The following is a 56,504-nucleotide window of genomic DNA, read 5'->3' on the forward strand; positions in this document are numbered from 1 at the left end:
CCGGCGGCCTCGGCCGCGGCCACGACCTGGCGGGTGACGCCCTCGGCCGGGCCGCCGAACAGGTTGCGCATCGTGGCGGTGAAGGCCTCGCGCAGCTCGTCCAGGCCGATGGTGAACTCGTTGTGGATGTCGAGGACCGGCTCCTCCGCGGTGACGCCGATCTGCACGCACGGGACGTTGTGCTCCGCGGCGAGCGCCACGAACGCCTTGTCGTGCCCGCGCGGGACCGCGACCAGCGCGCGCCCGGCCGACTCGCTGAACAGCCACACGAACGGCGTGGTGGCCGCGTCCTGCTCGGGCAGCATGATCCGGGCGCCGACGTTGCGCCGCAGGCACGACTCGACCAGCACCTGGGCCAGGCCGCCGTCGGAGAGGTCGTGCGCCGCGACGACGTGCTCGCGTTCCGAGGCCTGCGCCATCAGCCGGCCGAGGGCCTGCTCGTGGGCCAGGTCGACCCGGGGCGGACGGCCGCCGAGGTGGCCGTGGGTGACCCACGCCCACTCGGAGCCGGACAGCTCGCACCGGGTGTCGCCGAGCAGGAAGAGCAGATCGCCCTCCGCGGTCGGCGGCGGCGGGAAGCCCATCGGTACGCGGCGGGCCACGTCGTTGAGGATGCCCAGCACGCCGACCACCGGGGTGGGATGGATGGCGGCCGCGCCGGTCTGGTTGTAGAAGCTCACGTTGCCGCCGGTGACCGGGATGCCCAGCTGCTGGCACCCGTCGGCCAGGCCGCGGACGGCCTCGGCGAACTGCCACATCACGGCCGGGTCCTCGGGGGAACCGAAGTTGAGGCAGTCGGTGACCGCGATCGGCTCGGCGCCGGTGACGGCGACATTGCGGTACGCCTCGGCCAGCGCCAGCCGCGCGCCCTCGTACGGGTCCAGCCTCGCGTACCGGCCGTTGCCGTCCACGGACAGCGCCACGCCGAGCCCGGTGCGCTCGTCGATGCGCAGCACGCCGGCGTCCTCGGGCTGGGCGAGCACGGTGTTGCCGAGCACGTACCGGTCGTACTGCTCAGTGACCCAGCTCTTGTCGCACAGGTTCGGCGAGGCGATCATGCGCAGCAGCGTCGCGCGCAGCTCGTCCGGGGTGGACGGTCGCGGCAGCGTCTCGGCCCGGTCGGCCTGCAGCAGGATCAGGTCGGCGGGCTCGCGGATCGGGCGGGCGTAGACCGGGCCGTCGTCGGCGAGCGAGCCGGGCGGCACGTCCACGACGACGTGGTCGTTCCAGCTGATCACCAGGCGGCCGGGCTGGCCGTCGGTCTCGCTGGGGGTGACCTCGCCGATGTTGGTGGCCCAGACGCCCCACTTCTCGGCGACGGCGAGCACCGCGTCGAGCTTCTCCGGCGCGACGATCAGCAGCATGCGCTCCTGCGACTCGCTGGCCAGGATCTCGGTGGGCGACATCGACGCCTCGCGCAGCGGCACCCGCTCCAGGTAGACCCGCATGCCGGTGCCGGCCGCCGCGGCGGTCTCGGTGAGCGCGCAGGTCAGGCCCGCGCCGCCGAGGTCCTGGATGCCGACGACCAGGCCGGCGTCGTACAGCTCCAGGCAGCTCTCGATCAGCAGCTTCTCCATGAACGGGTCGCCGACCTGCACCGACGGGCGGCGCTGCTCGGCGCCCTCGTCGAAGGTCGCCGACGCCAGGACGGAGACGCCGCCGATGCCGTCGCGCCCGGTGCGCGCGCCGAGCAGCACGACGACGTTGCCGACGCCGGCCGCTTCCTTCTTCTGCAGGCGCTCGACCGGCATGACGCCGATGCTCAGCGCGTTGATCAGCGGGTTGCCCTGGTAGCAGGGGTCGAAGACGATCTCGCCGCCGATGTTGGGCAGGCCCAGGCAGTTGCCGTACCCGCCGATGCCGGCGACGACGCCGGGCAGCACCCGCGCGGTGTCCGGGTGGTCCGCCGCGCCGAAGCGCAGCGGGTCCATGACCGCGATCGGGCGAGCGCCCATGGCCAGGATGTCGCGGACGATGCCGCCGACGCCGGTGGCCGCGCCCTGGTAGGGCTCCACGAAGCTCGGGTGGTTGTGCGACTCGACCTTGAAGGTGACCGCGATCTCGTCGGAGATCTGCACGACGCCCGCGTTCTCGCCGATGCCGGCCAGCATCCGGGTGTTGCGCGGGGCCTTCTCGCCGAACTGGCGCAGGTGCACTTTGCTCGACTTGTAGGAGCAGTGCTCGCTCCACATGATCGAGTACATCGCGAGCTCGGAGGCGGTCGGCCGGCGGCCGAGGATCTGCCGGATCCGGTCGTACTCGTCGTCCTTGAGCCCGAGCTCGGTGTGCGGCTGCAGCTCGTCGCCGGTGTTCAGCGCGCGCTCGATCGTGTCGGGGCCGCCGTCGAACTGATTGATCAGCACATCGGTGGCGGCGAAGCCGGTCGGCTTGGCGACCTGGCCGGCCGCGGCCGGTGACTGGTTCGGCGCTCCCGGCGGCGACGCCGCGTCGCTGGTCGCCGTGTCGTGCTGGGTGGTCATCGCTGGGCTCCCCCTGTGAGCTGCCCGCCCGCGGCCGACCCGGCCAGGTACCGCAGGGCTGAGGTGAAGAAGCCGAGGCCGTCGAGCGACGGACCGGTCAGCGCCTCCACCGCGTGTTCCGGGTGCGGCATGATGCCGACCACGTTGCCGGCCGCGTTGGTGATCGCGGCGATGTCGCGCTGGGAGCCGTTCGGGTTGCCCCGCGTGTAGCGGGCCACGACCCGGCCCTCGGCCTCGAGCTCGTCGAGCGTGCGCTCGTCGGCGACGAAGCAGCCCTCGCCGTTCTTCACCGGGACGAGGATCTCCTGGCCCTCGGTGAAGCTGTTCGTCCACGCCGTGGCGGTGCCGGCGATGCGCAGGTGCTGGTCGCGGTTGCGGAAGTGCAGGTGCTGGTTGCGGGTGAGCGCGCCGGGCAGCAGGTGGGCCTCGCAGAGGATCTGGAAGCCGTTGCAGATCCCGAGCACCGGCAGCCCGCCGCGGGCGGCGTCGGCCACGCTCTCCATGACCGGAGCGAACCGGGCGATCGCGCCGCAGCGCAGGGCGTCGCCGTAGGAGAAGCCGCCGGGCAGGACCACGGCGTCGACGCCGTGCAGGTCCGGATCGCCGTGCCAGAGACGGACGGCCTCGCCGCCGGCGATCCGCACGGCGCGGGCCGCGTCACCGTCGTCGAGGGAACCGGGGAAGGTGACGACTCCGATCCGCATGGTCACGCGCTCATCGGGGCGGAGTCACCGGCCGGCTCGTCGACCCGGATCGAGAAGTCCTCGATGACCGGGTTGGCGAGCAGCTTGTCGGCGATCTCACGGGCCGTCTCGAGGTCGGGTTCTCCGTCGAACTCGATCTCGATCCGGCGCCCGATGCGGACGGAGGAGATGTCGTTGACCCCGAGCCGCGGCAGCGCGTTGGCGACTGCCTGGCCCTGCGGATCGAGGATCTCCGGCTTGAGCATGACGTCGACGACGACGCGAGCCACGGGCACTCCTGACTGTGTAGGTGCGCAGTTGGGTGGCCCTCTAAGGGGCGAGCGGGCAAAGCCTACCTTGTACGACTGCTGATCGGCCCATCGGCCGGTGTCGGCAGGCTGACGCAAACGCCGCTGAGCAGCCAATCTCGGTCGTGATCTCCGCCACGCCAAGATCACTCTTCGGGGTGACCGGGTCACCCTGCGCGCCGTTCCCCATCCCACGGTGATAGGTGTCAATTGAAGTCTTGTCCCGGAACCCGCCCGGCCCTAGCGTTCAGTAGATCAAGTTCGATGCATCCCCCCATCGACAGGAATCTCGGAAGGAGCCCGGCGTGCGCATCCGCATCGTCGTCGCCTCTCTGGCCGCCGCCCTGACCGGCGCCGTGGCCGTCCCCGCCGCCGCCAACGCCGTCGAACCCGGCCCCGACTACATCATCGGCGGCAGCACCGTCGCGTCGGCGCCCTGGGCCGCCGCGGTGTTCAGCAACGGCAGCTTCACCTGCTCCGGCACGATCATCTCGGCGAACTACGTGCTGACCGCCCGGCACTGCATCAACGGCACGATGTCGGTACGGGTCGGCAGCGTCAGCCGTACGTCGGGCGGCGTCACCCGCACGGTGAGCTCCACCACCACCCGTAACGACCTGGCCCTGATGCGCCTGAGCAGCGCCGTCTCGACCAGCTACATGCCGCTGTCCAGCGCGTACCCGCCGGTGGGCTCGACCAACTCGCTCTACGGCTGGGGCCAGACGTGCTACAGCGGTTGCGGCGCCTCGGCGACGCTGAAGACCGCCACCGTCCAGGTCACCTCGACCAACGTCACCGACGCGTACGGCGGCCGGGCCATCGCCTCCACCGCGATCAGCGGCAACGCGTGGCGCGGCGACTCCGGCGGCCCGCAGGTCTACAACGGCGCGCAGGTCGGCGTGGCATCGACCGCGGACGGCCAGAGCCGGCAGTACTACGGCAGCGTGGCCTACAACCGGGCGTGGATCACCTCGGTCGCGGGCGTCTGAGAATTCCGTCGGGGGGCGGTGAGACCCGCTCCGCCGCCCCCTGACGGCATCACGTTCTAGAGGATCGCCGCGGGCGTGTACTTGGCCGCCTCCGGGTGCTCGGCGACGATCGCCGCCACCCGTTCCGCCACCGCCCGCACCTGGGCCGGCGCCGCGCCCACGAAGGCCGCGCGGTCGGCCACCAGCGCGTCGATCTCCGTCCGCGAGAGCCCCAGCCGGCCGTCGGCGGCCAGGCGGTCGAAGAGGTCGTTCCCGGCCAGGCCCTTCTCGCGCATGGCCAGCGCCACCGCCACCGCGTGTTCCTTGATCACCTCGTGCGCCACCTCCCGGCCGACGCCCTTGCGCACGGCCGCGACCAGCAGCTTCGTGGTGGTGAGGAACGGCAGGAAGCGGTCCAGCTCGCGGGCGATGACCGCCGGGTACGCGCCGAACTCGTCGAGCACGGTCAGGAAGGTCTGGAACAACCCGTCGGTGGCGAAGAACGCGTCCGGCAGGGCCACCCGGCGCACCACCGAGCAGGAGACGTCACCCTCGTTCCACTGGTCGCCGGCCAGCTCGCCGACCATCGACAGGTAGCCCCGCACGATCACCGCGAGGCCGTTGACCCGCTCGGAGGACCGGGTGTTCATCTTGTGCGGCATCGCCGACGAGCCGACCTGACCGGCCTTGAAACCCTCGGTGACCAGCTCCTGGCCGACCATCAGGCGGATCGTGGTGGCCAGCGACGACGGGGCCGCGACGACCTGGGCCAGCGCGGAGACCACGTCGAAGTCGAGCGAGCGCGGGTAGACCTGGCCGACGCTGGTCAGCACCCGCTCGAAGCCGAGGTGCGCGGCGACCTTGCGCTCCAGCTCGGCCAGCTTGTCCGCGTCCCCGTCGAGCAGGTCGAGCTGGTCGGCGGCGGTGCCGACCGGGCCCTTGACCCCGCGCAGGGGGTAGCGCCGGAGCAGGTCGTCCAGGCGCTCGTAGGCGATCAGCAGCTCCTCGGCCGCGCTCGCGAACCGCTTGCCCAGCGTGGTGGCCTGGGCCGCGACGTTGTGCGACCGGCCGGTCAGCACCAGGTCGCTGTACTCCACGGCCCGCTCGGTCAGCCGGGCCAGGGTGGTGACGATCCGGCCGCGGACGAGCTCCAGCGAGGCCCGGATCTGCAACTGCTCGACGTTCTCGGTGAGGTCGCGGGAGGTCATGCCCTTGTGGATGTGCTCGTGCCCGGCGAGCGCGCTGAACTCCTCGATGCGTGCCTTCACGTCGTGCCGGGTGACCCGCTCCCGGGCGGCGATGCTGGCGAGGTCGACGTCGTCGACCACTGCCTCGTACGCCTCGACCACCCCGTCCGGCAGCGCCACCCCGAGGTCCTGCTGGGCCCGCAGGACCGCCAGCCAGAGCCGGCGCTCCATCCGGATCTTCTCCTCCGGCGACCAGAGGTCGACGAGGTCGGCGGACGCGTAGCGGCTGGCGAGAACGTTCGGGATGCTCACCGGGACGATTCTTCCATGACCGGCTCGGCGGGCCGTGGGCTCGTGGCCGGGCGGTGCCGCAGGTTACGCACGTCCCGGCTGGCCAGCATGGCGGCGACCGCCAGCCCGATCAGGACGGCGGCGCCGACCAGCGTCGGCTCGACGCCGACGGCCTGGGCGATCGGCCCGGCCGCGACCTGGCCGACCGGGATCGCGACGAAGGACCCGACCATGTCGTACGAGTAGACCCGCGCGAGTTTGTCGGCGGGGACGTGCTCCTGCATCGACGTCTCCCAGGCCACCACGAACTGCTCGATGCCCAGCCCGGCCAGGAAGGCCGCCGCGAGCAGCAGTCCGAGGTGGGGCCGGACGCCCAGGGTCAGCACGGGCAGCACCTCGAAGGCGGTGCACAGGACGCCGAGGAACAGCAGCCGGCTGACGGTCACCCGCATCGCCACGAGCGCGCCGAGCATCATGCCCAGGGTCTGCGCGGCGAGCACGAAGCCCCAGGCCCGGCGCCCGACAGTGGCGTCGGCGACGACCGGGCCGAGGACCGACATGCCACCGCTGAGGGCGACGTTGATCGCCGCGAACGCGGTGACGACGACCCAGAGCCAGGTACGGCTGCGGAACTCGCTCCAGCCGGACCGCAGGTCGGCCAGGATCCCCGTGCGCTCCGGCTCCGCCGGTGGGCCGGCACCGGTCGCAGCGGCCGCCGACGGGGCGGCTGTGGTGGCGCCGGCCGGCACGCGCAGCAGCGCGAACGCCCCGGCCGAGAGCAGGAACGTCACGGCGTCGACGGCGATGCCCCACCCCGGGCCCACGCCGGCCACGATCACGCCGCCGAGCGGGGCGCCGACGATGTAGGCGCCGTTGAACGCCAGCCGGCTCAGGGCGATGGCCTGCTGGCGGATCCCGGCCGGGACGAGCTGCGGCAGGATCGACGACGAGGCGGGCAGGGCCAGCGCGCTGACCATGCCGTTGACCGCCGAGATGCCGATCAGCAGCGGGATGGTCGCCGTACCGGAGAGGATCAGCGCGGCCACCGCGCCCTGGGTGACCGCCGCCGCGAGGCTCGACCCGACCATCAGCCGGTGTTTCGGCATCCGGTCGGCCAGCGCGCCGCCGAAGAGCAGGAACAGCACGTTGACCAGCATTCGGGCGCCGACGACCAGGCCGAGGTCGCGCGGCGAGCCGGTGAGGTCGAGGACGGCGAACGCCAGCGCGACGGGGGCGACCGCGTTGCCGAACGTGTTGATCGTGCGGCCGGCCAGCAGGAAGCGGAAGGGCGTGTGCCGCAGCGGCGCCAGGAAGCTCACGACTCGGCCATCCGGAACATCGCGATGGTGGTGCTGGTGCGGATCGTGCCGGGGGTGTGCGGCGGCCGCGCGGCGGCGTGCAGATCGCGGCTGAGCTCGGTGATCCGGTCCCGGATGGCGCGCCAGGCGTCCGGATCGACCCACAGCTCGGCGTCGGTCATCGAGCCGCCGACGGACCAGTCGGCGGCGGCGGTACGCCGGATCAGCTCGTTGGCGACCACGGCGAACAGGGCCCGCTGCGAGTCGGCGCCGTGCTCGCCCAGCATGGTCTCGCGGTCGCGGTCCCGGGAGCGCTCGGCGTCGTAGCGGTAGCGCTTGGCGACGCCGCCCCGGATGCGCTCCTCGGCGGCCTGCACGATGAGCCCGGCGGCGAGCAGGTTGCGCAGGTGGTAGCTGGCGTTGGCGTGGGTGAGCCCGAGCTCGCGGGCGATGTCGGCGGCGGTGAGCGAGGCGCCGGTCAGCAGGGACAGCATGCGCAGGCGGACCGGGTGGGCCATCGCCCGCAGCGCGGCCTGGCGGGACTCGGGAGGGTCTCCCAAAGACATGATGGGGAGTTTAGGGGAGACGGGGCTCACCCTCCAACACTTCTTTGGTGGTTGAGACACTGCGGGACGACGCGGTTGTCGCTAGGGTTACTCGCGAGTAGGTCTGGCTCATTCGAAAGGTCCACCGATGACTGATTTCAGCCCCGAGTCCCTCGCCTCGATCGGCCCGAAGGAGTTCACGGAGCTCGTCAAGGCCACCCCGGACTCGAAGATCGCCGAAGTGATGGCCTCCGAGGGCCGCGGCAAGATTCTGGACGAGGTGTTCAACCGGATGCCGTCGCTGTTCCGCGCCGACCGCGCCGGCGCGACCCAGGCGGTCATTCACTGGACCATCACGGGTGGCCCGGCCGGCGGCACGGACACCTACGAGACGGTGATCGAGAACGGCGCCTGCACGGTCACGAACCAGCCGGTCCGCGAGCCGAAGCTGGCCATGACGATGGACCCGGTGACGTTCCTGAAGGTGGTCACCGGCGACGGCAACCCGATGATGATGTTCATGACCGGCAAGATCAAGGCCAAGGGCGACCTCGGCCTCGCCGCCCAGGTGGCGAAGCTCTTCGACATCCCGAAGAACTGATCGGTCGCCGGTCCCGCCCCGCCGGGCACGTCTCGGCGGGGCGTCTTCATGAGGTACGGGCACAGCGAAGCACCGCTCCCACGAGGCGATGCCCGTGCCCCCTCCGGGCCGTTGGGCGCCGCCGGTCCGAAGCGGTGGTTCAGACCGCGATACGCCCCTCGACCGCGCTCAGCGCGATGTCCGCCCGGTGGTGCGAGCCCGCCAGCTCAATGCCCTCCACCAGCGCATAGGCCGCCGCCCGAGCCGCCGCCAGATCCGCACCGGTGGCCGTGGCGCTGAGCACCCGCCCGCCGGCCGACACCAGCGCGCCGTCCGCACGCCGCGCCGTGCCCGCGTGGATCACACCCGGCTGCTCGCCGCCCGTGATCACATCGCCGGTGCGCGGCGTACCCGGGTAGTTGTGGCTCGCCACGACCACCGTCACCGCCGCGCCGTCATGCCAGCGCAGCGGCGGGAGCTCCGCCAGCGTGCCGGTCGCCGCGGCCCGCAGCAGCTCCCCCAGCGGCGTGGCCAGCAGGGCCAGCACCACCTGGGTCTCCGGGTCGCCGAACCGGGCGTTGAACTCGATGACCTTGGGCCCGTCGCCGGTCAGGGCCAGGCCCACGTAGAGCAGGCCGGCGAACGGCGTGCCCCGCCCGCGCATCTCGGCCAGCGTCGGCCCCACCGTCTCGGCCATCACGCGCTCCACCAGGTCGGCCGGGGCCCAGGGCAGCGGCGCGTAGGCGCCCATGCCGCCCGTGTTGGGGCCCTCGTCGCCGTCCAGGGCGCGCTTGAAGTCCTGCGCCGGCATCAGCGGCACCGCGGCCGTGCCGTCGGTCACCACGAACAGCGACACCTCGGGGCCGTCGAGGAACTCCTCGATGACCACCCGGCCGCACTCCCGGGCGTGCGCCTCGGCGGCGGACCGGTCAGCCGTCACCACGACACCCTTGCCGGCGGCCAGACCGTCGTTCTTCACCACGTACGGCGGGCCGAAGTCGTCCAGCGCCGCCGCCACCTCGGCCTGCGTGGTGCAGGAGTAGGAGCGGCCGGTGGGCACGCCCGCGGCGGCCATCACGTCCTTGGCGAACGCCTTGGAGCCCTCGAGCTGCGCCGCCGCCCCGCTCGGGCCGAAGCAGGCGATGCCCTTGGCGCGCACGGCGTCGGCGACGCCGGCCACCAGCGGCGCCTCCGGGCCGATGATCACCAGGTCGGCGGCCACCTCGACGGCGAGGGCGGCCACGGCCGCGGGGTCGGTGGCGGAGACGTCACGCAGCTCGGCCACCGCGGCGATGCCGGGGTTGCCGGGGGCGGCGATCAGCTGCTCCACCGAGGGGTCCGCGGCGAGGCCGACGGCAAGGGCGTGCTCGCGGCCGCCGGATCCGATCAGAAGTACACGCACGTCGCAGATCCTACGGGCCGGAGGTTGATCTTCCGCGCGGTCGTCCACAGGTCCACAGTGCACCGGCGACACGCTGTGGATAACGCTGTGGATAACCGGTGAGCGCCGAGCTGCGGGGTCACGTAAACTTCGCCAGTACCCGGGCCTCTCCGCGTACGACGTGTTTCAACGGAAGGCGTCAGTCAAGTGCCGGTGATCGTGTTGGTCGGCGCCCAGTGGGGCGACGAGGGCAAGGGCAAGGCCACGGACCTCCTGGGCGACCGGATCGACTACGTGGTCAAGTTCAACGGCGGCAACAACGCCGGCCACACCGTCGTGATCAAGGGCGAGAAGTACGCCCTCCACCTGCTCCCCAGCGGCATCCTCACCCCGGGCGTGACCCCGGTGATCGGCAACGGCGTCGTGGTCGACCTGGCCGTGCTGTTCGAGGAGATCGACGGTCTCGAGGCCCGCGGCATCGACACCTCCCGGCTGCGGATCAGCGCCAACGCCCACGTCATCGCGTCGTACAACCGCACGCTGGACAAGGTCAGCGAGCGCTACCTGGGCGCCCGGCGGATCGGCACCACCGGCCGCGGCATCGGCCCGACGTACGCCGACAAGATGAACCGCCTCGGCGTGCGCATCCAGGACCTGTTCGACGAGTCGATCCTGCGGCAGAAGGTCGAGGCCGCCCTGTCGTTCAAGAACCAGGTGCTGTCGAAGATCTACAACCGCAGCGCCATCAAGCCGGACGAGGTCATCGCCGAGCTGCTCTCCTACACCGAGCGGCTGCGCCCGATGGTGGCCGACACCGCGCTGGAGCTGTCCCAGGCCCTGGACGCCGGCAAGGTGGTGCTCTGCGAGGCCGGCCAGGCCACCCTGCTCGACGTCGACCACGGCACGTATCCCTTCGTGACCAGCTCGAACGCGACCGCCGGGGGCGCCTGCACCGGCTCCGGCATCCCGCCGACCCGGGTCGACCGGGTGGTGGCGGTGCTCAAGGCGTTCACCAGCCGGGTCGGCGAGGGCCCGTTCCCGACCGAGCTGCACGACGAGGTCGGCGACTACCTGCGCGAGGTGGGCCACGAGTACGGCACCACGACCGGCCGCCCCCGCCGGATCGGCTGGCTCGACCTGGTGATGGGCCGGTACGCCCAGCGGATCAACGGCGTGACCGACTTCGCCCTGACCAAGCTGGACAATTACGACGGACTCGACGAGATCCCGGTCTGCGTCGCGTACGACGTCAACGGGGTGCGGTTCGACGAGATGCCGTACAGCCAGAGCGACTTCCACCACGCGACGCCGATCTACGAGACGCTGCCCGGCTGGAAGCGGGACATCAGCGGCGCCCGCAGCTTCGCCGAGCTGCCGGAGAACGCCCAGCGCTTCGTGGAGTTCGTCGAGGAGCGGATCGGCGCGCGGATCTCCGTGGTCGGCGTCGGCCCGGGCCGCGAGGAAGTCATCGAACGGCACTCGGTGCTGAGCGGGGCCTGACGTGTACGACGTCATCCTGCTCAGCCTGACCGAGGGCGGCGGCTCGGCCGAGGGGGCCTGCGGTGCGGCGTGCGGCGGCTGCGGCTCAGCCGAGCGGGAGGCTTGCGACACTCCTCGCGTACCGGTGCTGAAGTGTGCCGAGGCCCTCACCCGGGCCGGCGCGCGCGTCGAGACCGTGACCGCCGGCTCGGACGCGGAGATCGACGCGGTCATCGCGCGCTTCGACGCGCCCGCCCGGCCGGACGGCCTGTCCTGGCCCGACCCGGAGAGCAAGCTGCGGCTGGTCGTCGCGACGGCGGCCGACGGCCAGCTCCGGGCGGTGATGCGCCGGCTGGTCCGGCGGTACGCGCCCCCGCCGAGCAAGCGCCCCGCCGACCTGCCCGACAACCGCACCGTGCCCGACCTGCCGCCGGTGGCGATCCTGCCGCTCGACCCGGGCAACCACACCGATCTGGCCGCCCAGCTGGGCCTGCCCCGCGACCCGGCCGCGGTGGCCGCCGCGGTGCTCGGCGGCACCATCCGCCGCCTCGACCTGCTGCGCAACGACGGCGGATCGGTGACCGTGGACGGCGCGCTGGTCGGCGGCTCCGACGACGCGGGTGCGGCGGTGCCGTGGCGCGGCCGCATCGAGGTCGACGACGCCGTGCTCTCCGACGGCACCGACCGGATCATCGCCTGCGCCATCGGCAACGCCGGCGCCTACGCCGAGTTCGACGGCCTGCCGCTGCTCAGCGAGCCGGACCCGGCCGACGGCCGGGTCGAGGTCGCGGTGGCGGTTCCGGTGCTGGTCAAGCAGCGCTTCAAGAAGCCGAGGGTACGGGTGGAGGTGCGCCGCGCCCGGGGTCGCGCGGTGTCGGTCCTGCCCCGCGACGGCGAGCTGCAGTTCCTCGACGACGGCGTGGCGGGGACGATGACCCGCAAACGTTCCTGGTGGACCGAGCCCGGCGTCTGGGCGGTGTACGCGGGATGACCGCCTGTGCGAGTCTGAACTAGCACTCAGGTACGAATCTTTGTTACGGGGAGGTCGCATCCGTGGAGGACGAGAACGCCGACCGCGTCTACGTCCCGGGCACGAACGGCACGCCACCCGACCGGGACGTCGAGCCGTTCTGGCCACCGGAGGAGTTGAACGCTCCGGTGCACGGTGGCCAGCCGGTGCCCCGGGACGCGCCGCCGGCCTTCCCGCTCCCACCCGCGCCGCCGGTGACCACGCCGCAGCCGGGCGAAGCCGCCGTGTACCGCCCGATGGACCGGCTCGTGACGCCGCCACCGCCCCCACCGATGTACCACCAGCAACCGCAGCAGCCGCAGACCCCGCGCCCGGCGCCGAGCCCGGACGCCGGGGGCGCGCAGCCGTGGCCGAACATCCCGCCGCGGCCGGTCGTGGCGCCGGATTCGGGGCACTTCTCCGGGTCGGCGCATGTTCCGCAGGTTCCGGCCACTTCGGACGCTTCTGGGCGAAATGGTGGGGAGAGCGCACCGGTCAGCGGGGCTGGAGGGACCGGCGGGTCCGGGGGTAGCAGCCCGTTCAGCAGCAGCCCGCTCAGCGGCGGGCCCGTCGGGGGCGGGCCCGTCGGGGGCGGCTCTGTCGGGGGCGGCTCTGTCGGGGGCGGCTCTGTCGGGGGCGCCCCGACCACCAGCGATCCGGCCAGCGGCGGGCCCGGTAGTAGCAGCCCGTTCAGTAGCAGCCCGTTCAGTAGCAGCCCGCTCAGCGGCGGCTCCGTCGGAGGCGGCCCGACCACCAGCGATCCGGTAAGCGGCCCCACGGTGGGTGGGCCGGTGAGCAGCGGACCGGTCAGCAGCGGCTCTCTCCGTGGTAGCCCCACCAGCAGCGGACCGGTCAGTGGTGGCCCGGTTAGCGGCGGGCCGGTCAGTGGTGGCCCGGTCAGTGGCGGCCCGGTTGGTGGCGGGCCGGTTGGTGGCGGGCCGTCCCAGGCGGCGGATTCGCCATGGGCGCAGCCGCCGCAGCGACCCACTCAGCCGGACAACCCCCAGCCACCCAAGCCGCGAACCGGCACGGACGCGACCACCGCAGCGCCCCGGACCGGCGCTGTGTCGAGTTCCGCTCCCGCCCACTTCCCGACCGTGACGCCGCGCCGGACCACCGACAATGGCGACGAGCAGGGCTCGGGCACGGTCTACCGGCCCGGACCGGTCGGCCCGGACACGCCCCGCCCGAACACCGCCGCCCAGGCCGGCAGCGTCTCCCAGCCCGGCCCGCAGAGCGGTCCCGCGGCGACACCGCCGCCCCACCAGACCTTCCCGCACCAGACGGCACCCACCCCACCCGGCCAGCACCAGCCAGGACCCACCCCGCCCGCCCCACACCAGCCAGGACATACCCCGCCAGGCCCCCACCAGCCCGGATATACCCCGCTCGCCCCGCACGGGCCAGGACCAACCACACCCGGCCCGCACCAAACGGGACCCGCGCTGACCGGCCCGCACCAGACGGGATCACACCAGACGGCCCCCACTCCAGGACCGATCCCGCCGGGACCGCCCACCCCCGGCCCCGGCCCGATGCCCCACCAGCCCGGCCCGATCGCACCCGGCCCGCTCCCGGCACCGCCTCCCGGCCCGACGAACCAGACCCACCCCCACCCGGGCCACCCAGGCCCAGGCTCCCGCCCGATGGAGCCGCAGCAATGGCCGGCCAACGCCCAACCGGTCCCGGGCCCGTTCCCGCCCACTGTCGACCCGCGGGTCGTTCCGCCGCACCCGCACCCGCCCCACCAGGGCGAGCAGCCCGGCCCGCACCAGCAGCCCCCGCCCGTCGACCCCTACCAGCAGCTGCCCTGGGTCTCCGACGGCACCCCGACCGCTGAGGAGTTCGCCCGGCGCCGGCTGGCCAAGCCCGCCGAGCCGACCGCGACCATGGGGGCGCGGGCCATTCTGCAGAAGGGCACGATGGGCCTGGTCCGGCTGGCCCCGGGCAAGCGGGAGCAGGAGTACAAGCAGGACGTCGAGATGGTCCGGCGCAACTTCGGCGGCCTGCGGCAGGTCACGGTGGTCAACCCCAAGGGCGGCGCCGGCAAGACCGTCGCCGTGCTGCTGCTCGCGATGACCTTCGGGCAGAAGCGCGGCGGGTACGTGCTGGCCTGGGACAACAACGAGACCCAGGGGACCCTGGGGATGCGGGCGCAGCAGGACTTCCACGCTCGTACCGTCCGCGACATGATGCGGGACCTGCATCTGTTCCGGGGTTCGCACGGCCGGGTCGGCGACCTGAGCCAGTACGTGCGAGCGCAGGGCGAGGGCATGTTCGACGTGCTGGCCTCCGACGAGTCGGCGACCGCCGGTGAAATGCTCACGGCCAGCGCGTTCGCCGAGATCCGGGAGATCGTCAGCCGGTTCTACAAGCTGATCTTCGTGGACACCGGCAACAACGTCCGGGCCCAGAACTGGCAGGCGGCGATGGACGCCACCGACCAGTTGGTGATCACCATGTCGGCCCGTAACGACTCGGCCGAGACGGCGGCGCGGATGCTCGACCACCTGGAGCAGAGCGGCCGGCAGCGGCTGGTCCGCCAGGCGGTCAGCGTGGTGACGATGCCGCCGACCCGCAAGGACATCGACCTGCCGGCCATCCAGCGCCACTTCGCGGCCCGCACCCGCGCCGTGTTGCTGGCCCCGTACGAGAAGTTGATCGACTCGGGGGAGCCGCTGCGGTACGGCCAGCTCTCCACCAGCACCCGGGACTCGTGGCTCAAGATCGCTTCAGCGGTGGCCGAGGGCCTGTAGCGGAGCGGCCGGGCCGGAGATCCGGCCCGGCCGCTACCCGGGGTCGAGGGGTCGATCAGGTGAGGGCGTCCGCCGCGGCCGGGTCGCTGTCGCGGAGGAACTGGGCGCACCGGGCCGCCTCGTCCGCCTCGCCGATCTCCGCCGCCGCCACCGACAGGGCGTGCAGGCACCGCAGGAAGCCCTGGTTGGGCGCGTGCGACCACGGCACTGGGCCGTGGCCCTTCCACCCGTTGCGGCGCAGCGCGTCCAGCCCGCGGTGGTAGCCGGTGCGGGCGTACGCGTAGGCGGTGACCGGCTGCTGCTCCGTCAGGGCGCTCTCCGCCAGCGCCGCCCAGCCGCCGCTGTATGCGGGGAAGCGGGCCGCGACGGTCTTGTACGCGTCGTCGGTGCCGGCCTGCTTCGCGGTGGCCAGGGCCGCGTCGGCCTCGGTGTCGGCGGGGAGGCGGGTGGCCGGCGGCTCGGGAAGGAGGTTTTGCATGGGACCATTCAACCGCGCCCGGGACGGGTCTCCGGGGGTGGGTCGCCGAACCGATCCCAGGCGTCGCCGAGGGCGCGCAGCCGGTCGGCGTACTCGATCCGCTCCCGCCAGGCCGGCGGCCAAGCCGCCATGCCCAGCGCCGCGCCCGCGAAGCCGCCGGCCAGGCACGCGATGGAGTCCGAGTCGCCCGAGGTGGCCGCGGCCCGGCCCAGCGCGGTGAGCGGCTCGTCCGGGGTGAGCAGGTAGCAGTACAGGGCCGTGGCCAGGGCCTCCTCGGCGATCCAGCCGGCGCCGGTGAGCAGGCACGGGTCGCCGCCGGGGTCGCCGCGGCGCAGGGCGCCGGCCACGACGTCGAGCGCGGCGGCGCACTCGTCCCAGCCGCGGGAGATGAAGTCCTCCGGCGTCGGCACCCCGGGCCGCTGCCACAGGTCGCCGAGCCACTCCCCGCGGTAGATCAGCCGCTGGTCGGCGCAGTGCGCCCGCAGGCCCGGGAGCAGATCGCGCGGCGCGAGGCCGTCGCTCAGCCAGCGGACCGCGTACGCCGTGAGCTCGCTGGCCGCCAGCCCGGTGGCATGCCCGTGGGTGAGGCCGGCCTGCAGTTGCGCCGCCCCGGCGCGCTGGTCGCCGGTGAGCCCCGGGAGCAGGCCGACCGGGGTGACGCGCATGTTGGCGCCGCAGCCCTTCGAGTGAATCTGTGACGCCCGCTGCCAGGGACGGCCGTCGGCCAGGTCGCCGCACGCGCGCAGGCAGGTCATGCCCGGGGCGCGGTTGTTGTCCGGGCTGGCCGCCCAGTCGAGGAACGCCTGCCGCAGCACCGGCTCGAAGCTCGCCGGGGTCAGCGGATCCGCGGCGACCAGGGCTTCGCCGACCGCGAGCATCATCTGGGTGTCGTCGGTGACCAGCGCGGGGTCCCCGGTCAGTTCGCGCGGCCCGCCCGGCCCGTACGCCGCGACGATCGTCGCGTAGTCCTGGAACTCGGTGGGCTTGCCCAGCGCGTCCCCGTAGGCCAACCCGTACAGCGATCCCGATGCCTTTTCCACGCTGGCTACCCTACGGTGATGCCCGGTGATCCATTGCAGTCCGTGTTCGGCGGCGAGCAGCCGTTCGATGCCACCGCCTTCGAGATCGAGTCGCGCGCCGAGTTGGACGTCCATCTGGCCAAGCGGTCGCTGGCCGGGCTGATCGTGCTCGGGCTGCGGCTCGACGAGCAGCCGCCCGACTTCACCGGCGTCGACGTGAGCCAGACCCTGTTCGTGGGGTGCCGGCTGGCCGGCCCGCGGGTCGAGATGGACCTCATCGCGCGGGGCGCCCACCTGGTGCCCCCGTTCGAGGCCCGGCCCTATCCCACCCATCCCGCGCACCTCTACACGCCGGAGGACCTGGCCGACGGGTTCGCCCGCGAGGGGTTCGCCGGCATGTACGACACGCTGGTCTACGAGCACTTCCTGGCCCACGGCGGGGCGGCGCCGGACCTGCGGGAGGCGATCGCGCAGCGGCTGCACGACGCCGGCATCGACAACGCGCTCGGCAAGGCGCTGGCCGCCTGGGTCGACGGGCACGACGCCCGGGGCGCGGTCGGCATCATGGGCGGGCACGCCGAGCCGCGCGGGTCGGCCGCGTACCGGATGGCCGCGACCCTGGCCTGGCGCCTGGCCGGCGCGGGCCGGCTCATCGTGACCGGCGGCGGGCCCGGCGTGATGGAGGCGGCCAACCTGGGCGCCTACCTCTCCGACGGTACGGCGGACCAGCTCTCCGCGGCGATCGACCAGCTCGCGGTCGCGCCGGACTTCCGCGACCACGACCCGTTCACGGCGGCGGCGCTGGCGGTGCGCGCGGCGTATCCGGCTCCGGCGTGCGCGGCGGGTGACGTGGTCGGCAAGCTCACCCACGGCGGCCTGGCGCTGCCCACCTGGCTGTACGGCCACGAGCCGGCGAACCTGTTCGCCGGCCAGATCGGCAAGTACTTCTCCAACGCGGTCCGCGAGGACACCATCCTGCGCCTGTCCCGCGGCGGGATCGTCTTCGCGCCGGGCTGGGCGGGCACGGTCCAGGAGGTGTTCCAGGCGGCCACGAAGACCTTCTACCGCACCGACGGCCCGTCCGGCGCGTTCGTCTTCCTCGGCGTCGAGCACTGGTCGACGCTGCCGGTGGAGGCCCTGCTGCGGCCGCTGCTGGCCCGTTCGCCGCACGGCGACCAGTCGGATCTGCTGGTGGTCACCGACTCACTCGACGAGGCCATGGCCGCCCTCACCGGCGCGTAGGTCCAGCTCGTAGGTCTGCCCGACGAGGTCCGCGCCGAAGCTGTGGTGCGGTTCCTCGCCGGTCAGGGTGAAGCCGCGGTCCAGGTAGATGCGGCGGGCGGCGATCAGCGGATCGTTGGTCCACAGCCGTACGGTCCGGTAGCCGCGGGACCGGGCGAAGTCCAGGCAGGTGTCCACCAGCCGGCCGCCGAGGCCGAGTCCACGCCCGTCGGGATGCACCAGCAGCAGCCGCAGCTGGGCCGTCGCGCCGGGGCCGGCCACGCAGAAGACGCAGCCCACGCGCTGTCCGTCGAGCTCGGCCACCCAGGCCGCCTCGCGCTCGGGGTCGTGGCCGGCGGCGAAGTCGGCCACGATCCGGGCGACGAGCGCCTCGAAGCTGCCGTCCCAGCCGAACTCGCGGGCGTAGACCTCGCCGTGCGCCGCGACGACCCAGCCCAGGTCGCCGGGCCGGCCGAGCCGTCTGATCATCGCTGTCATGGCCGCTCCCACGGTTGACTGAAACGAGTGTTTCAGTCAGGCTAACGGCATGTCGGCCCGCCGCGCTGAGCTGCTCGAGCGCGCCTACGACCACGTGCTGGCCCACGGCCTGGCCGACATGTCGCTGCGACCGCTGGCGACCGCGGTCGGCTCCAGCCCTCGGGTGCTGCTCCTGCTCTTCGGCAGCAAGGAGGGCCTGGTGCGCGCCCTGCTCGACCGGGCCCGCGCCGACGAGCTGGCGCTGCTGGCGGCCGTGCGGGCGACCGGGGCGCCCGTCGCGGCCGAGGTCTGGCAGTGGCTGGCTGCCCCGGCGCACCGGCCGCTGCTCGTGCTCTGGGCGGAGGCGTACGTCCGGTCGCTGGTCGATCCCGGCGGCCCGTGGGCCGGCTTCGCGCGGTCCACGGTGGAGGACTGGCTCGCGGTGCTGTCCCCCGGGGAGGTGCGGCCCACGCTCACCCTGGCCGTGCTCCGCGGCGCGTTGCTGGACCTGCTCGCCACCGGCGACGTCGAACGCACCACGGCCGCGGTGACGAGCTACCTCGGCGGCGCGCCGGGGTGAGGCTCAAGCCACGGGCACGCGGCGCCAGCTGTGCACCGGCAGATCCATTTCCGGTACGTCGGTCAGCCCGTTCTCGTCCATGGCGTTGAAGACCGCCAGCCGCGCCCCCTCGAACAGGAACTCGACCGCGTGCAGCACCCGGGGCCGCCACTCCTTGACCGTGGTCCGCTCGATGATGTTGACCTCGCGCAGCGCCCGGCCGCGGGCGTTGCGCAGCGCCGCGTGCGGATCGGCCCGCCAGTCGAGCTGGATGCCGGTCGCGTACCACTCGATGGGCGCGCTCATGTCGACCTGGTCCCAGGTGATTGCACACTCGTCGAACTTGCGGTGGGTGATTTCCACGTTGGCGCCGCCGAAGCCGAGGATCACCGGGCCGTCGGCGAACCAGCCCCGCTCGGACATGTCCCACATCAGCCAACCGCCGACCAGCTCACGGCCGATGAGCCGGGAAAACCGTGCTCTGTGGACGGCGGCGAGGGCCTCGGCGTCGTGGTGCCACTCGGGTTCATACCCCTCGATGCCGAGCATGATCACCGCCCTCTTCCGGACAAGACGACGATCGTACCCACGCCTCTGCGTAGTCCCGCAACACGAGAACGGCCGGCCCCCACGTACGGGTGCCGGCCGTCCTCATGAGATCACTTGGAGAGCGAGGTGCCCGTCGAACGCAGGTGCTCGCACGCCTCGACGACGCGCTTGGCCAGGCCGTCCTCGGCCAGCTTGCCCCAGGCGCGGGGGTCGTACTGCTTCTTGTTGCCGACCTCGCCGTCGATCTTCAGCACGCCGTCGTAGTGGCGGAACATGTGGTCCGCGACCGGGCGGGTGAACGCGTACTGCGTGTCGGTGTCGATGTTCATCTTGACCACGCCGAAGTCCAGGGCGCCGTGGATCTCCGACAGCAGCGAGCCCGAGCCGCCGTGGAAGACCAGGTCGAACGGCTTCTCCTTGCCGTACTTGGCGCCGACCGCCTCCTGGATCTCCTTGAGGATCTCCGGGCGCAGCTTGACGTTGCCGGGCTTGTAGACGCCGTGCACGTTGCCGAAGGTCAGGGCCGTCATGTAGCGGCCCTTCTCGCCCAGGCCCAGCGCGGCGGCGGTGGCCAGGCCGTCCTCGACCGTCGAGTACAGCTTGTCGTCGATCGCGGCGGAGACGCCGTCCTCCTCGCCACCGACCACGCCGACCTCGATCTCGAGGATGATGTGCGCGGCGGCCGCCTGGGCCAGCAGCTCCTCGGCGATCTGCAGGTTCTCGTCGACCGGCACGGCCGAGCCGTCCCACATGTGCGACTGGAACAGCGGCGCCTTGCCGTTCGCGACGCGCTCCTTGGAGAGGGCGAGCAGCGGGCGCACGTAGCCGTCGAGCTTGTTCTTCGGGCAGTGGTCGGTGTGCAGCGCGATGTTGACCGGGTAGTTCTTGGCCACCTCGGTGGCGTACTCGGCCAGCGCCACCGCGCCGGTGACCATGTTCTTGACGGTGGGGCCGGAGGCGTACTCGGCGCCGCCGGTGGAGATCTGGACGATGCCGTCGCTGCCGGCCTCGGCGAAGCCCTGCAGGGCGGCGTTGAGCGTCTGCGAGGACGTCACGTTGATCGCGGGGTACGCGAACGCGCCGGCCTTGGCGCGGTCGAGCATCTCGGCGTAGACCTCAGGGGAAGCGATGGGCATCGGTGCGCTCCTTGATCTCGGTACGGGAAGCAGAGGGCAGGACCGCGCTGTCCTCCACCTGGCAGTATTCCGCAGCAGGGGACGGTGACGGAAATCGCCCCGTTATCCGCGTACGGGTTTGCGTACCACGCCGGTGGGGACGCCACCGGAGGAGACCGGAAGGAGTCGACGATGACGTACCCCGAGTACAGCCGCGACCTGGAGGCGCCGGAAGCGGACGCGGCCGAGCAGGCCGCGCTGGCCGACCCCGCCTCGGACGACTCCGAGCCGTCGGCGGGCTCCTCCTCGATCGAGGCGCCGGAGTGGGACGCCTGGGAACAGCGGCAGGCCGTGCCCCTCGACGACGACGAACGCTGACCAGTAAGTCCTACTTCGTCACGTATCGGGGGTTTGCCCGTACCCACGTCTGCACCGTGTCGCCCCGCACCGCCGCGAAGAGCCCCGGCCCCACCGCGGGATAGATGCGCTCGCGCCCGGCGGCCGTCGCCCGGAAACTGGGCTCGCTGATCCCGACGACCTCGGCGGAGCCCAGTCCCCCCGCGGCGGCGAGCAGCGGGCCGGCCGGCCCGTCGAGCTCGATGCCGTCTCGGGCCGCCGTCAGCAACGCATGCGCGCGGGCCGGGTCGCTGAGCGTGCCGTCCGCGGTGAGCTTGGCCGCCAGCGAGCGCAGGAAGCGCTGGGCGATGCGGTCCCGGTCGTAGCTGCCGTTCGGCAGCCCGTAGCGGGCCTGGAGCAGGGCCGAGACCTCGTCGGCGCCGACGTGCTGGCAGCCCTTCGGGAACCGCTGGCCCGTGGTCTGCGCCTTGACCGTCTCGGTGAGGCACATGTCGACGCCGCCGACCGCCGCGGTCACCGCGCGCAGCGCCCGCAGATTCACCGTCACCCGGGCGTCGAAGTCGATGCCGGTCAGCTCGGAGACGACCTGCTCGGTGAGCGCCGGGCCACCCTGGTCCAGGGTCTCGGTGAGCCGGGCCGGCCGGCCGCCGGGCAGCTTGACCTCGCCGTCCCGAGGCAGGCTGATGAGGTACGTCCGGCTCCGGTCGGCCGGCACATGGACGATCATGACCGAGTCGGCGTGCTGCTCCGCCGGGTCCTGCCAGCGGAGCCGGTTGTCGCTGCCCAGCAGGAGCAGGTCGAGCGGGCCGGCCGGGGCCGGGGGCGGGGCCTCGCCGGCCAGGGTGACCGTCGGCGCGGCGGCATGTTCCCACCGCTGCAGGACCGTGGGGACCGCGGCGCCGGTGAGCAGGACCGCGGCGGCCGCCCCGGTGATCCGCCGGGCCAGGCGACGGCGCTTCGCGCGTACCCAGGCCTGGTCGATCCGGGCCCGCACCGGCGCGACCGGCGGGGCCAGGGTCTCGTGCCGGGCGAACGCCGCCCGCAGCTCCTCCTCGATCCCGCTCATCGGGCCTCCACCAGCTCGGCGCGGAGCGTGGCGAGCGCCCGCGAGATGGACGAGCGGACCGTGCCGACGGCGCAGCCGAGCGCCTCGGCGATGTCGGCGTCCGGCAGATCCTCGTAGAACCGCAGCACCAGGGCGGCGCGCTGACGGCGCGGCAGCTTGGCCAGCATGCCCCAGATCCGGTCCCGCTCGGCCGTCTCGTGGGCGTGGTCGGTCGGCACCGCGGGCGCCGGATCGGGCTCGGCGCGCAGCAGCACCCGCCGCAGCCAGGAGCCGCGGCGCAGATCGATGAACTGGTTGGTCAGCATCTTGCGGACGTAACCGTCCGGGGAGTCGCTGGCGGCGACCCGCCGCCAGTTGAGCTGGACGCGGACCATCGTGTCCTGCACGAGGTCCTGCGCCGTGTGCGGGTCGCCGGTCAGCATGACGGCGTATCGCAGCAGCGCACCGAGCCGGCTGTCGGCGAACTCCTCGTAGGTCACGGGCACCTCCGCTCCTACGACGCGTCCGGGCCCGCGAATCATTGCGCGGTGCGTCAAATCAGTCGCTGCTGATCGCGCGGCACTGCCATCATCAGCGCGTGCTGCTCACCGTGACGACCACCCACCGGCCGGCCACCGACCTCGGTTACCTGCTGGTCAAGCACCCCGACAAGGTGCACTCCTTCGACGTGCCCACCGGTACGGCCCACGTGCTGTTCCCGGACGCGGCCGAGGAGCGGTGCACCGCCGCGCTGCTGCTCGACGTCGACCCCCAGCGGCTCGGCGCCGCGCGGGGCGGTCGCCGGCAGCAGGCCGCGCCGGAGTCGTTCGCGCTGGGCCAGTACGTCAACGACCGCCCGTACGCGGCGTCCAGCCTGCTCGCCGGCGCCCTGGCCAAGGTCTTCCGCAGCGCCCTGCGCGGGGAGTCCAGGGACCGCCCGGAGCTGGCCGGCGCGGCCATCCCGCTGGAGATCCGCGTGCCGGTGCTGCGCTGCCGGGGCAGCGCGGCGGCCCTGTTCGAGCCGCTGGGCTGGACGGTCAGCGCGACGCCGATCCCGCTCGACGACGTGCCCGCGGGGCATCCGCTGGCCGGCGACAGCCCGTACGTCGACCTCACCCTGACCGGTACGCTGCGGCTGGCCGACGCGCTGAACCACCTGTACGTGCTGCTGCCGGTCCTGGACGACGCCAAGCACTACTGGGTGGCGCCCGACGAGATCGACAAGCTGCTGCGCGCCGGCGAGGGCTGGCTGGCCACGCACCCGGAGAAGGTGCTGATCACCCGGCGCTACCTGGCCCACCGCCGGTCGCTGGCCGCCAGCGCGCTGGAGCAGCTCGACCGGATCGACACCGACTCCATCGACGCCCCGGCGGACACCGCGACCGACGAGGAGGCCGAGCTGCCGGTCACCCGCAAGCAGACGCTGGCCGAGCAGCGACGTGACGCGGTGCTGGCCGCGCTGGCCGAGTCCGGCGCCACCCGCGTGCTCGACCTGGGCTGCGGGCAGGGCGCGCTGCTCGGCGCCCTGATCAAGGACCGTCGGTACACGCGGATCATCGGCACGGACGTGTCGTCGCGGGCACTGGAGCTGGCCCACCGGCGGCTGCGGCTGGACCGGGTGCCGGAGCGGCAGCGGGACCGCGTGACGCTGTGGCAGTCGGCGCTGACCTACCGCGACGACCGGCTGCGCGGCTTCGAAGCGGCGGTGCTGATGGAGGTCATCGAGCACGTGGACCCGCCGCGGCTGCCCGCGCTGGAGGCCTCGGTGTTCGGCCACGCGCGCCCGGCCACGGTCGTCGTGACCACGCCGAACGTCGAATACAACCGGCTGTACGAGGGCCTGACCGGCATGCGGCACTCGGACCACCGCTTCGAATGGACCCGCGCCGAGTTCCAGGACTGGGCGAGCCGAACCGCGTCCGCGCACGGCTACACGGTGAGCTTCCGCGGGGTGGGCGACGAGGACCCGGCGCTCGGCACACCGACCCAGCTGGCGATCTTCACCCGGGAACCGAAGGAGGCGGCATGACCGAGATCGACATCCCGGAGCTCGCGCTGGTCGCGCTGGTCGGCATCTCCGGCTCCGGCAAGTCCACGTTCGCCCGCGCGCACTTCAAGCCCACCCAGGTGCTCTCCTCCGACTACTTCCGCGGCCTGGTCGCCGACGACGAGAACGACCAGTCCGCTTCCGGCGCCGCCTTCGACGTGCTGCACTACGTGGCCGGCAAGCGCCTGGCCGCCGGGCGGCTGACCGTGGTCGACGCCACCAACCTGCAGCCGCACGCCCGGGCCGGGCTGGTCAAGGTCGCCCGCGAGCACGACGTGCTGCCGGTCGCGGTGGTGCTGGACGTGCCCGAGGCGCTGGCCTGGGAACGCACGCAGGCCCGGCCGGACCGTACCTTCGGCCGTCAGGTCCTCAACCGCATGCACCGCGACCTGCGCCGCTCGCTCGGCCAGCTGGCCCGCGAGGGCTTCCGCAAGGTGCACGTGCTGCGCGGGCCCGAGGAGATCGCGGCCGCCTCGGTCCGCTACGAGAAGCTGTTCAACGACAAGCGCGAGCTCACCGGGCCGTTCGACATCATCGGCGACGTGCACGGCTGCCGCGCCGAGCTGGAGACGCTGCTGACCACGCTGGGCTACGCGCTGGCCCGCGACGAGGCCGGACGCCCGGTCAACGCGGTGCACGCGGAGGGCCGTACCGCGGTCTTCGTCGGCGACCTGGTCGACCGCGGCCCGGACTCGCCCGGCGTGCTGCGCCTGGTCATGGGCATGGTCGCGGCCGGCACGGCGATCTGCGTCCCGGGCAACCACGAGCAGAAGCTGGCCCGCAAGCTCAACGGCCGCAACGTCCAGCTCACCCACGGGCTGCCGGAGACCCTCGAGCAGCTCGCCCGCGAGGACGAGGCGTTCACCACCCGGGTGCGCACCTTCATCGACGGCCTGGTCAGCCACTACGTGCTGGACGGCGGCCGGCTGGTGGTCGCGCACGCCGGCCTCAAGGAGGCCTACCAGGGCCGGGCGTCGGGCCGGGTGCGCTCGTTCGCGCTCTACGGCGAGACGACCGGGGAGACCGACGAGTACGGCCTGCCGGTCCGCTACCCCTGGGCCCGTGACTACCGCGGCTCGGCGGCCGTCGTCTACGGCCACACCCCGACCCCGGAACCGGAGTGGATCAACAACACCATCTGCCTGGACACCGGCTGCGTCTTCGGCGGCAAGCTGACCGCGCTGCGCTGGCCGGCCCGCGAGCTGGTCTCCGTGCCCGCGGCCCGCGAGTACTACGCCCCGGCCCGCCCGCTGGTCCCGGTCGAGACCAAGCCCGACGAGGGCCTGGACCTGGCCGACGTCACCGGCCGCCGGCACCTGGACTACTCCTACGGCCGCACCACGGTCGCCGCGGAGAACGCCGCCGCGGCGCTGGAGGTGATGAGCCGCTTCGCGCTGGACCCGGCGACGCTGGTGTGGCTGCCGCCGACGATGGCGCCCTGCTCGACGTCGACGCTGGAGGGCTACCTGGAGCATCCGGCCACGGCGTTCGCGGACCTGCGGTCGGCCGGTGTCGGCACGGTCGTGTGCGAGGAGAAGCACATGGGCTCGCGGGCGGTGGTGCGCGTCTCCCGCTCGGGCGCCGGGGACGCGATCTGGACCCGTACCGGCCGGCCGTTCTTCGACGCCGGGCGCAACGCCACGCTGCTGGCCGGCGTGCGGGCGGCCGCGGGGCGGCTCTTCACCGAGCTCGACACCGAGTGGCTGCTGCTCGACGCGGAGCTGCTGCCCTGGTCGGCCAAGGCCGGCGGCCTCATCCGCGAGCGGTACGCGGGTGTCGGCGCGGCGGGCCGGGCGGCGCTGCCGGCTGCTCTGTCGGTGCTGGAGCGGGTGGCCGCGCGCGGGCTCGACGTCGCCGGGCTGCGCGAACGGCTCGAGCTGAGGGTGAGCGAGATCGCGGGCTACTCGGCGGCGTACCGCGCGTACGTGCAGCCGACCGACGGGCTGAGCGGCGTGACGCTGGCGCCGTTCGCGGTGCTGGCCGGGGCCGGCGTCTCGTACCGGGACAAGGACCACGGCTGGCACCTGGACCTCGCGGACAAGCTGGTCGCGGCGGATCCGACGCTGTTCACGCCGACCCGGCGGATGGTGGTCGAGCTGGGCGACGCGGCGGCGGAACAGGCCGCGACCGACTGGTGGCTGGCGCTGACCGCGGCGGGCGGCGAGGGGATGGTGGTCAAGCCGTACGCCGGCCTGGCCGCGACCGACGCCAAGGGCCGGCTGGTGCAGCCCGGGGTGAAGTGCCGCGGGCGGGAGTACCTGCGGATCATCTACGGCCCGGAGTACACCCGGCCCGAGCAGCTCGAACGGCTGCGCGGGCGGTCGCTGGGCCGTAAGCGCGGTCTTGCTCTGCGTGAGCACGGGTTGGGCCTGGCCGCGCTGGACCGGCTGGCCGAGGGCGCCCCGCTGTGGCGGATCCACGAGGTGGTCTTCGCCATCCTGGCCGCCGAGTCGGAGCCGGTGGACCCGCGCCTGTAATCCACAGCTCTCGTACAGGCCCGGCCCGGCCCGGGGCCGGTACCCTGGCTCATCGTGGACATCCGTGCGCTCTCCGAGCAGCTTGCCCTGAACCCGATGGACCCGAAGGACCTGCTGCAGACCTTCGGGTTGATCGGCGTCTGGGCGATCCTCTTCGCGGAGACGGGTCTGCTCGTCGGCTTCTTCTTCCCCGGTGACTCTCTGCTGTTCCTGGCCGGGGTGGCGGCCTCGCCGGTGGCCGACTCGATCTTCGGGGACGGCACCCGCATCTCGCTGGTGGGGCTGCTGATCGGCGCCCCGCTGTGCGCGATCGCCGGCGCCCAGCTGGGCCACCTGCTCGGCGCCCGGTACGGCCGCCGGATGTTCGACCGCCCGGACAGCAAGCTCTTCAAACGCGAGTACGTGCAGAAGGCCGAGTACTACTTCGAGAAGTTCGGCCCGGCCAAGGCCGTGGTGCTGGCCCGCTTCATCCCGATCGTGCGCACGTTCCTCAACCCGGTGGCGGGCACCCTGGGCATGCCGGCCCGCCAGTTCTTCGTCTGGAACGTGGTCGGCGCGATCCTCTGGTGCGACGGCGTCATCCTGATCGGCTACCTGCTGGCCGAGCGCATCTACGCGGCCATCGGCGACAAGATCGACCACTACATCCTGCCCGTGGTGGCCCTGATCGTGCTGATCTCGGTGCTGCCGATCCTCATCGAGATGCTCCGCGAGCGGCGGGCCAAGAAGAACGCCGCCGCGGACCCGGGCCCGGCGACGGCGATCGGTGTCGTGGCGGCGGCCACCGTGGCCGGCATGGCCGAGGCGGTCACCCACCACGACGACGACGAGCACCGCGACCACAAGCCCCGGCACTCGGCCTGAGCCGAGAATTTCTCGCCGCGGCCCGCAGCAATGCGGCTTGCGGCGGCGTGTAGTCGTCGATGACCGACTTCGACGACTTCTACGCGGCGCACTACGCCGACCTCACCGTGCAGGTGCACGCCTACTTCGGCGACCGGCACGAGGCGCAGGACGTCGTCCAGGAGGCGTTCTGCCGGGCGCTCGCCCGCTGGCGGCAGGTCTCCGGCTACGACGACCCGGCCGCCTGGGTCCGCCGGGTCGCCTGGAACCTGGCGACCAGCCGCTGGCGGCGTCTGCGCACCGTGCGGGCGTTCCACAGCCGTCAGCGCGGTGAGCCGGTCGTCGACGGACCCGGCCCGGAACACCTCGCGCTCGTCGAGGCCCTGGCCACCCTGCCGGCCGCCCAGCGGCGCGCCATGGTGCTGCGTTATCTCGCCGACCTGCCGGTCGCCGAGATCGCCGACCGCGAACGGGTGCCCGAGGGCACCGTCCGCTCGTGGCTGCACCGCGGCCGCGTCACGCTCGCCGCCCGGCTCGGCCCGGCATACACGGAGGTACCGCATGCCTGAGGAACTCACCGAGGAGCAGACCCGGGCGGCCTTCGCCGACCTGCGCGCCGCGGACCTGACGTTCATCCGGCCGCCGGGATCGGCGGAGGCGCTGCGGACGGTACGGCGCCGGCGTCGCGCCGGGGTCGTCGCGGCGGCCGCGGGTGCGGGGCTCGTCCTGGCCGGCAGCGCGACGGTGGCGGCCCGGGTGGACCCGGATCGAGCCGCCCCGGCCGCGCCGAGTCCCGCGCCGTCGGCCCTGTCCGACGCCGAGCTCGACCGACTGTCGGAGGCCGCGGCCGCCGCCCTCGGGCTCACCACGGTGGACAACAAGAAGCGCAGAAGCCAGGGTCTGCCACGGATCGTCTCGAGCAACCACGGCCCGCTCCGCGGCGGTGATCAGGGTGTCGCCGGAGTCTCCAGCGGCACGAACCAGACCGGCGTCTACGTGGTGGAAGTGGTGTGCGTCGGCACGGGAACGCTGCACGCCCTGGTATGGGCGGCCGACGGGATCTCGCGCGACCGGCCGGTCCCACCGGGCGCCGCCGACGTGCAGGTGTCCTGCGGCGACCGGCCGACCCCGGTCGAGGTGACGGTCAGTGCGCCCCGCCCGAAGCTGGTCTTCACCCGGATCGAGCCGGACCCGTCCGCCATCGGCCGGGCCGCCTACGCCCGCCTGACCCGCCACCAGTAGCGCCGTCACCCGTGACCGGCTCTCCGGGAGAGCCGGCCACGGGACGGTCCTACGGTCAGACGGTGACCGCTGACGCCGGGCGCGTGGCCAGCCGGTCCAGGAATTCCTCCGGCACTTCGCGGAGGTTGTCCAGCCGGCCCAGGGTCAACGCCCGGTACGTCAGCACCGCGGCCTCTTCGAGGTAGCGGGCCCGCTTGTGGGCCAGCTCGACCGAGTCGGCCATGACCACACAGCCGTGCTGGCTGAGCACCAGACAGTCGGTGCCGTCGGCCGCCATCGCCGCCGTCAGCGCCGCCACCTCGGTGCTGCCCGGCAGGCGGAACGGCACGGTGGAGACCCGCCCGAGGTAGAAGGCGTGGTCGGTGGTCACGATGCGGATGTGCTCACCGAGCGCATCCAGGAGCAGCGCCGTCTGCGGGTGCAGATGGACCACCGCGTTCACGTCCGGGCGGGCGCGGTACAACGCCAGGTGGAGGGCGATTTCGCTGGTCGGGGCCAGACGCGGGGGCGGCAGCGCGCCGACGGACGCGGGCGCGCCGTCGGAGACTCGGACCGCGGTGAAGCCGGTCCGGCTGAGCCTGTCCAGCCAGGCACCGCTCGCGGTGACCCAGCAGGCGTCCTCGTCGGGGATCCGGGCGGACAGATTGCCGCCGGAGCCACAGACCAGTCCGGCCTGGACCACGTCGTAGCCCACGTGCGCGAGTTGGTCGCGCAGATCGCCGGGCACGTAGTTCAACCCGTCAACTCCTCGGGTCCGGGGGGTGGATCCTGATGGAGGTGGCCCGCCTGGCGTCACGCCCCATGAACGGTGACGCCAGGCTTGGTCGGGTCTGCTCAGCGGGCCTTCTTGGTGGCCCGCTTGCGCGGCGGGGTCAGCAGGTCCGCGATGGTTGCGATCGCGCTGGGGACCAGCCGGTAGTACGCCCACACGCCGCGCTTCTCGCGCTCGAGCAGGCCGGCCTCCGTCAGGATCCGCAGGTGGTGACTCACCGTCGGCTGCGACAGGCCCAGGGGGGCCGTCAGGTCGCAGACGCAGGCTTCACCGTCCGTAGCGGACTGGATGAGGCTGAGCAGCCGCAACCGAGCAGGATCGGCGAGTGCCTTCAGCACTCCCGCCAGTCGCTCGGCATCGGCACGTTCAATTGGCTCGCCGGCAAGCGGCGAGATCTGAGGCATTGTCATTTCCGCCAACGCAGTTCCCACGATCTCCATCCTTCCACCAACTGCATCGATTCTCCTGCATGTGCGCAGGAACGAACCGGCTAACTTTCAGGCCGTAAGGCCGAGATCGGTCGAACGGTAGGCCGATCGGTACGTCTGTCCGGCACCCCGCACGGGCAGCGTCCGTACTCCGACCGACCATTCCGCGACACCGACTTCGGTCTCTGCCTCCTGCAACGCCTCAGCCGCCGTCTGGTCGCTGGTCATCGCCGTCGGGCTCTCGATCCCCGCCCCCGGAGTGAGCCGCCCCACATTGTCGATTCGCGATCCGTCCGGCGGCCGCCCGACGCCCGCCCGGTCGTCGGAACTGCCTTGGTACTGCACCGTCACACGCCGTGGGCTGACACCACAGTCAACTTCACGACCCGATGAAAGCACGACACAACGCTGCGCGACGGGCAATTCAACGATGAATTTACGCAGGTCGCGATGCGCTTCCATCACATCGAGCGTACTGGCTGCCGCAAAACTGGAACGTTCTGCCCCGCCGGGGCGGAAAGGAACTATTGACCCACGGCAAAGCCCGCCCGGCACAGTAAATTTTGTTAACTGATGGGGCCCGGGCACCCGGTAGCGGACAGGTATAGATGCAGCTCAAAGCACCTTTCTGCCACACCCCGCCCGGGGCGGCACGCAGAGACGGTCATCGAACGAGTACGCACCGACACCGTTGTCATGCTGCGACCACTGCCCATCCGACGGGAAACCCCCACCGAGCGGCACAGCGAAAGCGGCCGGACAGCGAAAACCAGCGCATCCTCGTCCATCAACGGTACCCGTTCGGGTGACCCACAACCGTCGATGCCGGGAAGCCCGTCAGCTGGACGGACGTGACCAGTACTCATCATCGGGGCCCGCGGGCGGCGGTCCGGCGGGCGCGACGCCCGGCGAGGTGGCCGCCGGTGGCGAAGCGGCGGGTTGCGCCGAGCCGTAACCCCCCGATAGTGGCGTCGGGTAACCACCCGTTGGTGGCGGGCCGTAACCGTCCGGCGGTGACGGATACCCGCCCGGCCCGGTCGGGGCGGCACTGCCCCCGGCGCCAGGGGCGGAACCGGCCGCGCCGGGATCGCTGAAACCGGAGCTGGGAGGGCCATAACCCGATCCAGGAGTGCCTGGGGCGCTGTAGCCCGAGCCGGCACCGCCTGGGGCGCTGTAGCCCGAGCCGGCACCGCCTGGGGCGCTGTAGCCCGAGCCGGCACCGCCTGGAACGCCATAGCCCGAACCTGGGGCGCCGTAACCGGAGCCCGGGGCCCCGGGGGCGCCGTAACCTGCGCCGGCCGCGCCGGGAGGTCCGTAGGCCTGGCCCGCCCCGTAGCCCGGACCTGGTCCGGGTCCGGGCACGCCGGGCATCCCGTAGCCCGGGCCGCCCCCGCCATGGGCCGGCGCGGCGAAGGGATCCGGCGGGAGCGGCTTGGGCGCCCGCCCGAAGAACGTGCCCGGGCTCGCCAGCAGCAGCACGCCGACCAGGACGTACCCGACCATCTGGGCGACCGCCAGGCCGATGTTCACCGGGATCCAGCCACCCGGGTAGGCGTCGGAGAGCGCGGCGGACAGCGAGCCCTCGACCGGGTCCCCGCTGCGCTGCACGGCCACGGTGACCGTCGACGCGCAGCCGGCCAGCAGCCCCAGGCCGGCGACCACCCAGGTGGCGATGCGGGCGGCGTTGCTGCCGCGGCGCAGGCCCAGCGCCAGCACGACGTACAGGGCGAACAGGATCACCGCGAGCACCGCGGCCAGGGCGGCCCCGATCCAGATGACGGTGACGAAGCCGTCGACGTCCACGCTGTTCGCGCCGCCGGCCGCGGCCCGGAACCGGTCGACCGTGCCGGGGGCGACGGCCACCGTGGCGATCGCGTATCCGAGGCCCACCAGCGCCATGAGGATCAGCAGGACTGCCGCCGAGGTCACCGCCGCCGGTCGGCGGGGCGCGGTGGTGGCGGCCGGTGCGACCGCCGGCGGCTGCGTTGCGTACGACATGGACGTCTCCCGGGTGATCCGTTGCGGACGAACCTACCTGGACGCGCGACGCGCCGCCGGGGTTACCCGGCGGCGCGCGACGAGAGGGTGGTCAGGCGGGATCGGTCGGCGACCGGCCCGGCTGGTCGTCGGTGGGCGGCTGCGGGGCGGCCGGCGACGACGGCGGGGAGAAGTGCGGATGCGACGGCGCGCTCCACGGGTCGGTGGGCGGCACGCTGCCGGTGTGCGGGTCGCCCTGCGCCGAGCCGCCGCCGGCCGGCGGCGCCGAACCGGGCGGCGGGGTGGCGTCCCCGCCATTGCCGGGCGCCGGCGTTCCCTGCGGGTTCGGCGGCTGCCCCGCGGCGCCCGGATACGGCGGCTCACCGGGCTGGCCCGGGTACGGGGACTGACCGGGCTGGCCCGGGTACGACGGCTGACCCGCGGCACCCGGGTACGGCGGCTGACCGGGCTGGCCCGGGTACGGGGACTGACCGGGTTGGCCCGGGTACGGCGGCTGGCCCGGCTGACCCGGGTACGGCGGCTGCCCCGGCTGGCCGGGGTAGGCCTGGCCCGGGTACGACGGGTACGGCGACTGGCTCGGGTACCCCGGGTACGCCGCCGGCTGGCCCGGGTAGCCGGGGTACGGGTTCAGCGGGTCCCACGCCACCTGCGGCTTGCGGAAGTAGGCGTTCGCGGCCGGCAGCGCCAGCAGGATCACCGCGCCCAGCAGCGCCAGCACGATCAGCACGGTCAGCAGGGTGGAGGTCGGCGTGAACCAGCCGGGCAGCTCGGCGGCGAGCCGGTCCTCGACCTCGCGCGCGCTGGGGCCGTTGTTGTTGCCCGCGTCCAGGTTCATCCCGCTGGTCGCCGCGTTGCCGAGCAGGCCGAAGCCGTTGCAGCACAGGAAGATGCCGCCGACCACCCAGGTGGTGATGCGGGCGCCCTGCCGGCCGCGGTTGTTGAAGATGGCCAGGATGGCCAGGCCGGCGGCGAAGAGAATGTTGATCACGACGCCGATGACGCTGGCGGCGACGATGACGCTCTCCGTGCCCGATCCGGCGGTGCCGGAGTAGAGATCGGTGTAGACCCGCCGGATCGTCCCGATCGTGGTCAGCGAGAGCACCGCGGAGATGATCGAGGCCGCCGCGCTGAAGTAGAGCAGGTACGCCGAGACGCTGACCACCGTCGGACGTGATCGTGGTGCGGGCGTTCCGGGGTACATCGGATCAGACACGTCGCTACCTCCTAGATCCACCACGGTATCGGGCGGCTGCCAGATCCGTCGACCGGCCGACACGGGCCGGCCGGCTGTGGCAACATCGCCCGAGGTGCCACCAAATCGCACGAAACAGGTCGCTCGTTCAGGGGGCGACAGGACGGGAACGCGACCCATACACTTCCACCTCGTGGCGCGCCGCAGGCACCAGAGTCCTCCGGTGACGCCCCCTACCCGACCGGGTCGCCGCCCCCGCCCGATGAACGCCGGGGCCCAGGCAGACCGGATCCGGGCGCCTTCCCGATTGCGCCGGCCGCGTGAGGTTGCCGCGGCCGCCCCAGACTCGACAAGGACCGGTGAGTCCCATGCCCCACGCAGACACCCTGACCGTCGTGCACCATGACGACACGAGAACCAGCTACACCGACGTCCGGTACCAGTTGCACCGCGACGGCATCAGGATCTGGTCCGCCGACGGCGAGCACGCCATCACGGACATTCTCATGACCCACGCCTACCGGCAACGGGAGGCGCGGGCCAGCTGACAGCACAAGGAGGGGCGCCCCACGGGGCGCCCCTCCTCGTTTCTTCCTCAGGCCCGGCGAACCGACAGGCCGTCCTTGGTGTCGTTCAGGTCGACCAGGACCGTGTCCCCGTCGACGATCTCCCCCGCGAGCAGCGCCCGGGCCAGCGAGTCGCCGATCGACGACTGCACCAGCCGGCGCAGCGGCCGGGCCCCGTAGATGGGGTCGTAGCCCCGCTCACCGAGCCACAGCACCGCGGCCTCGGACACCTCCAGCGCCAGCCGGCGGTCGGCCAGCCGGTTGCGCAGCCGGCCGAGCTGAATGTCCACGATGGCCGCCAGGTCCTGGGCGGTCAGCGCCTGGAACACCACGATGTCGTCCAGGCGGTTGAGGAACTCCGGCTTGAAGTGCGCCCGGACGGTCGCCATGACCTCCTCGCGGCGCTCCTCGTCGCTGAGCGTGAAGTCGGAGATGACCGACGAGCCGAGGTTCGAGGTCAGCACCAGGATGGCGTTGCGGAAGTCGACCGTACGGCCCTGACCGTCGGTGAGCCGGCCGTCGTCCAGCACCTGCAACAGCACGTCGAAGACGTCCGGGTGGGCCTTCTCCACCTCGTCCAGCAACACCACCGAGTACGGCCGGCGCCGCACCGCCTCGGTGAGCTGGCCGCCCTCCTCGTAGCCGACGTATCCGGGCGGGGCGCCGAGCAGCCGGGCGACGGAGTGCTTCTCGCCGTACTCGCTCATGTCGATGCGGACCATGGCCCGCTCGTCGTCGAAGAGGAAGCCGGCCAGGGCCTTGGCCAGCTCGGTCTTGCCGACGCCGGTGGGGCCGAGGAACAGGAAGCTGCCGGTCGGGCGGTCCGGGTCGGCCACTCCGGCCCGGGCCCGGCGTACCGCTCCGGAGACGGCCGCCACGGCCTCGGTCTGACCGACCACCTTGGCCTGCAGGGACTCCTCCATGCGGAGCAGCTTGGCGGTCTCGCCCTCCATCATCCGGCCGGCCGGGATGCCGGTCCACGACGCGATGACCTCGGCGATGTCGTCGGCGCCGACCTCCTCCTTGACCATCGGCGGCTCGGTCTTCTCCTCCTCCGCCGCGGACGCGCTCTCGATCTCGGCGGTGAGCGCGGGGATCTCCTGGTACTGCAGGCGGGAGGCCTTCTCCCATTCCGCGTCACGCTGGGCCCGCTCCAGCTCGGCCTGGGCCTCGTCGAGCTTCTTCTTGAGCTCGCCGACCCGGTTCAGGCCGGTGCGCTCGCGCTCCCAGCGCGCGTTGAGGGCGGTCAGCTCCTCCTCGCGGTCGGCGAGATCGCGCTCGAGGCGCTCCAGGCGGGCCACCGACGCCGGGTCGGTCTCCTTCTCCAGCGCGAGCTTCTCCACCCGCATCCGGTCGACCTGGCGCTGCAGCTGGTCCAGCTCCACCGGCCGGGAGTCGATCTCCATGCGGAGCCGGGAGGCGGCCTCGTCGATCAGGTCGATCGCCTTGTCCGGCAGGAACCGGTCGCTGATGTAGCGGTCGGACAGCGCCGCGGCCGCGACCAGCGCGGCGTCGGTGATCTGCACCCGGTGGTGGGCCTCGTAGCGACCCTTGAGCCCGCGCAGGATGCCGATGGTGTCCTCGACCGTGGGCTCGCCGACCACGACCGGCTGGAAGCGCCGCTCCAGGGCGGGGTCCTTCTCGATGTGCTCGCGGTACTCGTCCAGGGTGGTCGCGCCGACCATCCGCAGCTCACCGCGGGCCAGCATCGGCTTGAGCATGTTGCCGGCGTCCATCGAGCCCTCGCCCTTGCCGGCGCCGACGACGGTGTGCAGCTCGTCGAGGAAGGTGACGACCTGGCCGTTGGAGTTGCGGATCTCCTCGAGCACGCTCTTGAGCCGCTCCTCGAACTGGCCGCGGTACTGCGCGCCGGCGACCATCGCGCCGAGGTCGAGCGAGACCAGCTTCTTGTCGCGCAGGGTCTCCGGCACGTCGCCGGCCACGATCCGCTGGGCCAGGCCCTCGACGATCGCGGTCTTGCCGACGCCGGGCTCGCCGATCAGCACCGGGTTGTTCTTGGTACGCCGCGACAGCACCTGGACCACCCGGCGGATCTCGGCGTCCCGGCCGATCACCGGGTCGATCTTGCCGTCGCGGGCCAGCGCGGTCAGGTCGACGCTGTACTTCTCCAGCGCCTGGTAGGTCTGCTCGGGCTCGGCGGTGGTGACCCGGCGCTCGCCGCCGCGCACCGCGGGGAAGGCGCCGACGAGGGTCTCCTCGGTGGCGCCGACGTCGCGCAGAGTCTTGCCGACCGCGCCGCCGACGCGGGCCAGGCCGGCCAGCAGGTGCTCGGTGGAGACGTACTCGTCGCCGAGCGGCTTGGCGATCAGTTCGGCCTCGCCGATCGCGTTGACGAACTCGCGGGACAGGCTCGGCTCCGCGGTGCTGGCGCCGCGGGCGGACGGCTGCTGCTCGACGGCGCGCACGGCGGCCCGGCGTACGTCGGCCGGGTTGGCGCCGACCGCGCGCAGCAGGGCAGCCGCGGTGGAGCCGCCGGTGTCGAGCAGCGACAGCAGCAGGTGCCACGGCTCGACGGTCGCGTGGCCGCGCTGGTTGGCGTCGGCGACCGCGCCGGTGATGACGTCGCGGCTCTTGGTGGTCAGGCGTTCGGCGTTCATGAGCTCCCCTGGATCGGATCTTCCCAGTAGTGCAGCAATCCGAGACTTGAGCGTATTCCACTCAACTCTAGGTCGGCCAGTCGCCCGAACCGCTCAGTAAGCGGCATCACCATGGGCAAGCCCCCACGATGGCCGTACCGTGGCCGTAATGGCCCAGCAGACATCGTCGCAGCCCGGGTCACGCATCGGTCGAGCGTTGCTCCCCCTCGGCGTCCTGTTTCTCGCCGTCGGCATCTCGACCGCCCTGTTCAACCCGTTCCTGGCGCTGTTCCTCAGCACTGACGTGGACGCCGGGCCCGTCAAGGTCACCTTCTTCCTGATCGTCGCGCCGCTGGCCGGGGTGCTCGGCTCGCTGCTGATCGGGCGGCTCTCCGATCGCGGGCCGATCCGGCGCCGGCTGCTGATCGGTGGCGCGGTCGCCGGCCTGATCGGCACCGGGCTGACCGCCGTCGTCCGCGACTACTGGGTGCTGCTCGCGCTCGCGGTCACCGCATTCGCGCTGGCCGGGTCGCTGTTTCCGCAGTCCTTCGCGTACGCCCGGCAGGTCCTCGAACGCGACGACCCGGCGCGCGCCCCGCTGGGCATCAGCGCGCTACGGACCGTCTTCTCGCTCGCCTGGGTCGCCGGCCCGCCGCTGGCCGCGTTCCTGCTGCACCGCGGCAGCTTCGCCTGGGTCTACGGCGCCGCCGCGCTGATGTACGCCCTGGCCGCCCTGGTCGCGATCGGCTGGCTGGACGAGGTGCCGGCCCCCGCGCCCGTCACGGCCGACACCCCGCCCGATGATCGTCCGGACGCGCCGCGGTGGACGCTGTGGCTGACCGCCGCGGCCTTCACGCTGCTCCAGACGCCGCTCACGCTGGCCGTTCAGGCCCTGCCGCTGTTCATCCGGACCGACCTGGGCGGCGAGGTGAGCGACGCCGGTCTGCTGCTCGGGCTCTGCGCCGCCCTGGAGATCCCGCTGATGCTGGGCCTCGGCGTGCTGGCCACCCGGCCGCCGCTGCGCGGCCTGCTGTTCGCCGGCGCGGCCTGCGGCGCCGCGTACTACGCACTGGTCGCCGTGGCCACCGACCTCTGGCTGTTGATCGGCGGGCAGGTGCTCAACGCGTTGTTCATCGCCGCGGTCTCCGGGCTGGGCATCTCCTACATGCAGAACATGCTGCCCCGGCACCCCGGGCGGGCGACGACGCTGTTCACCAACTCGTTCCCGCTCGGCGCGATGCTGGCCGGGCCGCTCTTCGGCCTCGCCCAGCATCTGGACTACCGGCTGGCCTACTGGATCTGCACCGGGCTCTGCGTCGCCGGGCTGGTGGTGCTGGTCGTGGTGCGTAACGAGCGGGTGCCCCGGCCGGTCTGACCGATCCGTTACCGTGGACTCGTGCGCGTACGGGTAGAGCAGACTCCGCTTCCGGGCATCGGTGTCCGGCACGACCTGATCACCGCGTCCGGTCGTACCGTCGGGGTGGTCTCGCACCGCAACGGCCGCCGCGACCTGGTGCTCTACGACGTGGACGACCCGGACGCCTGCCTGGCGTCGATACCGCTCACCGACGACGAGGCCGAGGCGCTCGCCGACGTCCTGGGCGCGTCCCTGATGCTCGGCCAGCTCGCCGGCCTGCGCCAGCAGGCGGCCGGCCTGCTCACCGAGCAGATCGCCCTGCCCGCGGGCTCGCCGTTCGTGGGCCGCCGGCTGGGCGACACCCGGACCCGGACCCGCACCGGCGCCTCCATCGTGGCCGTGCTGCGCGACCGCGAGGTGATCGCCTCCCCCGGCCCGTCCTTCGGCTTCGAGGCGAACGACGTCGTCGTCGCCGTCGGCACCCGCGAGGGCCTGGACGGCGTGACCGCCATCCTGGCCGGGGACACCGGCGACTGAAGCCGCGCTCACCCGCGGCGGAAACCCAAAAGAAAAGCGAGGCTGTGCACAGCACCACCGTTCTGCTCATCGAGGTCGGCGCGCTGCTCTTCGCGCTCGGCATGCTCGGCCGTATCGGCCGCCGGTTCGGCCTGTCGCCCATCCCGCTCTATCTGCTCGCCGGGCTGGCTTTCGGGCAGGGCGGGGTCGTGCCGCTGTCGGCCAGCGAGGAGTTCATCGAGGTCGGGGCGGAGATCGGCGTCATCCTGCTGCTCGTCATGCTCGGCCTGGAGTATTCGGCGAGCGAGCTCGTCGGCAACCTGCGCTCGGCGGCGCCCGCCGGCGTGCTGGACGCGCTGTTCAACGCCCTGCCCGGGGCCGGGTTCGCGTTCCTGCTCGGCTGGGGCTGGGAGGCCGCGCTGGTGCTCGCCGGCATCACGTGGGTGTCGTCGTCCGGGGTGATCGCCAAGGTGCTCGCCGACCTGGGCCGTCTCGGCAACCGCGAGACCCCGGTGATCCTGTCGGTGCTGGTCATCGAGGATCTGGCGATGGCGTTCTACCTGCCGCTGGTGACTGCCGTCCTGGCCGGGGTGGGTCTGGTCGGCGGGCTCAAGGCGCTGGCGGTCGCGGTGCTGACGGTGGTCGCGGTGCTGGTCGTGGCGATCCGGTACGGCCACGCCATCTCCAGCTTCATCTCGGTCAAGGACCCGGAGGCGTTGCTGCTCAGCGTGCTGGGCCTGACCCTGTTCGTGGCCGGGGTGGCCGCCGAGCTCAAGGTGTCCGCTGCTGTGGGCGCTTTCCTGGTGGGAATCGCGCTCTCCGGTCCGGTCGCCCACCACGCCACGCAGATCCTGTCGCCGTTGCGGGATCTGTTCGCGGCGGTCTTTTTCGTCTTCTTCGGCCTGTCCACCATCCCGGCCGCGATGCCGCCGGTGCTGTTGCCGGCGCTGGGCCTGGCCCTGCTGACCATGCTGACCAAGGTGCTGACCGGGGTGTTCGCCGCGCGCCGGGTCGGTGTCGCGCTGCCCGGTCAGGTCCGGGCCGGGCTGGCCCTGATGCCGCGGGGCGAGTTCTCGATCGTCATCGCCGGGCTGGCCGTGGCCTCCGGCGTCGAGCCCGAGCTGGCCCCACTGGCCACCGCCTACGTCCTGATCACCGTGGTGAGCGGGCCGATGCTGGCCCGTATGTCGGATTACGCCTGGTTCAAGACGATGATCCGGAAAAGGACGGCTGTGCGTCGTCCGGTGGAACCCGTTCCCGCTGCTGAATGACCCTTTTCGCGGTCCACGAGCACAAAGCTACTGCCCAGTATCCGAAAGTGATCTCTGACGACTTCCCCAGAACGCGCACCTCGCGCTAACGTGTCGCCGCGACAACAACGTGTTATCGGGTGACCAGCGACTCGCCGGATGCAGGGGATGCCTTCCCAGCGGGTCAGCACGGCCCTCTGCCGGGGAGGACGGCGGCATGAGTGAGCTAAACGAGGCGGCGTCGTGACCGTGCGTGAGTCTGCGTTCTTCGGTTTCGTCAACCCGGTCGATCCGCGGCCGGAGGAGCTGCAGGCCTGGGCGTACCACCCCGAGGCCGTGCCGCTGGATGCCATGCCGTCCGACTGGGACCTGCTCATCGCCGGGGACGTGCTCGCGCCGACCCTCTTCGAGCTGGCGATGGACAGGCAGTGCCCGGCCCGCCGGTTCGCCCTGCACTGCATGTACATCTACGCGGCCGACGGCGTACGCCCGAACGCGACCTCGCAACGCAAGCGCCGGCTCAAGAAGTACATCGAGCGCGCGGAAGAGGTCGGCGACGAGCCGATGGCGACCTGGGCCCACAACTGCCGGGCCCTGATGAGCCGCCCGGAGCTGTTCGAATACGAGGACTGGATCGAGGGTGGCCTGGTGCGCCACCCCCGTCGCCTCGCCGCCTTCGGCCGCCGCTGACCGCTATCGCTCGCCCGGCCGGCGGGGACGCCACACGACCAGCGCCGTCGACGGACGCTCCTGCCGCACCAGGTCCCGACCCGGGTACGGGCCGACCGCTTCCAGCCGCGCGATCCGCTGGTACGCGTCCCCGAGCTGCTGTTCCAGCTCGGCGATGCGGTCCTGCAGCTCGCCCACGAGCTGCTCGAGCCCGATGATCCGCTTGATGCCGGCCAGGTTGACGCCCTCCTCCTGGCTCAGCTTCTGCACCTCGCGCAGCAGGGCGACGTCCCGCTCGCTGTAGCGGCGCCCGCCGCCGCCGGCCCGGCCGGGCTGCACCAGGCCGAGCCGGTCGTACTGCCGCAGGGTCTGCGGATGCATCCCGGCCAGCCGGGCCGCGACGGAGATGATCAGGACCTTCGCGTCGGAGGCCTGCTCCACCGAGATGTCGATCTCTTCATACATGTGCCACCTCCTGACATGGTCCCGATCTAGCCGCGGCGCAGCCGGGCCTCGATGCGCTCCCGCTCGGCGTTGGGCGTGAGCTTGGCGAACTGTTCCAGCGCGTCCCGGGCCTCGGTGGTCACCGCGGCCGGCGAGGGCACCTGCACCTCGACGGTGACCAGCAGATCGCCGGCCTGCCCGTCGCGGCGCTGCACACCCTTGCCGCGCGCCCGCAGGGTACGGCCGCTCGGCGTGCCGGCCGGCACCCGCAGCGTGACGGGGCTGTCCAGGGTGGGCACGCGCAGGTCGGTGCCGAGCACCGCCTCCGCGAACGTGATCGGCACGGTCAGCGTGATGTCGTCGCCGGTACGCCCGAAGATCTCGTCCGGCCTGACCTTGACCTGCACGTACAGGTCTCCGGCGGGGCCGCCCTTGTCGCCCGGCTCGCCCCGGCCGGAGAGCCGGATGCGCTGCCCGTCGGCCACACCGGCGGGGAACCGGACGTTGATCGTGCGGTTCTTGGTGACCCCGCCCGTGCCCCGGCACTCGGGGCACTTCTCGTCGACGATGCTGCCCGCGCCCTGGCACTCGCGGCACGGCTCGGAGAAGCTGAACGACCCCTGGTTGCGGGAGATCAGCCCGGAGCCGTGGCACTGCGGACAGGTCCGCGGCACCGTGCCGGGCTTGGCCCCGTTGCCGTGACAGGTGTCGCAGACACCCGGCGACCGCAACGTCAGCGGCAGCGTCGTGCCCTTGACCGCGTGCGCGAAGTCGAGCGTGACCTCGGCCTCGACGTCCCGGCCGCGCTGGGGACCCCGGCGGGCGCCCGCCCCGGCCCCGCCGGCGCCCCCGCCGGAGAAGATGGAGCTGAAGATGTCGGAGAAGCCCGCGCCGCCGAACCGGCGGTCACCGGCCCCGCCCTGGCCCGCACCGCTGAACCCGCCGCCGAAAAGGTCGGACGGGTCGAACTGGGAACCGCCCGGGCGGGCGCCCCGGCGGAACGCGCCCGAGCCGAACAGGGAGCGCATCTCGTCGTACTCTTTGCGCTTCTTGTCGTCGGACAGCACGTCGTACGCCTCGGACGCGGCCTTGAACCGGTCCTCGGCGTCCTTGTTGCCGGGGTTGTGGTCCGGGTGGTTCTCCCGGGCCAGCTTGCGGTACGCCTTCTTGATCTCGTCGGCGGAGGCGGACTTGCCCACCCCGAGAACGGCGTAGAAGTCCTTCTCCAGCCAGTCCTTCGAACTCATCCAGCCCACCTCCTCCACCGGATCGCCGGGTCAGGTGCCGAAGTCCCGCCCACCGTGCGGTGGGCGGGACAGGTGCTCGTCACTCGGGATCGGCGACCGCGACCAGGGCGGGCCGCAGCAGCCGCTCGCCCAGGGTGTAACCGCGGCGCATCACCTCGACGCAGGACGGCTCCGTGACGTCGGCCGACGTCAGGTGCGCGACGGCCTCGTGGCGGGTCGGGTCGAACGGGTCGCCCTTCTCGCCGAACGCCACGAGCCCGAGCTTGCCGACGGCCGCGCCGAGCGCCTCGGCCACCGAGGCGAACGGGCCGACCAGGTCGCCGTGCTCCCGCGCCCGATCGATGTCGTCGAGCACCGGCAGCAGCGCGATGAGCACCGAACCGGTCGTCTGCTCGGACGCGACGCTGCGGTCCCGGTCGACACGCTTGCGGTAGTTGGCGTACTCGGCCGTCACTCGCTGCAGGTCCCGGGTGCGCTCTTCGAGCTCGGTACGCAGCGCTTCCAGCTCGGCGCCGAGGGCGGGCGCGTCGACTGTCACGCCCTCCTCCGGCTCCTCCTCGGCAGCGCGGTGCGCGCCTCCCGTGGACTCCTCCTCGGCCTGCTGGGCCACCTTGGTGTCCTTACCTTTCACGTCGATCTTGCGCCGGTCCCGGATGACGACGCGCTCGGTTGCCTCACCGTCGTTCTCGTCGTCCGACCGGCTCACTTCTTGTCGTCCTCGACGATCTCGGCGTCCACGACGTCGTCAGCACCGGCGTTCGGGCCCGCGCTCGCGCCCGCCGCGCCGGCGCCACCCGGGGCGTCCTGCGTGCCGTCGGGGCCCGGAGCACCCTGCGTGCCGTCCTGGTTCTGCTGCGCGTACAGCAGGGAACCGGCCTGCTGGGAGACCGACGCGAGCTTCTCGTGCGCGGTCTTGATCTTCTCGATGTCGCTGCCGCCCAGCGCGCCGCGCAGGTCGCCCAGCGCCTCGCTGATCTGGTTGCGCGAGTCCTCGGGCAGCTTGTCGCCGCTCTCGGCCAGGAACTTCTCGGTCTGCCACTGCAGCTGCTCGGCCAGGTTGCGCGTCTCCGCGTCCTCCTTGCGCTGCTTGTCCTCGTCGGCGTGGTCCTGGGCGTCGCGCATCATGCGCTCGATGTCGTCCTTCGGCAGCGCGGAGCCGCCGGTGATCGTCATCTTCTGCTCCTTGCCGGTGCCCATGTCCTTGGCGGCCACGTGCACGATGCCGTTCGCGTCGATGTCGAAGGTGACCTCGATCTGCGGCACGTTGCGCGGCGCCGGCGGCAGGCCGGTCAGCTCGAAGGTGCCGAGCTTCTTGTTGTACGCCGCGATCTCCCGCTCGCCCTGGAAGACCTGGATCAGCACGGACGGCTGGTTGTCGTCGGCCGTGGTGAAGACCTCGGAGCGCTTGGTCGGGATGGTGGTGTTGCGCTCGATCAGCTTGGTGAAGATGCCGCCCTTGGTCTCGATGCCCAGCGACAGCGGGGTCACGTCGAGCAGCAGGACGTCCTTGACCTCACCCTTGAGCACGCCGGCCTGCAGGGCGGCGCCGACGGCGACGACCTCGTCCGGGTTGACGCCCTTGTTCGGGTCGCGGCCGGTCATCGACTTGACCAGGTCGGACACCGCGGGCATCCGGGTGGAGCCGCCGACCAGGATGACGTGGTCGACGTCCTGGATCTTGATGTTGGCGTCCTTGATGGCCTGCTCGAACGGGCCCTTGCAGCGGTCCAGCAGGTCCTGCGTCATGCGCTGGAACTCCGACCGGCTCAGGGAGGTGTCCAGGTGCAGCGGGCCGGCCGGGCCGGCGGTGATGTACGGCAGGTTGATGCTGGTGGTCGACGCGGCCGAGAGCTCGATCTTGGCCTTCTCGGCGGCCTCGCGCAGCCGCTGCAGCGCCATCTTGTCGGCCGACAGGTCGATGCCGTGCTCGCCGCGGAACGTCTTGACCAGGTGGTCGATGACCCGCTGGTCCCAGTCGTCGCCGCCGAGGTGGTTGTCACCGGAGGTCGACTTGACCTCGATGACGCCCTCGCCCAGCTCGAGCAGGGAGACGTCGAAGGTGCCGCCGCCGAGGTCGAAGACCAGGACGGTCTGCTCCTTGGAGCCCTTGTCCAGGCCGTACGCCAGCGCGGCCGCGGTCGGCTCGTTGACGATGCGCAGCACGTTGAAGCCGGCGATCTCACCGGCCTCCTTGGTGGCCTGGCGCTGCGCGTCGTTGAAGTAGGCCGGGACGGTGATGACCGCGTCCGTGACCGACTCGCCGAGGTAGGCCTCGGAGTCGCGCTTGAGCTTCATGAGCACCCGCGCCGAGATCTCCTGCGGGGTGTACTTCTTGCCGTCGATGTCGACGGACCAGTTCGTGCCGACCTCCCGCTTGACCGAACGGATCGTCCGGTCGGGGTTGGTCACCGCCTGACGCTTGGCGACCTCGCCGACGAGCACCTCGCCGTTGCGCGCGAAGGCGACGATGGACGGCGTCGTCCGGGAGCCCTCCGCGTTCGCGACGACGGTGGGCTCACCGCCCTCGAGAACGCTGACGCAGGAGTTCGTGGTGCCGAGGTCGATGCCGACCGCTCGTGCCATGTTCGCTTCCTCGCTTCTTGCCAAGTCTTGGGGCTTCAAGTTGAGTGAACCGGACTCAATGATGCCACGGCGATCCACATCCGCAAGTCAGAGTTGAGCCAGGGCGGCGCAAGTCACTGTCGGCAGGTACCTGTCCGGTCACGGCGACGGGGTACCTGTTGTGGGGAATGCATAGATCGGGCACGCTTTACCCGTGACGACGCACGGTGACGCGGTCGGTCCGTCGGCCACTCCCGCCGTAGCCGACCCACCCCCCACGAAGACCCAAGCCAACGGCGCGCCCGCAGCCACGGGCACCCCCAAACCCGACAAATCATCCGGTACGGTCGCAGACGCGACAACCGCCGGCCCGTCCACCCAGGCCGACGGCACCGAGCGCGGCACCCGGCCCGACCCTGCCGCCACCGCGCCACCGAAGCCGGAATGGCCGCCAACCACGGCCGCGACCACGGGAAACGTCGTGACGACGAAGTCAGAGAAAGCGACCGGGAAGTTGCTCCCGGATGAGTCGAGCGCAGTGGCCGACAGCGCGGGTGCCCGCGGGGCGGAGAGCGCTCCCTCGGCCGGCGGGTCGGGGAACGGGCCGGCCGGCGCGCCGAGCGGCGGGCCGGCTAGTGCGCCGAGCGGCGGGCCGGCCAGTGCGCCGAGCGGCGGGCCGGCCAGTGCGCCGAGCGGCGGGTCGACCGGTGCATCGGGCGGCGGGTCGAGCGGCGGGCCTGCCGGCGGCGCCGAACCCGGTGCCGAGATTCCAGGGGCCGATGATCCGGCCCGCGAGGGTGGATCGGCGTCCGCTGATGCGGTAGGCGCGGATTCCGGCGTGCCGGCTTCCGAGCAATCCACAGCGGGCTCGTCCACAGCCGGTTCGTCCACAGCCGGCGCATCCACGCCTGGCTCGCCCACAGCCAGCTCTTCCACAGCCGGCGCATCCACACCTGGCGCATCCACACCCGGCTCGTCCACAGCCAGCTCGTCCACAGCCAGCTCGTCCACACCTGGCTCATCCACAGCTGGCTCATCCACACCCGGCTCGTCCACAACCAACCCGTCCACAACCGACCCGTCCACAGCTGGCGGCGACGGCGACCCCACGCTGGTCTCCCAGCCCGCCGACGACGAGCCCGCCAAGAACGGGCCGACCGGTAAGGACGAGCCCACTCCGGCGGATGATCCGACTCGCAAGGGCGGGCGGAGCCGCAAGGACGGACCCGCCCCGCGCGACAAAACGACCACTGCCGACGAACCGACCCAGCCCGGCCAACCCACCACTCGGGACGAACCCACCCTGGCCGCGCGATCGGCCAGCGACGACGAGCCCACCCTGATCGACCCGACCACCGGGAACGAACCCACCCTGGTCGACCAACCGACCAGCGAGGACCAGCCCACCCCGATCGACCCGACCACCGGGAACGAACCCACCCTGGTCGACGAGCCGACCACCGAGCCGGTCGGGCCGGGCAGCGGAACCCACCCCGGCGCAGGCACCCGAGCCCAGGTGGCCCGATCCCGCCCCCAAGACCTCGCCGCCGTCCTCGCCCCGGACCCCCCCGTCGAGCCGCCGCCCGCCGTCGGTGATCTGGCCCAGGCCCTCTCCCGGCTCCGCGCGACCATCGGCGGGACGACGTACCCCCTGGTCATGCCCTCGGCCGAGGAGGCCAAGCGGATCGGCGCCGCGCTCGTCGCGCAGCTGGACGATTATCTGCTGCCGCGCCTCGCGCGGCTCGACGCGCCGCTGCTCGTCGTGGTCGGCGGTTCCACCGGGGCGGGCAAGTCCACCCTGGTCAACAGCCTGGTACGGGCGCCGGTGACCAAGGCCGGCGTGCTGCGCCCGACCACCCGCTCGCCGGTGCTGGTCAGCCACCCGTCCGACTCGTCGTGGTTCCGTAACGGCCAGTTGCTGCCGGGGTTGACCCGTACCGCCGAGAGCTCGACCGACCCGAAGACGCTGCAGCTGGTCTCCGCGCCGGCGCTCGGTCCCGGCCTGGCCTTCCTCGACGCGCCGGACATCGACTCGGTGGTCGACCGCAACCGTCAGCTCGCCGCCCAGTTGCTCGCCGCGGCCGATCTGTGGCTGTTCGTCACGACGGCGGCCCGGTACGCCGACGCCGTGCCGTGGGAGCTGCTCACCACCGCCCGGCTGCGCGGCACCGTGATCGCCCTGGTGCTGGACCGGGTTCCGGCGGACGCGGCGGGGGAGATCTCCGCCCACCTGGCCGAAATGCTCACCGCCCGCGACATGGGCGGGGCGCCGATCTTCGTGCTGCCCGAGTCCGTCCTGGAGGGCAACGGGCTGCTGCCCGAGGACGTCACCCGGCCCCTGCACGACTGGTTCGCCCAGCTCGCGGCGGACAGCAATGCCCGGGCGGCCGTGGTCAAGCAGACGCTGGACGGCGCGCTGGCCGCGCTCGGGCCGGCGGTGGCCGGGCTGGCCGAGGCCGCCGACGAGCAGGCGACCGCGGCCAAGGCCCTCGACGAGCGGGTGACCGCCGCGTACCGCACGGCCCGCCGGAGCATGGAGAACGGCCTGCAGGACGGCCGGCTCATGCGCGGCGAGGTGCTGGCACGCTGGCAGGAGTTCGTCGGCACCGGGGAACTGCTGCGCACCCTGGAGTCCCGGGTCGGCCAGCTCCGCGACAAGATCGTCTCGGCGGTCACCGGCCGGCCGGCGCCGGGGCGCAACCTGCAGGCGGCCCTGGAGTCGCAGCTGGCCACGCTGCTGCGCGGGGTCGCGGCGGACGCGGCCGAGCAGGCGTACGCGGCCTGGCAGGCGCATCCGGCCGGGACGGCGCTGCTGGAGCCCGGTCTGCAGAAGCCCTCGCCGGATCTGCCGCAACGCGCCGAGCGGGTGATCCGGGACTGGCAGCAGTACGTGCTCGACCTGGTCCGCAGCGAGGCGGGCGACAAGCGGGTCGTGGCGCGCGGGGCCGCGTACGCGGTCAACGGCGTCGGGCTGACCGTCATGATCGCGGTCTTCACCTCGACGGCCTTCATCCCGACCGGCGCCGAGGTGGCCGTCGGCGCGGGCACCACGGTCGCCGCGCAGAAGGTGCTGGAGGCCATCTTCGGCGACCAGGCGGTCCGTAGCCTGGCCACCCGGGCCCGCACGGAACTGATCAAGCGGGTTAACGTGCTGCTCGACGCGGAGGCGGCCCGGTTCACGGACCGCACCGCCGCCGTGGGCCTCGAGCTCCAGCCGGGGGCCGCGCTGCGGCAGGCCGCCGTCGAAGTGGAACGGTCCAGGGAGGAAGTCGCGTTGACCGGGACGCCGTCATGAGCCTCGTGGACCGGGTCAAGCATGCGCTGGCCGGCGACGACCGGGTGGACGCCGAGCAGCTCGTCGCCCGGCTCGACGCCCTGCAGCGCTTCCTGCGGGTGACCGACCCCTACCTGCCCGACAACGACCTGGTCGCCGCGCACACGCTGGTCGAGCGGGCGGGCAGCCGGCTGGCCCTGTCGCAGGACCACACCGTGGTGGCGCTCGCCGGCAGCACCGGCAGCGGCAAGTCCAGCCTGTTCAACGCGCTGGCCCGGCTCAAGCTGTCGCCGGTCGGCGTGCGGCGCCCGACGACCGGCGTGGCACACGCCTGCGTCTGGGGCCCGCTCGAGCCGGCCAACCGGCTCCTGGACTGGATCGGGGTGCTGCCGCGGCAGCGCTTCATCCGGGAGAGCGCCCTGGACGGCGACGACGAGGCCGCCCTGCGCGGGCTCGTGCTGCTCGACCTGCCCGACTTCGACTCCGTCGAGCGCGGGCACCGGCTCGAGGTGGACCGGCTGCTCGGCCTGGTCGACCAGGTGGTCTGGGTGGTCGACCCGCAGAAGTACGGCGACCGCGTGCTGCACAACGCCTATCTGCGGCAGTTCAAGCAGCACAGCGACATCACCATCGTCGTGCTCAACCAGGCCGACCGGCTCTCCCCTTCGGACACCGACATCGTGCTGACCGACCTCAAGCGGCTGCTGGAGGAGGACGGGCTCACCGGCGTACCGGCGCTGGCCACCTCGGCCAAGCAGCCGGGCATGCTCAACGAGCTGCGCGAGGCGCTGGAGAAGACGGTCGCCGAGCGGCAGGCGGCCCTGCGTCGCCTCTCCGGTGACCTGGACGTGGTGGCCGAGCAACTGGCCACGACGATCGGGCCGCCGGCCGCCGAGGACGAGGTCGACCGGGCGACCGTACGCCAGCTCAGCGACGCGCTGGCCGCGTCGGCCGGGGTGCCCGCCGTGGCCGCGGCGACGGCCGGCGCGTACCGGCACCGGGCCATCGCCAGCACCGGCTGGCCGCTGGTCCGCGGCATGCGCAAGCTGCGCCCGGATCCGCTCAAGCGCCTGCACCTGTCCACCGACAAGCCGGACGCCGCGCTGGAGGCGGAGCCGGTCGCCCGTACCTCTCTGCCCGAGCCCGACGCGGCGCAGAAGTCCGCGGTCGGGCTGTCCGTGCGGGCGGTGGCGGCCCGCGCCGCCGCGCCGATCCCGCCGGTGTGGGCGCCGGCCCTGAACACCGCCTCCCGCTCGCGGCTGGGCGACCTGCCCGACGCGCTGGACCGCGCGGTGGCGAAAACCGACCTGGGGATGAGCCGCAAACCCCTCTGGTGGGGGGTGGTCGGCCTGCTGCAGTGGGTGCTCACGCTCACGGCGGTGGCCGGCCTGGGCTGGCTGATCGCCGGGTACGCGGTCCGCGTGCTGGGCCTGCCGGCGTTCGACAACCCCAAGGTCGGCGAGGTGCCGCTGCCCACGTTGTTGCTGCTCGGTGGCCTGTTGGTGGGTGCCCTGCTGGCCCTGCTGCTGCGCCCGATCGTCAACTACGGGGCGAGACGCGCCGGCCGCCGCGCCGAGCAGCGGCTGCGCGGGGCGGTCACGGAGGTGGCCCGCGAGTACGTGGTGGCGCCCGTCCGCGAGGTGCTCAACGGCTATGCCCAGGCCCGTGAGGCGCTGACGGTCGTCCGATCGGAATAGGTCCGGCGGGCGGCCGGACGGGTAGGCTCGGCGGCATGGCGGCACCCCGGACTCCATACGACGCGGTCCTGCACGCGGCCCGTGACGTGGCGAAACTCGACTGCGCCCTGGACGCCGAGATGCTGGGCACCGCGCTGCTGGGCAGCGTGTACGCGGTGGCGGACACCGACCGCGCGGCCGCGGTCCGGGAGTTCGTCGGCCAGTTCCTCGGCGCCACCACGCGGCGGCGCACCGCCTCGGCGACGACGATCCGCGAGGTCTTCGCGGCCCTGGTGCCGGAGGCGGAGGGCGCGGCCGAGGTGCGCCCCGGGGCCCTGGCCCCGGCCTGGACGCAGCAGCTCGGCCGGGTGCGCCCGACCGGCTGCTACGCGTACGGCGACGTGTACGGCGACCAGACGTCCTATCTGGTCACCTTCGCCTATGAGGACACCGAGCTGGGCGGGCCGGAACACGCGGTGGTCGCGCTGGTCGACCACAACATCGGCATCACCAAGGACGTCTTCGTCGGCGGGCCGGCCGAGCGCATCCTGGGCCAGGTCCGCGAGATGTGCGCGGGCGACGAGCTGACCTGGTTCCGCGAGGAGGACCCGGGCCGGCTGCGCGGCGAGGTGAGCAAGCACCTGGAGATCACCGACGGTCTCAGCGAGCTGCCCGCCGACGGCAACCTGTCGACCGACCGGGCCCTGGCCACGGCCCGGCTGGCCCTGCTGCCCGCGGCCACGGTCCCGCCGCTGGCCGAGCCGCCGGAGCTCAGCGCCCCCGACCGCGAACGCCTGCTCCGCGACTTCCTGTCCTCCCCGGAAGCGGCCCGCTTCGCCCTGGGCGACGTGTCGGCCGACGACGAGCTGGCGTCCCTGCACTTCTGTCTGAGCCTGGTGCTGGACCACGCGGCGAGCCTGCCGGAGCCGGACCCGCTGCGCTGGAGCCCCGCGGTGGCGGGCCTGTTCCTTCTGGACTGGGTGCACCGGCGCGCGGTCCTCGATATGGACGACGCGGCGATGCTCCCCCGGGTGACCCGGGCCTGGTCGGCGTACGCCACCCGGAAGCGGGGCCTGCCGGCGGCCGCGGCGGAGCAGACCGACACGGTGGTCGAGGAGATGATCCCGGAGTTCGCCCGCCTGTACGCCACGGGCGAGAAGCGCAGCCCGGCGACGGCGGCGGTGGCCCAGCTGATCTCCGAGGGCGTGGACCCGAACGACGCGGAAGCCATCGACGCCTGGATCGAGACCAACCGCCACCGCCTCACCGACGACTCCTGACCCCGGTCAGTCCTTCTGGGCGGCGTGGTCGCTCGCCACGATGAGCGCGAGCAGCTCCCGGCCCAGCCCGGGCGGCACCCGTACCCGGCCGCCGCCGTTCGAGACCGCCTGGGGGCAGGTCGCGTCGCCCAGCACCACGGTGATCCCGTCGTTGAGGCCGATGCCCACCCGGCCGGGCTTGCGCAGCGTGCACAGCTCGTCGGCCGGCACGGGGTCACGCAGCGCGGTGAGCTTCTCCCGGATCTTCGTCAGCGTCTTGGTGTCGCTCACGCTGACCATGGGCCCGCGGTACTCACTGACCACGCTGGTGATGCGCTGGGGCAGCGCCAGGCCGCCGGAGGGCGGAGCCGGCGGGCCGGCGGGCCAGGTGACCCGTTCGAGCAGCCGCTCACGGCCCGGCTCGTCAGCGGCGATGATGACCGCCGGCGGAGCCGTGTCCTCGGTGAAGGGGAGGTAGGTGTAGACAGACCCGGCGGTCTCCTCGGTCACTTGGAGCAACTGCTGGTCCGTCACCACCAGCGCCTCCGGGGAGAGGTACTGCCCCGGGCCGTGCCGGACGAGCGCCATCCAGGTGCGGCCCTCCGACCTGCACCGGTACGGCGGGCTGCCGGGCGCGGTGGTCAGCGGCGCCGAGTTGTCCCACCCGTCGGCCAGATAGAGCGTGCGCGCCTCGGCCGTACAGGTGTCGACCGTCGCGACCCGGCTGATCCGCCAGCCGGGCGGGACGGAGGCCGTCAGGCCCGCGAAACTCACCGGGCCGGCGGGCTGGTCGGGCGTCGGCACCACCAGGGGCAGCGTCACCGCGGCCACCGCCGCGGCGACGGCGACGGAGCCGGCGGCCCGCCACGCCCGGCGGCGGCGCACGCTGCGCCGCCCGAGGACGGCGAGCCGGGAAGCGGGATCGCGTTCGGCCGGCGTGACGGCGGCTGCCGCCCGATCGAGCAGCTCATTGACCTGGGCGGGGTTCACGAGGCCTCCTTGGCCGATGCGATGAGCAGGCCGTCGGCGCGCAACGCGGCCAGGGCCCGGGACGTGCGGCTCTTGACCGTTCCCACCGCCACGCCGAGGGTCTGCGCCACCTCGGCCTCGGAGGCGTCGGCCCAGAACCGCAGGACGAGCACCACCCGCTGGTCGGCGGGCAGCCGGCGCAGACCGGCGAACACCTGCACGCTCAGATCGGACTCATCGGCGAAACCGCGACGGGACGCCTCCGGCAGCTCGTCGGTGGGCACCTCGCCGCGCCAGCGCCGGCGGCGGGCCCGCATCGCGGTCCGGACCATCACCTTGCGCACGTACGCCTCGGGATTCCCGTCCAGCCCGTCCAGCCGGTGCCACGCCCGGTAGGCGGCGATCAGGCCCTCCTGGGCCAGGTCCTCACCGAGGCGGGCATCGCCGGTCAGCAGCGCGCCGAAGCGGACGATCTCGCGGTACCGGCCGGCCACGAAGTCCTCGTAACCGGCGGGTTCCGTGCCGTGGAACAAGCCCATACCCCATTAAGGGTCCGGGACCCGCCCGAAGGTTCCCCCGTTCGGCCGCCCCGCCCGGCGAGCCTCCACATCGCCGGGAGAGGGCGGCCCTCACCAGCGGTTCTGCTGGTGGTCCGGGTGCTCCTGGCGCAGCTCGGCGTGGTGGCGGCCCATCCGGGAGCGGCGGTGCCGGGCGCCGGTGTGGTCGTCCGCGCGGTGCATGCGTTCCGTGCGGTGGGCCCGGACCGCCGCCGCCGTCCGGGTGCCGTCCGCACCGCGGTCGGCGGCGGGCGGCTGGTAGCGGTGGCTGTTGTGGGTCCGGTCCGCCGTGCGGGACGGCCTGACGTTCTGCGGGCGCTCGGTCACTGCTGACCTCCGGCGGGAGTCGGACCGGGCGGCCTGCGCCGTCCGGATGCTGATCTGTACGAGCTGGTCCGGCCGGTCGGGGCCGGGAGATTCGTCCTGCGCCGGGCGGTGCCGGCGGACTGCGATGTGGACGGTGCTGCGCCGGTGGCGGTCCTGGCGGCCGGCCCGCCCGTGGTGCTGGTCCCTCTCGTCGCATTCCTGGCGCCGATCCCGGTGGGGGCGGTGGTGGTGCCGCCCGGAGCAGTCGGTGCGGTCCCGGCACCACGGCGGGTGAGCCGGCAGGTCCGGCTGGTCGTCGCCGCCGCCCTCCGAGGACCCGTCGCCATCCGAGTCATCGCCATCCGAGTCCCCACCGTCCGAAGGCCCATCGTCAGAGCCGCCGTCGGACGAGCCGTCACCGTCGGACGAGCCATCGCCGTCAGACGAGCCATCGCCATCGGACGAGCCATCCGAGCCGTGGTCCGAGCCGTCGTCCGAGCCGTCGTCCGGGCCGTCATCCGGGGCGCCACCCTGCGGCCCCCCATCCCCGGACCCGTCGGCATCCCCCGGCTTCTGCGGCCTGCCCGGCGCCGAAGGAACGGACGGAACCGAAGGAACAGACGGACCGGAAGGAACGGACGGAACCGAAGGAACAGACGGCGAACCCGGCGGCCGCGAACGAGCAGGCTTCCCCGGCGCCGAACCACCACGAGAACCGCCGTCGGAGCCACCGGCATCGGACCCCCGGGACCCCCCACCGACCGCCGGCCGGGGACGCCAGGACTCCCGCCGGTCACCGGACGGCCGGGCCGATCCATCAGCCGACGACCCCCTCGGCCCGACGCGCTTGCTCTGGGCGTACCCCTTGCCGGTTTTGACTGGCGCGACCGGCCGCGGCTTGGTCTTGCGCTTCTGGGCCTGGCCCCGCAGCGGGCCGGAGTCGCCCGGTGGCGGGCTGCCCGCGCCGCTGGAGGCGGTCGGTTCGGGGACCCCGACCGGCCCGGTCGAGGCCGGCGGGAGGAACGGCGCGTCCATCGCGCCGGGCCGGCCCTCGTCCAGTTCGCCGGTGCCGGCGGTGATGGCGGCCAGGGTGGGCAGCGACGCCAGCCCGACCAGCAGGGCCACGATGAGCACGTAGCGGCGGGTCGGTCCGGCGAAGCCCTCCGCGCTGTAGACGCCGTTGAGCCGCTTGCGCATCACCTTGATCGGCGGCCCGAGCCCGTCGTCGTCCGGTAGCTCCGGCACTGCCGGCACCCCCTACATAAAGATCAACCTGGATCTGTCTCGGCTATCGGGGTGAACGACGCATCGCGGTTCCGGCAGCGGCGAAAGTCAGCCGTTCCGGCAGAAGTGATGGCACGAAAACCGCTTAATAGGACAAAAATGGTCACCGATGACTCAGCAAGATTTCGGATCTGTGATCGACCTGACCTGTGGCGCCACTCACGTTCTCTGCGAGGATGGGGGCGACGGCACCGCCGCCGTCGCGGCTGGACCAAGCAGCGGGACGCGGTGGGGATCGTCACTCCCCGGCGGGGTCTGTGATTCCGCCGACCAAGCCGCGCGGCAACCTCACCCGGGCCAGGCGCGGCGAACCCCAGCGGTCAGCCGCGCGGACGGGCAACACCCGCCGTGGGCGCAGAGATGAACAGGGAGACACGGATGGCGAACGGCGATAGCCCGGTCGGAGCAGACGCTCCGGCAGGCGGCTTCGTTCAGCTGCTCACGCCCGACGGTGAGCGCATTGACAGCGTCACCACGGCGGACGGGATCACGTACTCGGTCGACTTCACCGACGACGAGTACCGCGAGCTGTACAAGGACCTCGTGACGGTCCGCCGGCTTGACGCCGAGGCGACCGCCCTGCAGCGGCAGGGCGAGCTGGGGATCTGGGCCAGCCTGCTGGGCCAGGAGGCCGCCCAGGTGGGCTCCGGCCGGGCGCTGCGCCCGCAGGACATGGCGTTCCCGACCTACCGCGAGCACGGCGTGCTCTACACCCGCGGGATCGACCCGATCATGCCGTTCGGCCTGTTCCGGGGCGTCGACCAGGGCGGCTGGGACGCGAACAAGTACAAGTTCAACGGCTACACGATCGTGATCGGCTCGCAGACGCTGCACGCCACCGGCTACGCCATGGGCGTCACCATGGACGGCAAGACCGGCAGCCCCGACGGCGAGGCGGTCATCGCGTACTTCGGCGACGGCGCCACCAGCCAGGGCGAGGTCAACGAGGCGTTCGTGTGGGCCGGCGTGTTCCACGCGCCGATGGTCTTCTTCTGCCAGAACAACCAGTACGCGATCTCCGAGCCGCTCGAGCGGCAGACCCGCATCCCGCTGTACCGGCGCGCGGCCGGCTTCGGCTTCCCCGGCGTCCGGATCGACGGCAACGACGTGCTGGCCACGTTCGCGGTGACCCGGGCGGCGCTCGACCAGGCCCGCAACGGCCAGGGCCCGACGCTGATCGAGGCGTACACGTACCGGATGGGCGCGCACACCAGCTCCGACGACCCGACCCGCTACCGCATCGCCAGCGAGGTCGAGTCCTGGAAGGCCAAGGACCCGATCAGCCGGCTCAAGGCGTTCCTGAGCAAGCAGCAGCTCGGCGACGACACGTTCTTCGGCGAGGTCGACGAGTCGGCCCGCAAGCTCGCCCTGGACCTGCGCGAACGGGTGCTGGCCATGCCGGACCCGCAGCCGGTCACGATGTTCGACCACGTCTACCCGAACGGCTCGCCCGAGCTGGACGCCCAGCGCGCGCAGTTCGCCGCCTACGAGGCCTCGTTCGAGGGGAGCAACCACTGATGAGCGAGACCATCACCCTGGGCAAGGCGCTCAACCACGGCCTGCGCCGCGCGCTCGAGAACGACCCCAAGGTCGTCATCATGGGCGAGGACGTCGGCAAGCTCGGCGGCGTCTTCCGGATCACCGACGGCCTGCAGAAGGACTTCGGCGACGACCGGGTCATCGACACCCCGCTGGCCGAGGCCGGCATCATCGGCACCGCGGTCGGCCTGGCCATCCGCGGCTACCGGCCGGTCTGCGAGATCCAGTTCGACGGGTTCGTCTTCCCGGCCTACAACCAGATCGTCGCCCAGGTCGCGAAGATGTACTACCGGTCGCGGGGCAACGTCACGCTGCCGATCGTCATCCGGATCCCGTACGGCGGCGGCATCGGCGCGGTCGAGCACCACTCCGAGTCGCCCGAGGCGTACTTCGCGCACACCCCCGGCCTCAAGGTCGTGACCTGCTCGAACCCGGCCGACGCGTACGCGATGATCCAGCAGGCGATCACCTCGGACGACCCGATCGTGTTCTTCGAACCGAAGCGGCGGTACTGGGAGAAGGGCGTGGTCGACCTCGACGCGCCCGCGAGCTTCCCGCTGCACGCGTCCCGGGTGGTGCGGGAGGGCACGGACGCCACGGTGATCGCGTACGGGCCGATGGTCCGTACCGCCCTGGACGCGGCCCAGGCCGCGGCCGACGACGGCCGCAACCTCGAGGTCATCGACCTGCGCACGCTGTCCCCGCTGGACCTGGGCCCGGTCTACGAGTCGGTCCGGCGGACCGGCCGGGCCGTGGTCGTGCACGAGGCTCCCGGCAACCTCGGCCTGGGCGCGGAGATCGCCGCCCGGATCACCGAGGAGTGCTTCTACTCCCTGGAGGCGCCGGTGCTGCGGGTGACGGGCTTCGACGTGCCCTACCCGGCCGCCCGCGTCGAGGAGGAGTACCTGCCCGACCTGGACCGGGTGCTGGACGCCGTCGACCGTTCGTTCGGCTGGTGAGCGGCATGTCACGGATCAAGGAGTTCACCCTGCCCGATCTGGGCGAGGGCCTGACCGAGGGCGAGATCCTCACCTGGCTGGTCAAGGTGGGCGACACGATCGAGCTGAACCAGCCGATCGTCGAGGTGGAGACCGCGAAGGCGGCGGTGGAGATCCCGGCCAAGTGGGGCGGGGTCGTCACGCAGATCTTCCACGAGGCCGGCACGACGGTCGAGGTGGGTGCGCCGATCATCTCGATCGACACCGACCCCGGCGCCGGGCCGGTGCCGTCGGCGGAATCGCTCGCGGCGGTCGAGGTCGCCCCCGAGGAGGGGTCCGTCGAGCCCGGCATGATCGGTGGTCCGGCGCCCGGCGGCCGCACGGCCGTGCTGGTGGGTTACGGCCCGAAAACCGCAATTGCCAAAAGACGACCCCGCATCGGTACGGGCACACCGCCCCCGACCGCAGCGCCGGCCACCCCGCCCCCGGCGGCAGCACCGGCGCCAGTGGCCCAGCCGACCCGCGCTTCCTCCCCGCCCCCGGTGGTCCAGCCGGCCGCCGTGGCCCGGCCGGCGCCCGTGGCACCGCCTCAGCCGGCCGTCACGCCGGCCCGGATCGCGGGACCGGTCCTGGCCAAGCCACCCGTGCGCAAGCTGGCCCGGGACCTCGGGATCGACCTGACCACGATCGCCGGCACCGGCCCGCTCGGC

The 56,504-nt window shown here is 72.7% G+C and carries 51 protein-coding genes and 1 pseudogene (1 of these 52 running past the window's edge); 24 read left to right on the plus strand and 28 right to left on the minus strand.

The genetic code is table 11. The features are described 5' to 3' along the window. The 3 genes from purL to purS form a co-directional block, all read right to left on the minus strand. A partial coding sequence (gene purL / locus Ani05nite_RS35230; protein ID WP_203775637.1) for a phosphoribosylformylglycinamidine synthase subunit PurL occupies positions 1–2,480 on the minus strand: 2,480 nt, incomplete at its 3' end. Further along, positions 2,477–3,190, minus strand: coding sequence for a phosphoribosylformylglycinamidine synthase subunit PurQ (purQ, locus tag Ani05nite_RS35235; protein WP_203775638.1), 714 nt, complete (start codon positions 3,188–3,190; stop codon positions 2,477–2,479). The genes purL and purQ, both read right to left, overlap by 4 nt. Continuing rightward, on the minus strand, positions 3,187–3,453 hold the full coding sequence (purS, locus tag Ani05nite_RS35240) for a phosphoribosylformylglycinamidine synthase subunit PurS (RefSeq protein ID WP_203775640.1): 267 nt from the start codon (positions 3,451–3,453) through the stop codon (positions 3,187–3,189). Before purS ends, purQ begins: the two co-directional genes overlap by 4 nt. Before the next feature lie 323 nt (positions 3,454–3,776). Here purS and Ani05nite_RS35245 point away from each other — a divergent pair, with 323 nt between their 5' ends. Next, complete coding sequence (locus tag Ani05nite_RS35245; RefSeq protein ID WP_203775642.1) at positions 3,777–4,460, plus strand: S1 family peptidase; 684 nt, start codon at positions 3,777–3,779, stop codon at positions 4,458–4,460. Between the two features lie 56 nt (positions 4,461–4,516). Here the strand turns inward: Ani05nite_RS35245 and purB are convergent, their stop codons facing one another. From purB to Ani05nite_RS35260, 3 genes are read right to left on the minus strand one after another with little or no spacing between them, the layout of a single operon-like run. Next, positions 4,517–5,938, minus strand: a complete 1,422-nt coding sequence (gene purB, locus Ani05nite_RS35250) for an adenylosuccinate lyase (protein WP_203775644.1) — start codon at positions 5,936–5,938, stop codon at positions 4,517–4,519. Continuing rightward, a complete protein-coding gene (locus Ani05nite_RS35255) occupies positions 5,935–7,236 on the minus strand; it encodes an MFS transporter (RefSeq protein ID WP_203775646.1) in 1,302 nt (433 codons plus the stop codon). The genes purB and Ani05nite_RS35255 overlap by 4 nt, the downstream gene beginning before the upstream one ends. After that, positions 7,233–7,781 carry an ArsR/SmtB family transcription factor gene (locus tag Ani05nite_RS35260; protein WP_239130963.1) on the minus strand — a complete coding sequence of 183 codons (549 nt, stop codon included), beginning with the start codon at positions 7,779–7,781 and terminating at the stop codon, positions 7,233–7,235. Before Ani05nite_RS35260 ends, Ani05nite_RS35255 begins: the two co-directional genes overlap by 4 nt. A 127-nt stretch (positions 7,782–7,908) precedes the next feature. Here Ani05nite_RS35260 and Ani05nite_RS35265 point away from each other — a divergent pair, with 127 nt between their 5' ends. Then, a complete protein-coding gene (locus Ani05nite_RS35265; protein ID WP_203775648.1) occupies positions 7,909–8,361 on the plus strand; it encodes an SCP2 sterol-binding domain-containing protein in 453 nt (150 codons plus the stop codon). 139 nt (positions 8,362–8,500) lie between these two features. Here the strand turns inward: Ani05nite_RS35265 and purD are convergent, their stop codons facing one another. Then, positions 8,501–9,742, minus strand: a complete 1,242-nt coding sequence (purD, locus tag Ani05nite_RS35270; protein WP_203775650.1) for a phosphoribosylamine--glycine ligase — start codon at positions 9,740–9,742, stop codon at positions 8,501–8,503. Between the two features lie 186 nt (positions 9,743–9,928). Between purD and Ani05nite_RS35275 the strand changes: the two genes are divergently transcribed. The 3 genes and pseudogenes from Ani05nite_RS35275 to Ani05nite_RS41575 all read left to right on the plus strand — a co-directional run. Further along, positions 9,929–11,221 (plus strand): adenylosuccinate synthase, encoded by a 1,293-nt coding sequence (locus Ani05nite_RS35275; RefSeq protein ID WP_203775652.1) that lies wholly within the window; start codon positions 9,929–9,931, stop codon positions 11,219–11,221. A gap of 1 nt (position 11,222) precedes the next feature. Then, positions 11,223–12,191, plus strand: coding sequence for a diacylglycerol kinase family protein (locus tag Ani05nite_RS35280; protein WP_203775654.1), 969 nt, complete (start codon positions 11,223–11,225; stop codon positions 12,189–12,191). Between the two features lie 1,406 nt (positions 12,192–13,597). Next, a pseudogene (locus tag Ani05nite_RS41575) lies at positions 13,598–14,965 on the plus strand (MinD/ParA family ATP-binding protein); the annotation flags it as partial. A 55-nt stretch (positions 14,966–15,020) separates the two neighbouring features. Here the strand turns inward: Ani05nite_RS41575 and Ani05nite_RS35290 are convergent. Both Ani05nite_RS35290 and Ani05nite_RS35295 read right to left on the minus strand, forming a co-directional pair. Then, complete coding sequence (locus Ani05nite_RS35290; protein WP_203775658.1) at positions 15,021–15,443, minus strand: DUF3151 domain-containing protein; 423 nt, start codon at positions 15,441–15,443, stop codon at positions 15,021–15,023. Positions 15,444–15,451: 8 nt separating this feature from the next. After that, positions 15,452–16,483 carry an ADP-ribosylglycohydrolase family protein gene (locus Ani05nite_RS35295; RefSeq protein ID WP_239130965.1) on the minus strand — a complete coding sequence of 344 codons (1,032 nt, stop codon included), beginning with the start codon at positions 16,481–16,483 and terminating at the stop codon, positions 15,452–15,454. Between the two features lie 18 nt (positions 16,484–16,501). Here Ani05nite_RS35295 and Ani05nite_RS35300 point away from each other — a divergent pair, with 18 nt between their 5' ends. Continuing rightward, positions 16,502–17,704, plus strand: coding sequence for an LOG family protein (locus tag Ani05nite_RS35300; RefSeq protein WP_203775662.1), 1,203 nt, complete (start codon positions 16,502–16,504; stop codon positions 17,702–17,704). Here the strand turns inward: Ani05nite_RS35300 and Ani05nite_RS35305 are convergent. Continuing rightward, a complete protein-coding gene (locus tag Ani05nite_RS35305) occupies positions 17,666–18,181 on the minus strand; it encodes a GNAT family N-acetyltransferase (RefSeq protein WP_203775664.1) in 516 nt (171 codons plus the stop codon). The two genes, Ani05nite_RS35300 and Ani05nite_RS35305, sit on opposite strands and share 39 nt — an antisense overlap. Before the next feature lie 49 nt (positions 18,182–18,230). On the opposite strand from Ani05nite_RS35305, the gene Ani05nite_RS35310 reads away from it, so the two are divergent. Then, positions 18,231–18,740, plus strand: a complete 510-nt coding sequence (locus Ani05nite_RS35310) for a TetR/AcrR family transcriptional regulator (protein ID WP_203775666.1) — start codon at positions 18,231–18,233, stop codon at positions 18,738–18,740. Positions 18,741–18,743: 3 nt separating this feature from the next. Here Ani05nite_RS35310 and Ani05nite_RS35315 read toward each other — a convergent pair whose 3' ends face one another. Further along, on the minus strand, positions 18,744–19,268 hold the full coding sequence (locus Ani05nite_RS35315; protein ID WP_203775668.1) for a hypothetical protein: 525 nt from the start codon (positions 19,266–19,268) through the stop codon (positions 18,744–18,746). 110 nt (positions 19,269–19,378) lie between these two features. Then, the gene (gene fbaA, locus Ani05nite_RS35320; RefSeq protein WP_203775670.1) at positions 19,379–20,404 is read right to left on the minus strand and encodes a class II fructose-bisphosphate aldolase; all 1,026 of its coding nucleotides are present in this window, start codon (positions 20,402–20,404) and stop codon (positions 19,379–19,381) included. A 171-nt stretch (positions 20,405–20,575) separates the two neighbouring features. On the opposite strand from fbaA, the gene Ani05nite_RS35325 reads away from it, so the two are divergent. Next, positions 20,576–20,761 carry an Rv3202a family protein gene (locus tag Ani05nite_RS35325; protein WP_203775672.1) on the plus strand — a complete coding sequence of 62 codons (186 nt, stop codon included), beginning with the start codon at positions 20,576–20,578 and terminating at the stop codon, positions 20,759–20,761. Between the two features lie 10 nt (positions 20,762–20,771). Here Ani05nite_RS35325 and Ani05nite_RS35330 read toward each other — a convergent pair whose 3' ends face one another. Next, a complete protein-coding gene (locus Ani05nite_RS35330) occupies positions 20,772–21,806 on the minus strand; it encodes an LCP family protein (RefSeq protein ID WP_203775674.1) in 1,035 nt (344 codons plus the stop codon). Continuing rightward, positions 21,803–22,285, minus strand: a complete 483-nt coding sequence (locus Ani05nite_RS35335; protein ID WP_203775767.1) for a SigE family RNA polymerase sigma factor — start codon at positions 22,283–22,285, stop codon at positions 21,803–21,805. The genes Ani05nite_RS35330 and Ani05nite_RS35335 overlap by 4 nt, the downstream gene beginning before the upstream one ends. A 98-nt stretch (positions 22,286–22,383) precedes the next feature. On the opposite strand from Ani05nite_RS35335, the gene Ani05nite_RS35340 reads away from it, so the two are divergent. The 5 genes from Ani05nite_RS35340 (at position 22,384) to Ani05nite_RS35360 (ending at position 28,394) form a co-directional block, all read left to right on the plus strand. After that, a complete protein-coding gene (locus tag Ani05nite_RS35340) occupies positions 22,384–23,814 on the plus strand; it encodes a 3' terminal RNA ribose 2'-O-methyltransferase Hen1 (protein ID WP_203775676.1) in 1,431 nt (476 codons plus the stop codon). Then, positions 23,811–26,309 carry a polynucleotide kinase-phosphatase gene (locus Ani05nite_RS35345; protein ID WP_203775678.1) on the plus strand — a complete coding sequence of 833 codons (2,499 nt, stop codon included), beginning with the start codon at positions 23,811–23,813 and terminating at the stop codon, positions 26,307–26,309. The genes Ani05nite_RS35340 and Ani05nite_RS35345 overlap by 4 nt, the downstream gene beginning before the upstream one ends. 96 nt (positions 26,310–26,405) lie before the next feature. Beyond that, positions 26,406–27,173, plus strand: coding sequence for a DedA family protein (locus tag Ani05nite_RS35350; RefSeq protein ID WP_203775769.1), 768 nt, complete (start codon positions 26,406–26,408; stop codon positions 27,171–27,173). Positions 27,174–27,232: 59 nt separating this feature from the next. Continuing rightward, the gene (locus Ani05nite_RS35355; protein ID WP_203775680.1) at positions 27,233–27,721 is read left to right on the plus strand and encodes an RNA polymerase sigma factor; all 489 of its coding nucleotides are present in this window, start codon (positions 27,233–27,235) and stop codon (positions 27,719–27,721) included. Further along, positions 27,714–28,394 (plus strand): hypothetical protein, encoded by a 681-nt coding sequence (locus Ani05nite_RS35360; protein WP_203775682.1) that lies wholly within the window; start codon positions 27,714–27,716, stop codon positions 28,392–28,394. The genes Ani05nite_RS35355 and Ani05nite_RS35360 overlap by 8 nt, the downstream gene beginning before the upstream one ends. A gap of 55 nt (positions 28,395–28,449) precedes the next feature. Here the strand turns inward: Ani05nite_RS35360 and Ani05nite_RS35365 are convergent, their stop codons facing one another. The 5 genes from Ani05nite_RS35365 to Ani05nite_RS35385 form a co-directional block, all read right to left on the minus strand. Continuing rightward, entirely contained in the window at positions 28,450–29,121 is a 672-nt protein-coding gene (locus Ani05nite_RS35365; protein WP_239130970.1) for a class II aldolase/adducin family protein, read from the minus strand. 107 nt (positions 29,122–29,228) lie between these two features. Further along, positions 29,229–29,606 (minus strand): ArsR/SmtB family transcription factor, encoded by a 378-nt coding sequence (locus Ani05nite_RS35370; RefSeq protein WP_092549981.1) that lies wholly within the window; start codon positions 29,604–29,606, stop codon positions 29,229–29,231. A 57-nt stretch (positions 29,607–29,663) separates the two neighbouring features. After that, positions 29,664–30,056, minus strand: a complete 393-nt coding sequence (locus tag Ani05nite_RS35375) for a hypothetical protein (RefSeq protein WP_203775686.1) — start codon at positions 30,054–30,056, stop codon at positions 29,664–29,666. Between the two features lie 375 nt (positions 30,057–30,431). Beyond that, the gene (locus Ani05nite_RS35380; protein WP_203775688.1) at positions 30,432–31,592 is read right to left on the minus strand and encodes a hypothetical protein; all 1,161 of its coding nucleotides are present in this window, start codon (positions 31,590–31,592) and stop codon (positions 30,432–30,434) included. A 91-nt stretch (positions 31,593–31,683) separates the two neighbouring features. Continuing rightward, positions 31,684–32,805, minus strand: coding sequence for a hypothetical protein (locus tag Ani05nite_RS35385; RefSeq protein WP_203775690.1), 1,122 nt, complete (start codon positions 32,803–32,805; stop codon positions 31,684–31,686). Between the two features lie 347 nt (positions 32,806–33,152). Between Ani05nite_RS35385 and Ani05nite_RS35390 the strand changes: the two genes are divergently transcribed. Beyond that, positions 33,153–33,332 carry a hypothetical protein gene (locus tag Ani05nite_RS35390; protein WP_203775692.1) on the plus strand — a complete coding sequence of 60 codons (180 nt, stop codon included), beginning with the start codon at positions 33,153–33,155 and terminating at the stop codon, positions 33,330–33,332. 47 nt (positions 33,333–33,379) lie between these two features. Here the strand turns inward: Ani05nite_RS35390 and clpB are convergent, their stop codons facing one another. Beyond that, positions 33,380–35,968 carry an ATP-dependent chaperone ClpB gene (gene clpB / locus Ani05nite_RS35395; RefSeq protein WP_203775694.1) on the minus strand — a complete coding sequence of 863 codons (2,589 nt, stop codon included), beginning with the start codon at positions 35,966–35,968 and terminating at the stop codon, positions 33,380–33,382. A 148-nt stretch (positions 35,969–36,116) separates the two neighbouring features. Between clpB and Ani05nite_RS35400 the strand changes: the two genes are divergently transcribed. The 4 genes from Ani05nite_RS35400 (at position 36,117) to Ani05nite_RS35415 (ending at position 39,760) form a co-directional block, all read left to right on the plus strand. Then, entirely contained in the window at positions 36,117–37,322 is a 1,206-nt protein-coding gene (locus Ani05nite_RS35400; RefSeq protein ID WP_203775696.1) for a sugar efflux transporter, read from the plus strand. 21 nt (positions 37,323–37,343) lie between these two features. Next, positions 37,344–37,841: a cation:proton antiporter regulatory subunit gene (locus tag Ani05nite_RS35405; RefSeq protein WP_203775698.1), complete on the plus strand. Its 498-nt coding sequence runs from the start codon at positions 37,344–37,346 to the stop codon at positions 37,839–37,841. Positions 37,842–37,885: 44 nt separating this feature from the next. Further along, positions 37,886–39,091, plus strand: coding sequence for a cation:proton antiporter (locus tag Ani05nite_RS35410; protein ID WP_203775700.1), 1,206 nt, complete (start codon positions 37,886–37,888; stop codon positions 39,089–39,091). Positions 39,092–39,313: 222 nt separating this feature from the next. Then, positions 39,314–39,760, plus strand: a complete 447-nt coding sequence (locus tag Ani05nite_RS35415) for a hypothetical protein (protein WP_203775702.1) — start codon at positions 39,314–39,316, stop codon at positions 39,758–39,760. A gap of 3 nt (positions 39,761–39,763) precedes the next feature. Here the strand turns inward: Ani05nite_RS35415 and Ani05nite_RS35420 are convergent, their stop codons facing one another. The 5 genes from Ani05nite_RS35420 to Ani05nite_RS35440 form a co-directional block, all read right to left on the minus strand. Further along, positions 39,764–40,204, minus strand: a complete 441-nt coding sequence (locus Ani05nite_RS35420) for a heat shock protein transcriptional repressor HspR (RefSeq protein WP_203775704.1) — start codon at positions 40,202–40,204, stop codon at positions 39,764–39,766. A 26-nt stretch (positions 40,205–40,230) separates the two neighbouring features. Further along, positions 40,231–41,430, minus strand: a complete 1,200-nt coding sequence (dnaJ, locus tag Ani05nite_RS35425; RefSeq protein ID WP_203775706.1) for a molecular chaperone DnaJ — start codon at positions 41,428–41,430, stop codon at positions 40,231–40,233. A gap of 79 nt (positions 41,431–41,509) precedes the next feature. Further along, positions 41,510–42,136, minus strand: a complete 627-nt coding sequence (gene grpE / locus Ani05nite_RS35430; RefSeq protein ID WP_203775708.1) for a nucleotide exchange factor GrpE — start codon at positions 42,134–42,136, stop codon at positions 41,510–41,512. After that, positions 42,133–44,013 carry a molecular chaperone DnaK gene (gene dnaK / locus Ani05nite_RS35435; RefSeq protein ID WP_203775710.1) on the minus strand — a complete coding sequence of 627 codons (1,881 nt, stop codon included), beginning with the start codon at positions 44,011–44,013 and terminating at the stop codon, positions 42,133–42,135. The genes grpE and dnaK overlap by 4 nt, the downstream gene beginning before the upstream one ends. 138 nt (positions 44,014–44,151) lie before the next feature. Continuing rightward, complete coding sequence (locus Ani05nite_RS35440) at positions 44,152–45,003, minus strand: hypothetical protein (protein WP_203775712.1); 852 nt, start codon at positions 45,001–45,003, stop codon at positions 44,152–44,154. Positions 45,004–45,649: 646 nt separating this feature from the next. Here Ani05nite_RS35440 and Ani05nite_RS35445 point away from each other — a divergent pair. Genes Ani05nite_RS35445 through Ani05nite_RS35455 form a run of 3 tightly spaced genes read left to right on the plus strand, consistent with a single transcriptional unit; the run spans position 45,650 to position 50,222 of the window. After that, a complete protein-coding gene (locus Ani05nite_RS35445; RefSeq protein ID WP_239130972.1) occupies positions 45,650–47,287 on the plus strand; it encodes a GTPase family protein in 1,638 nt (545 codons plus the stop codon). Next, a complete protein-coding gene (locus tag Ani05nite_RS35450) occupies positions 47,284–48,963 on the plus strand; it encodes a GTPase (protein WP_203775714.1) in 1,680 nt (559 codons plus the stop codon). The genes Ani05nite_RS35445 and Ani05nite_RS35450 overlap by 4 nt, the downstream gene beginning before the upstream one ends. Positions 48,964–48,998: 35 nt before the next feature. After that, a complete protein-coding gene (locus Ani05nite_RS35455; protein ID WP_203775716.1) occupies positions 48,999–50,222 on the plus strand; it encodes a hypothetical protein in 1,224 nt (407 codons plus the stop codon). A 6-nt stretch (positions 50,223–50,228) separates the two neighbouring features. Here the strand turns inward: Ani05nite_RS35455 and Ani05nite_RS35460 are convergent, their stop codons facing one another. The 3 genes from Ani05nite_RS35460 to Ani05nite_RS35470 all read right to left on the minus strand — a co-directional run bounded on the left by Ani05nite_RS35460 (position 50,229) and on the right by Ani05nite_RS35470 (position 52,054). After that, positions 50,229–51,191, minus strand: a complete 963-nt coding sequence (locus Ani05nite_RS35460; RefSeq protein WP_203775718.1) for a hypothetical protein — start codon at positions 51,189–51,191, stop codon at positions 50,229–50,231. Continuing rightward, the gene (locus Ani05nite_RS35465) at positions 51,188–51,709 is read right to left on the minus strand and encodes a SigE family RNA polymerase sigma factor (RefSeq protein ID WP_203775720.1); all 522 of its coding nucleotides are present in this window, start codon (positions 51,707–51,709) and stop codon (positions 51,188–51,190) included. The genes Ani05nite_RS35460 and Ani05nite_RS35465 overlap by 4 nt, the downstream gene beginning before the upstream one ends. Before the next feature lie 90 nt (positions 51,710–51,799). After that, positions 51,800–52,054: a hypothetical protein gene (locus Ani05nite_RS35470; RefSeq protein ID WP_203775722.1), complete on the minus strand. Its 255-nt coding sequence runs from the start codon at positions 52,052–52,054 to the stop codon at positions 51,800–51,802. Positions 52,055–53,695: 1,641 nt separating this feature from the next. On the opposite strand from Ani05nite_RS35470, the gene pdhA reads away from it, so the two are divergent. The 3 genes in view from pdhA to Ani05nite_RS35485 are tightly spaced (at most 5 nt apart) and all read left to right on the plus strand, a layout consistent with a single transcriptional unit that may run on beyond the window. Continuing rightward, positions 53,696–54,835, plus strand: coding sequence for a pyruvate dehydrogenase (acetyl-transferring) E1 component subunit alpha (gene pdhA / locus Ani05nite_RS35475; RefSeq protein ID WP_203775724.1), 1,140 nt, complete (start codon positions 53,696–53,698; stop codon positions 54,833–54,835). Continuing rightward, complete coding sequence (locus Ani05nite_RS35480) at positions 54,832–55,815, plus strand: alpha-ketoacid dehydrogenase subunit beta (RefSeq protein WP_203775773.1); 984 nt, start codon at positions 54,832–54,834, stop codon at positions 55,813–55,815. The genes pdhA and Ani05nite_RS35480 overlap by 4 nt, the downstream gene beginning before the upstream one ends. 5 nt (positions 55,816–55,820) lie before the next feature. Then, positions 55,821–56,504, plus strand: the beginning of a protein-coding gene (locus Ani05nite_RS35485; RefSeq protein WP_203775726.1) for a dihydrolipoamide acetyltransferase family protein. The gene runs 816 nt beyond the window's last position; the window shows 684 of its 1,500 coding nt (coding positions 1–684); it begins with the start codon at positions 55,821–55,823; the stop codon falls past the right edge of the window.

Source organism: Actinoplanes nipponensis (assembly GCF_016862275.1).
GTDB lineage: Bacteria > Actinomycetota > Actinomycetes > Mycobacteriales > Micromonosporaceae > Actinoplanes > Actinoplanes nipponensis.

Bases quoted from the DNA above. Each gene is read 5' to 3' on its own strand.
- pdhA (WP_203775724.1), top strand. From the start codon at position 53,696: ATGGCGAACGGCGATAGCCCGGTCGGAGCAGACGCTCCGGCAGGCGGC.
- Ani05nite_RS35390 (WP_203775692.1), top strand. From the start codon at position 33,153: ATGCCCCACGCAGACACCCTGACCGTCGTGCACCATGACGACACGAGA.
- Ani05nite_RS35400 (WP_203775696.1), top strand. From the start codon at position 36,117: ATGGCCCAGCAGACATCGTCGCAGCCCGGGTCACGCATCGGTCGAGCG.
- Ani05nite_RS35315 (WP_203775668.1), bottom strand. From the start codon at position 19,268: ATGCTCGGCATCGAGGGGTATGAACCCGAGTGGCACCACGACGCCGAG.
- Ani05nite_RS35355 (WP_203775680.1), top strand. From the start codon at position 27,233: ATGACCGACTTCGACGACTTCTACGCGGCGCACTACGCCGACCTCACC.
- Ani05nite_RS35345 (WP_203775678.1), top strand. From the start codon at position 23,811: ATGACCGAGATCGACATCCCGGAGCTCGCGCTGGTCGCGCTGGTCGGC.
- Ani05nite_RS35330 (WP_203775674.1), bottom strand. From the start codon at position 21,806: ATGAGCGGGATCGAGGAGGAGCTGCGGGCGGCGTTCGCCCGGCACGAG.
- Ani05nite_RS35455 (WP_203775716.1), top strand. From the start codon at position 48,999: ATGGCGGCACCCCGGACTCCATACGACGCGGTCCTGCACGCGGCCCGT.
- Ani05nite_RS35325 (WP_203775672.1), top strand. From the start codon at position 20,576: ATGACGTACCCCGAGTACAGCCGCGACCTGGAGGCGCCGGAAGCGGAC.
- Ani05nite_RS35375 (WP_203775686.1), bottom strand. From the start codon at position 30,056: ATGGAAGCGCATCGCGACCTGCGTAAATTCATCGTTGAATTGCCCGTC.
- Ani05nite_RS35300 (WP_203775662.1), top strand. From the start codon at position 16,502: ATGCCCGGTGATCCATTGCAGTCCGTGTTCGGCGGCGAGCAGCCGTTC.
- Ani05nite_RS35445 (WP_239130972.1), top strand. From the start codon at position 45,650: ATGCCCTCGGCCGAGGAGGCCAAGCGGATCGGCGCCGCGCTCGTCGCG.
- Ani05nite_RS35450 (WP_203775714.1), top strand. From the start codon at position 47,284: ATGAGCCTCGTGGACCGGGTCAAGCATGCGCTGGCCGGCGACGACCGG.
- dnaK (WP_203775710.1), bottom strand. From the start codon at position 44,013: ATGGCACGAGCGGTCGGCATCGACCTCGGCACCACGAACTCCTGCGTC.
- Ani05nite_RS35370 (WP_092549981.1), bottom strand. From the start codon at position 29,606: ATGGAGATCGTGGGAACTGCGTTGGCGGAAATGACAATGCCTCAGATC.
- Ani05nite_RS35290 (WP_203775658.1), bottom strand. From the start codon at position 15,443: ATGCAAAACCTCCTTCCCGAGCCGCCGGCCACCCGCCTCCCCGCCGAC.
- Ani05nite_RS35420 (WP_203775704.1), bottom strand. From the start codon at position 40,204: ATGTATGAAGAGATCGACATCTCGGTGGAGCAGGCCTCCGACGCGAAG.
- Ani05nite_RS35260 (WP_239130963.1), bottom strand. From the start codon at position 7,781: ATGTCTTTGGGAGACCCTCCCGAGTCCCGCCAGGCCGCGCTGCGGGCG.
- Ani05nite_RS35350 (WP_203775769.1), top strand. From the start codon at position 26,406: ATGGACCCGAAGGACCTGCTGCAGACCTTCGGGTTGATCGGCGTCTGG.
- Ani05nite_RS35310 (WP_203775666.1), top strand. From the start codon at position 18,231: ATGTCGGCCCGCCGCGCTGAGCTGCTCGAGCGCGCCTACGACCACGTG.
- Ani05nite_RS35380 (WP_203775688.1), bottom strand. From the start codon at position 31,592: ATGTCGTACGCAACGCAGCCGCCGGCGGTCGCACCGGCCGCCACCACC.
- clpB (WP_203775694.1), bottom strand. From the start codon at position 35,968: ATGAACGCCGAACGCCTGACCACCAAGAGCCGCGACGTCATCACCGGC.
- Ani05nite_RS35465 (WP_203775720.1), bottom strand. From the start codon at position 51,709: ATGGGCTTGTTCCACGGCACGGAACCCGCCGGTTACGAGGACTTCGTG.
- dnaJ (WP_203775706.1), bottom strand. From the start codon at position 41,430: ATGAGTTCGAAGGACTGGCTGGAGAAGGACTTCTACGCCGTTCTCGGG.
- Ani05nite_RS35360 (WP_203775682.1), top strand. From the start codon at position 27,714: ATGCCTGAGGAACTCACCGAGGAGCAGACCCGGGCGGCCTTCGCCGAC.
- Ani05nite_RS35265 (WP_203775648.1), top strand. From the start codon at position 7,909: ATGACTGATTTCAGCCCCGAGTCCCTCGCCTCGATCGGCCCGAAGGAG.
- Ani05nite_RS35305 (WP_203775664.1), bottom strand. From the start codon at position 18,181: ATGACAGCGATGATCAGACGGCTCGGCCGGCCCGGCGACCTGGGCTGG.
- fbaA (WP_203775670.1), bottom strand. From the start codon at position 20,404: ATGCCCATCGCTTCCCCTGAGGTCTACGCCGAGATGCTCGACCGCGCC.